Source organism: Bacillus sp. SD075 (genome assembly GCF_017355165.1).
Taxonomy (GTDB): domain Bacteria; phylum Bacillota; class Bacilli; order Bacillales; family DSM-1321; genus Peribacillus.
In genome coordinates, this window is record NZ_JADILK010000030.1 from 1 (window position 1) to 56,984 (window position 56,984).

Here is a 56,984-nt window from a genome sequence, read left to right on the forward strand (position 1 = left end):
TAATGCAAAGAAAAATCATTGGAAATAAAGGGATTATCAATTATGGAAACTTTTATAAAGACATACACGTATTGAAATTCTTCATCATACATTGTTAAAAGCATTAAAAGCATCCCGGTTCTCTTAAACTATTTAAATTAATGTATGCGAACAATGGTTTTTGGGGAGAATGCAGGTATGGAGGTGGAGATGTTGGGGAGAACAACAACCAAAACAACGGCAGGGGAAATGTGTGCGGTTTGTGAACAAATAAAAGGGATGGGTATACATCTTTATACGACTTTTATTTGTGAGGAATGCGAAAGGGATATGATCGGGACGGATACGAACGATCCCAAGTACCAATATTACTTAAAGCAATTAAGAAAAATCACTAATCCTGAAATATTTTCATGAAAAAATAGTTGTGGAAAGTTAAAGAGTCAGAGAAAAAGAAATGGTGTGTTTCTTTATTCTCTGATTCTTTTTTTGCTACTTTAGAAGAATGCGTGGCAGCATGCTCCCGTGTTTCTGCATGTTCCCTCAAACAGACTGTTTGGAGATACATAATTGCCTTTCTGTCGACGCAATATGAGATAAAATTGAACTTATTTGATAAAATGAAAAAATACTATGATATGAGGGAAGAGAAAAATGAATCAATCACAGACACCATTGTTCGATGCAATGAGTGCTTTTCATAAAAAAAGGCCCATATCGCTGCATGTCCCAGGACATAAAAATGGATGGGTGTTTAATAAAAGGGGACAAGCCTTATATATTCCTCTGCTTGGTATTGATGCCACGGAGATAAGCGGTTTAGATGACCTCCATGCCCCAGAGGGCGCCATTTTAAAGTCCGAGCAACTACTTGCTGATCTGTATGGGGTAAAGCGGAGTTATTTTCTGGTAAATGGATCAACCGTAGGCAACATTGCCATGATTCTTGCTACCTGCCGAGAAGGTGATAAGGTTCTTGTCCAAAGAAACTGCCATAAATCAATTTTACATGGATTGATGTTAGCGAATGTACAACCGATTTTTTTACAACCAGATTATTATGAGAAATGGGGCATTGCTGGCGGTGTAGGAACAAAATTAATTGAGGAAGCCTTGAATGTACATCCAGATGTAAAAGCCATCGTTGTAACCTATCCGAATTATTATGGTCTTGGTGAAGACTTGACGGAAATGGTAAAACTCGCACATCAAAAGGGGATCCCGGTGCTGGTGGACGAAGCACATGGTGCCCATTTTCAGTTAGGAAATCCGTTTCCCAAACCGGCAATTTTGGCAGGAGCAGATGCCGTTGTCCATTCAGCGCATAAAACACTGCCAGCCATGACGATGGGGTCATTTCTTCATGTAAATTCTTCCTTACTTGATGTAGATCAAGTATCATTCTATTTACAAATGCTTCAGTCGAGCAGTCCATCTTACCCAATTATGGGATCGCTTGACTTGGCCAGGGCCTACTTAGCCGCTTTTACATCAGAAGATAAAAGATCCCTTATTGAAAAGATATCAGATTTCAGAGAGGCATTAGGTGCCCTGCAAACAATAAGGGTGCTGGAGGCTCCGATAGGCAGCTCGGCAGACCCGTTGAAAGTAGTCATTCAATCAACAAATGGTTTAAGCGGGTTTGAGTTACAGCAGCTATGTGAAGCCGAAGGAATTTTTGCGGAAATGGCTGATCCTGATAATTTATTAATGATTTTACCCTTATTAAAAATGGGTAACGAATTTCCTTTTCATGAAATCGTTCAAACTATAAAAAGTGCCACTGAAGACAGAACTGGAAATAAAGAAGCAGATCTTGGGGTCCTCCTGTCTAATGGAAGGTCAATGACAGGACTTGAAATGCCCTACTCCGTCATGAAGCTTAGTAAATCAAAACCTGTCGCATTAAGGAAAGCAGTGGGCGAGGTATCTGCCGAGATGGTCATTCCTTATCCGCCTGGCATCCCTTTAATTATGTCCGGGGAAATGATTACTCCTGAGCATATATCAAATTTAAGTAGACTGCTAGAACTGGGATCAAGATTTCATGGGGGTTCCTCCCTTTCAAACGGAGAATTGATTGTTTATGAAAGCAGGGAGACTGGTTAAAATGATATACTACAAACAAAGAACCTTGGAGGTACATCGATGAAACGTGGTATTTTTATAACAATGGAAGGGCCTGAGGGTGCCGGGAAAACAACAATTACCCAAATGCTTGGCAGGGCTCTGCAACAAGAAGGCTACCAAGTCCTATTAACGCGTGAGCCAGGGGGAGTTCCCATTTCGGAGCAAATTAGGGAAGTGATCCTCAATAAAGATAATACAGCCATGGACTCGAGAACAGAGGCTTTATTATACGCAGCAGCAAGGCGTCAGCATTTAGTGGAAGTGGTCATGCCTGAGTTGGAACGAGGGGGGATTGTCCTCTGTGACCGATTTATAGATAGCTCGTTAGCCTACCAGGGTCATGCAAGGGGTTTGGATATAGAAGAGGTTTACAATATCAATAAATTCGCAATTGGAGATATGATGCCAGATGCCACCTTCTTTTTTGATATCGACCCAGAAGAGGGATTGAGACGTATCCAGTCCAATGGGGAACGGGAAGTGAACCGGCTGGATCTTGAAGCCCTCGACTTCCATAAAAAAGTTTGTGAGGGGTATCGGTTCATTATAAATAGATGGAAAGACCGTTTCATTATCGTGGATGCAGGCCGGACAATAGATGAAGTCCTTGAGGAAACGAAAGCCAGCTTGTTGAACTTTTTAGCGAGAGCAGGAAACTAAATATATAGGTTTCCATATTATTCAACCAATACTATTCCAGGCAAGGACTAGTTGCTATAATGGAGTTAGTAAAAATTCAGAGTAACCGGAGGATGATGAGAATGAAAATGATCATTGCTGTCGTTCAAGACAAGGATAGTCATCGCCTGCTGAATGAATTAGTGGAAAATAATTTCGGAACGACCAAGCTAGCTAGCACTGGCGGGTTTTTGAAATCTGGTAATACGACTTTTATGATCGGCACAGAGGATGAACGTGTTGATCAAGCCATTCAGATCATCAAACAGAATTGTCAGTCAAGATCCCAATTAGTATCACCGGTTTCACCGATGGGCGGGAATGCCGAGTCTTATGTACCTTACCCTGTGGAGATTCAAGTAGGCGGGGCGACAATTTTTGTTCTGCCGGTTGAAAACTTTTTACAATTTTAACGGTTAGTTTCAGGGAGGTTCATTATGAAAATCAACCATGATATCCCTATTAAGCTGGATAAATCGCGTCAGGATGCCAAACAGTTTCAAATAGGAAATGGAAGATTTCAGCAAATGGTCCGGACACAGGATCAAAAGATGCAAATCCAAACATTAAACCGTTTGATAGGCGATATTGAAGGGGCAGGTCAGCGTTTAGTAAGGTCACGTACTTTTAGGGAATTGGCAAAATATAAAGCATTGGTGAAACGGTTTGTTAAAGAAGCGGTTGAATATGGACTGGAACTGAAGCAATCCACGAGCTGGAACGAATATGGACAGAGCCGGCCGTTGAAAACCGTGGAAACGATAGATGCAAGATTAGTTGAGTTAAGCGAGGAAATTCTTAATAATAAAGAGAAAAACTCGCTTGAAATATTGGAAATGATAGGCGAGATTAAAGGTCTTCTGATTAATTTATATACTTAAGTGAGTTGATGGTTTTGGATAAAACATGGCAGGACATGAGTGAAATACAGCCGCAGGTGATGACGATGCTGCAAAATAGCTTAACGAAGGACAGGGTGGCTCATGCGTACTTATTTGAAGGGGAAAAAGGGACAGGTAAGCAAGATATAAGCAATTCCTTTGCCAAAAGCTTACTATGTGAAGCCCTGACAGCAGGTTATGAGCCATGCGAACTTTGTCGGAATTGCAAACGGATTTCAAGTGGGAATCATCCCGATGTCCATTTGATAGAAAGAGACGGTCTCTCCATAAAGAAAGAACAAATCAAGGGGCTTCAGGAAGAGTTTTCAAAAAAAAGCGTGGAGGCAGATCGAAAGGTTTATATGATTGCCGATGCGGACAAAATGTCGGTGGGGGCAGCCAACAGTCTATTGAAATTTTTAGAAGAACCTTCAGCTGATACTGTAGCAATATTGATGACCGAACAGATTCAGAGGATTCTACCGACTATATTATCAAGATGCCAAGTGATTTCGTTCAAGCCATTATCTCCTGAGAATGTGAAACGGAAGCTGATGGAAGAGGATGTAGAACCACAGTTGGCCTCGGTTATCGCACACATAACACAGAATGTGGAAGCTGGAATTGAGCTTAGCCATGATGAATGGTTTGTACAAGCTCAAAAAATAGTGGTAAAATTATATGAAGTGTTAAAACTTAATTCCTTGAAGGCATTGCTGTACCTTCAGACGGATTGGTTCACACACTTTAAAGAAAGAGAACAGGTTGACAGAGGTCTTGATTTGTTACTTCTTATATATAAGGATTTATTATACATTCAGTTGGATAAAAAGGACTTCGTTGTATTCCAAAATAAACTGAAGGAATTTGAAACTCACGCTCTTCATCTTTCCCCAAGACGCCTTGCTGAACATATGGGTTGCATTTTGGAAGCAAAAAGGAAGCTGATGTCCAACACGAATCCACAGCTGTTGATGGAACAGCTTGTGCTGAATTTGCAGGAGGGATCATGATTTGTATGATGTTGTAGGTGTCCGTTTTAAAAAGGCGGGCAAAATATACTACTTTGATCCGGGTGAATTCGTTATTCCTAAGGACGACTTTGTAATAGTGGAGACTGTCCGCGGTGTTGAATTCGGTAAAGTAGTTACGGCCCGTAAACAAGTAGATGAAAACGATGTTGTCCTGCCATTGAAAAAAGTACTTCGGGTCGCTGATGCAAAAGATAAGCTGATTGTAGACGAAAACAAGGCGGCTGCAGAAGAGGCTTACTCTATATGTTGTCAAAAGGTTGTGGAGCATAAGCTGGATATGAAGCTGGTTGATGTGGCATATACTTTCGACAGAAATAAAGTCGTGTTTTATTTTACAGCGGATGGTCGCGTGGATTTCCGTGATTTAGTCAAAGATTTAGCTGCCATTTTCAGAACTCGCATAGAACTGCGCCAAATTGGGGTAAGGGATGAGGCAAAGATGCTTGGCGGCATCGGACCTTGTGGCAGAATGCTATGCTGCTCCACATTCCTAGGAGATTTTGAACCGGTTTCCATCAAAATGGCGAAGGATCAGAATTTATCATTAAACCCTACAAAAATCTCAGGTTTATGCGGTCGATTGATGTGCTGTCTGAAATATGAAAATGATGAGTATGAAAGTGCGAAGGAAATGCTTCCTGATTTAGGTGAAATGATTAATACGCCTGGTGGCAAAGGCAAAGTAGTTGGGCTTAATATTCTAGAACGCGTACTTCAGATTGAACTAATCGAGCAAGAAAGAGTATTAGAGTATACTCTAGATGAGATTCTAAAAGAGGGAGCCGTTTCTATTCAAGCCACAGATTATTAAGGTGGTGGGAGAGCGTGGATAAGAAAGATATTTTTGAGTCGGTGACCAATATGGAAACCCAGATAGGCCAATTATATAAGCAGCTTGGAGAATTGAAGCAGAACTTAGCTGAAATCCTTGAGGAAAATCAGTCGCTCAAGCTGGAGAACGAGCATTTGCGCCATCGGTTGGGCCTTGTCGAAGTCGAAACTGCGCCTGCTGCAGTAAAGGTCAAACAAAAAGTGAAAAACCGTACTGCAAGTGCGGACAAGGTTATGGATATCGGGGAAGGCTATGATAATTTAGCACGTATCTATCAAGAAGGCTTTCATATTTGCAATCTGCATTTTGGCAGTTTACGAAAAGAAGGGGATTGCCTGTTCTGTTTATCTTTTTTAAACAAGAAGTGATAATGGAATAATATAAAAGATGTTCCATCTCTTTTACGTGATAGATAGACCGTTTACAATATATAGTGATTCGGGGTCTGACGCATACTATGAGTCAGACCCCTTTTTGTACGATAGTAATGTCGAAGCATGGACCCTAAACATGCTTTTTCCATACATGATTAGGAGGGTAACAGCAATGGTAGAACTTAAAGGAGATGAGCGCCTGGATTATCTATTGGCTGAGAATTTAAGAATCATCCAGAGCCCATCGGTGTTCTCTTTTTCATTAGATGCCGTTTTATTATCAAGGTTCGTAAATGTACCGATCCAAAAAGGTAAAATCGTAGATCTTTGCTCAGGGAATGGGGTCATACCTTTGCTGCTGAGTACAAGAACGAAAGGGACAATTACCGGTGTCGAGATTCAGGAACGGCTATATGACATGGCCCAGAGGAGCATGGACTATAATGGCGTATCCTCCCAGATCGAGATGATTCATGGGGATATAAAAGAAATTCCAAAACAGATAGGTTATAGCAAATATGATGTGGTTACTTGCAATCCACCCTATTTCCCTACGCCATCTATCGAGGAAATTAACAAAAATGAACATTTTGCAATTGCCAGACATGAAATAATGTGTAATCTTGAGGACGTCATGCGTGTTTCAAGTCAATTGCTGCGTCAAGGTGGGAAAGCGGCATTCGTTCATAGACCAGGCCGTCTGATGGATATCCTGCGTTTCATGAGGATGTACAGAATTGAACCGAAGCGACTGCAATTCGTTTATCCAAAGAGTTCAAAAGAAGCGAATACGATTCTTATTGAAGGGATAAAGGACGGCAACCCCGATTTGAAGATTCTTCCTCCGCTAGTTGTATATAATGATCAAAATGAGTATAATCCGGAAATCAGAAGGATTTTATATGGAGAGGAATAAGCATTATTTTTATGTTTTAAAGTGCAGGGACGGCAGCTATTACGCTGGGTATACAAATGATTTGACCCGTAGGATTGATGCCCATAATCAAGGCAGGGGTGCAAAGTATACACGAGGCCGGACCCCGGTTGAACTGATTCATCATGAAATATTCGAAACACAGACATTGGCCATGCAGGCCGAATATAAATTTAAGCAATTAACGAGAAAACAAAAGCAAAAGTGGATGGCAAAGGAGGATACATGATATGTGGCAGCAAAAGAGTTTTGAAAAAGAAGGATTGGAGCCAGCTCTATATCTGGTCCCTACACCGATAGGAAACCTTGAGGACATGAGTTTTCGGGCTTTAAGAATCTTAAAGGAAGCGGATGTCATTGCTGCTGAGGATACGCGAAATACGAAGAAATTATGCAACTACTTTGAAATTTCGACACCTATCGTCAGTTACCATGAACATAATAAGGAGTATAGCGGGAAGCAGATGCTTGAGAGGCTTCGATCTGGAGAGGTCATCGCATTGGTAAGTGATGCTGGCTTGCCGACGATATCCGATCCGGGATATGAACTGGTCAAAGATGCCATTGCCGAACAGTTTAAAGTCATCCCGTTGCCGGGGGCCAATGCTGCATTAACTGCATTGATCGCATCTGGACTGATTCCGCAGCCTTTTTACTTTTATGGCTTTCTACAACGGGGAGCAAAGGAAAAGAAGCAGGAACTGGAAAAATTAAAAAAAATGGAATCGACCTGGATCGTTTATGAATCTCCACATCGATTGAAAGAAACATTGAAACATATGCATGACATTCTAGGTGACCGTCGTATAGTATTATGCCGCGAATTAACCAAGAAATTTGAAGAGTTCATTCGAGGGACTGTAAGTGAAGCATTGACGTGGGCGATGGAATCTGAAATTCGCGGTGAGTTCTGTTTAATAATAGAAGGTGGGCAATGGTCGGAGGATGAACCTGAAGAAGCTTGGTGGATGGTCCTTGACATCGTCGGTCATGTTAATCATTATATAGAAACCAAGCAGTTCACTTCAAAGGACGCAATCAAGCAGGTCGCAAACGATCGCAAATTGCAAAAACGCGATGTATATCAAGCGTATCACATTGATATACAATAATAATAAGCAAAAAAAAAACTTCCGAAGTCCGGAAGTTTTTTTATATCATTTATTTAGCAGCAGTGAAGTTTTGTTGAATTTCTTGAATTAGTAATTCTGCACCTTCACGACTAAGAATTAATTTACCATTAGCAAGTGTAAGGTTGTTATCGGAAACTTCACCTGTAACTTGGCAAGTCATGTTTGGTTTGTATTTTTTCAAGATGATGCGCTCATCATCAACATAGATTTCAAGAGCGTCTTTCTCAGCGATACCCAATGTACGACGAAGTTCGATTGGAATAACCACCCGGCCTAACTCATCAACTTTACGAACAATACCTGTAGATTTCATTTAAAAATTCTCCTCTCAGTTTCAATCTAGTACCCTATTTCTATTTTTTTCGCCAATATTCGACAAATTTTTTTATAAATTTATAATACCAGCCATTCCCAAATTCGTCAATGATTTATTTTCATTTTTTTGTAAGAAATAGCATGGCCCATTTCGTATATCAAAAGGATTTTTAAAGGGAAAAATCGGTTATGTCTTTAAAAGTAAAGAAATAACAGGCTGCAAAGAACTACTCACTTCACCACATTTCGACAAAGTGTGCATATAAAAACATACTTTATTATTATATGATTAAATATAATTTAGTTTCAAAACAAAAGTTCTGAATTAAGGACAATTTTTCGAAAAAGTTTGCGAATATGTGAGTTGTTGCACAAAAAAAGAAATTTAGGTATATTTTGTTGAGGTAAGAGGTAATGCTGTCATAAGGGAAGTTCACGTCCATGATCCTTATTTTTAATGTGAGATTTACTTATATTTTTTTTTATTCTATTAACATGATGATTAGATTCATGATTATTGTCGCACAGAATTGTATATAGCGTTAAAATAGAGATAATAGCTTAAATGCATTCTTAAGGCTTGGGCCTGTCCTATAGCCGGTTTTTCAAAAGATGAGGAGGGAACGAAGTGCAAGATAAATTAAAAACATTCTATATCACGACACCCATATATTATCCGAGTGGTAATTTACATATAGGGCACGCGTATACGACAGTGGCAGGGGATGCCATGGCTCGTTATAAAAGGATGCGTGGCTTTGATGTCATGTATTTAACAGGCACGGATGAACATGGTCAAAAAATCCAGCGTAAAGCAGCTGAGGAGGGAATCACTCCACAGCAATATGTAGATAATATCGTATCAGGGATTAAAGAGCTCTGGGAAAAGCTTGATATTTCATACGATGATTTCATCAGGACGACGGAAGATCGCCATAAAGATGTCGTAGCCAAGATATTCAAAAGGCTATTGGATCAAGGCGATATATACTTGGACCAGTATGAAGGGTTATATTGTACACCTTGCGAATCTTTCTTCACGGAACGTCAGGTGGAAGAAAGCAATGGAAACTGTCCTGATTGCGGCAGGCCTGTTGAAAAGGTGAAAGAGGAATCCTATTTCTTTAGGATGAGTAAATATGCGGATCGGTTATTGAAGTTTTATGAGGAAAACCCGGATTTCATTCAACCGGAATCCCGCAAAAATGAAATGATCAATAACTTCATCAAGCCTGGATTGGAAGATCTGGCCGTTTCACGTACTACTTTCGATTGGGGCATCAAAGTGCCGGGAGATCCAAAGCATGTTATTTATGTCTGGATAGATGCATTGACCAATTATATAACCGCATTAGGGTATGGAACGGATAATGATTCTAAATACTTGAATTATTGGCCAGCCGATGTTCATCTGGTCGGAAAGGAAATCGTTCGTTTCCATACAATCTATTGGCCGATCATGTTAATGGCTCTTGACGTGCCGCTTCCAAAGAAAGTCTTTGCCCACGGATGGCTTCTCATGAAAGATGGTAAAATGTCCAAATCAAAAGGGAATGTAGTGGATCCCGTTACATTGATTGATCGTTACGGTTTGGATTCTTTACGCTACTATTTATTGCGTGAAGTACCATTTGGTTCCGATGGGGTATTTACACCGGAAGGGTTTGTTGAACGGATTAATTTTGACCTGGCAAATGATTTAGGGAATTTATTAAATCGAACAGTTGCAATGGTCAATAAGTATTTTGATGGTGTGATTCCAGAATACCATGGATCCAATGGTGAATTCGAAAAAGCTTTGCTTGAAATGAACCAAGATACGGTAGGCAAATATGAGGAAGCAATGGAAAAAATGGAATTTTCAGTTGCACTAACTTCCATTTGGCAACTCGTGAGCAGAACTAACAAATTCATTGATGAGACCCAGCCATGGACTCTTGTTAAAGATGAAGCAAGGAAAAAAGACCTTGCTAGTGTCATGGTTCATTTGGCGGAATCATTACGCAGGACAGCAATCCTTTTGAAACCGTTCTTGACTCAAACACCGGAAAAAATCTTTGCTCAGCTTAACATCGTTGATGATGTGTTAAAATCCTGGGACAGTTTAGCGGAGTTCGGTCAAATTTCTGCTGAAACGAAAGTCTTGAAGGGGGACCCGATCTTCCCTCGTCTGGATGTGGAAGAGGAAGTTTTATACATTAAAGAACAAATGCAGGGCGGTGCCCTTAAGGCTGAGGAAAAAGTAGAAGAGACGATTCCCGAGGTTGATGAAATCACTATTGATGACTTTACAAAAGTAGAGCTTCGTGTTGCTCAGGTCATGGAAGTTGAAACGGTAAAGAAGGCGGATAAGCTTCTTAAACTTCAGCTTGATTTGGGTTATGAGAAACGGCAAGTCGTATCAGGCATTGCACAGTACTATAAACCCGAAGATTTGGTAGGCAAAAAAGTGATATGCGTAACGAATTTGAAACCTGTTAAACTTCGTGGCGAGCTCTCTCAAGGAATGATTTTGGCGGGAAGCCAAGATGGTGCGCTCTCAGTCGCTACAATAGATTCATCGATTCCAAATGGTTCAAAGGTAAAATAAACCGATGAAAACATAAAGGTGTTTCATATGAAACATTTTTATGTTTTTTTCTTTATCCTTTTGGAAAAAGTAATTTCATACAGGTTTAGTTTTGGTTCTACATTTATATGTTGGGCATAGGACTCCTTTGTAATCTGTTTGTTACCTAAATGTGAAACATAAAACTTTCATTTTTTAATAAAATAGTGCTAGAAAGGAAGAAAAATAATGTTATTTGACACACACGTACATGTTAATGCGGAACAATTCAACGAGGATCTCGAAGACGTAATAGAAAGAGCAAAGGAAGCAGGAGTCAATAATATGGTAGTCGTAGGTTTTGACCGGCCTACTATTATAAGGGCAATGGAATTAATAGAAGCTTATGATTTCATGTATGCCGCAGTCGGATGGCATCCTGTGGATGCTATAGATATGACAGAAGAGGACTTACAATGGATCGAGGATTTATCAAATCATCCAAAGGTTGTGGCCATTGGTGAGATGGGCCTGGATTATCATTGGGATAAGTCCCCGAAAGAAGTTCAAATGGAGGTGTTCAGGAAGCAAATCCGATTGGCCAAAAAGGTGGGGCTGCCTATCATTATCCATAACCGGGAAGCGACCGCGGATATCGTGCACATACTAAAGGAAGAAGAGGCATCAAGGGTTGGAGGCATCATGCATTGCTTTAGCGGCAGTGCAGAAACGGCTTTGGAATGCATCAATATGAATTTTTATATTTCATTGGGTGGCCCTGTGACCTTCAAGAATGCAAAAAAACCAAAGGAAGTGGCAGCAGCCGTACCTTTGGACCGTTTACTGATAGAGACCGATTGTCCATACTTGGCTCCCCATCCTTATAGGGGGAAGCGTAATGAACCTTCTTATGTGAAGCTTGTTGCTGCACAAATTGCAGAAATCAAACAACTCACAATAGAGGAAGTTTCCCAGACAACAACGGAAAATGCCAAGAAATTATTCGGCATTAACTGACATTTTTTTTTACAATATCTCTCGGGATTCGCTAGCTGAAATAGCATTTTTTAAGGTTTCTACAAATCTCACTCCAACTATAGGCTCATTATGTCGAGAAGTCGCCCTTTTCTTTTCATTATGGAATATGCATAATAGGTAGTAATTTCCTGAATGAGAAGTGAATGGGTTGACAGCTTGATAACTAAGTCTATATAATCACCGGGAGGAAGGAGGAGTTTTTCATTCTATTAAAAACCATGAAAAACCTTATTCCCAAACCTTTTGGGAAGAAGAGGATGGCAATTGCCATTTGCAGTGCTATTCTTGTTTCTACAGCATTGGGAATACTAATATATCAAGGAACAAAGGATACAGTAACAATCACGTTAGACGGAAAAAAAGAGGTAGTGCGTACACACGCGGCTACTGTAAATGATATGTTGGAAGATTTAGAGATTACCGTTCAAGCCGCAGACTATGTCAACCCATCAAGAGCCACAAAGGTTGATGATGATTTAGAGGTGGTTTGGAAGCCTGCACAAAAAATCGTCATGATACAGGATGGTAAGAGGAAGGAAGTTTGGTCCACTGCCGATACGGTAAACGAACTTTTAAAGGACCAGGATCTTAGTGTGAAGGAACAGGATAAGATCACCCCTTCAAAAAGTACGAAGCTGAAAGCGAATATGGAAGTTGCCATAGACAAAGCCTTTTCACTGAAATTGGTGGTAGGTGGAAACGAAAAGCAGGTATGGTCAACTTCGACTACTGTCGCTGACTTTTTAAAGCAACAAGGAGTAAAACTCAATGATTTGGATCGAGTTGAGCCAAAATTAACCCAAAAAGTTGAAGCTGAGAATACGGTAAACGTAGTTCGAATTGAAAAAGTCACCGATGTAGTGGAAGAACCAGTTGACTTTGCTGTCATAACAAAAAAAGATGACTCGTTATCAAAAGGGAAAGAGAAGATTGTCAAAGAAGGAAAAGACGGCCTCGTTTCTAAAAAATATGAAGTTATTAAAGAAAATGGCAAAGAGGTTAATAGAGAATTACTTTCAGAAAGAGTAGTTAATAAAAAGCAGGATAAAGTTGTAACGGTCGGAACTCGAACGACGGTTGCCCAGGCATCACGCGGAGTAACTAACGTTAGTTCTTCGAGTGGAAAAGAAATATACGTATCATCAACAGCTTATACTGCCAGTTGTAAGGGCTGTTCCGGTGTCACGTCCACAGGCGTGGACCTAAAGAGTAATCCGGGTGCGAAAATCATTGCAGTCGATCCAAACGTAATTCCTATGGGGTCGAAAGTATATGTAGAGGGCTACGGCTATGCAGTAGCTGCTGACAAAGGCGGAGCAATAAAGGGAAATAGGATTGATGTATTCTTTTCCTCAAAAAATGATGCCTATCGCTGGGGTGTAAAGAGAGTAAAGATTCGTGTATTGGACTAATAAGGTTTCTCTCGCAGGAGATGAATTCGTCTCCTGTTTTTTGCGTTTTATTTTCCATTTGTTGAAAAACCCCATGTAAAACTGTTTTAATAAGATAGACGTCTCACTATTCCATAAGATTTCAATATATGCGTGTGAACTTTCATAAATGATCTTGACTGATTCTCTATCCAGAAAATTTTACGGGGATCGGTTACGTTTATCCAAGAGCTAATCAAAGCGCTTGCGCTTTTCTGTATGGAGGAAACCATGAAAAAGATTAAAGAAATTATTGTTGTAGAAGGAAAAGACGATACGGTAGCGATCAAAAGGGCTGTTAATGCTGATACAATAGAAACCAATGGTTCAGCAGTTAATGAGTCCTGTATTGAGCAGGTGAGGCTTGCACAAAAGACACGTGGAGCCATCATTTTCACAGACCCTGATTTTCCAGGCCAAAAAATCAGGAATATTATTTCAGAACAAGTAAAAGGCTGTAAACACGCCTTTTTAACGAAGAAGGAAGCCCTTCCTAAGTCAGGTAGGGGAATTGGTGTGGAACATGCGTCTCCTGAGGCAATTCGCAATGCTTTAAAGGATGCCCAATTAATGGATGGAGAGGCTTCAGAAGAGATTTCACAGCAGGATTTAATAGATGCAGGTTTAATCGGGGGATCCGGTGCCAAGGAACGAAGGGAAAAACTTGGATCTATTTTAAAAATCGGGTTTACCAATGGTAAACAGTTATATAAGAGACTAAGAATGTTCCAAATATCGACTGAGGTTTTTGAGAAAGCGATGGTACAGATAAACCAGGAGGAAAAAAATGAATAAGGATATTGCAACCCCTGTCAGAACGAAAGAAATATTAAAGAAATACGGATTCTCCTTTAAAAAGAGCTTAGGACAAAATTTTTTAATCGATACGAATATCTTGAAACGTATTGTCGAACATGCCAATTTAACGGAAGAAAGCGGCGCCATAGAAATTGGGCCGGGAATCGGGGCATTGACGGAACAACTAGCGAAAAGCAGCAAAAAGGTTGCTGCCTTTGAGATTGATCAGCGTCTACTTCCCATCCTATCGGATACACTGTCTCCTTATAACAATGTAAATATCATTCATGGGGATGTTCTCAAAGCTGATGTCAAGAAGGTCATCGAGGAGGAATTTGCAGGCTTCTCGGACTTGATGGTTGTTGCAAATCTGCCATACTATGTTACGACGCCCATCATTTTAAAGCTATTGTCCGAGGACCTGCCCATTAGAGGTATCGTGTGCATGCTGCAAAAGGAAGTGGCCGATCGAATTGCCGCAAAACCTGGGACGAAGGAATACGGTTCTTTATCCATTGCCATTCAATATTATACTGAAGCCGAAACGGTGATGATAGTACCCAAAACGGTATTCATGCCCCAGCCTAATGTTGATTCAGCTGTAATCCGCCTTACTAGGCGCGTGAAGCCAATCGTCGAGGTGCTGGATGAGGATTTCTTCTTCATTGTGACCCGGGCGAGCTTTGCGCAGCGTCGGAAAACGATTTTAAATAACTTGACCAGTCAGCTGCCAGATGGTAAATCGAAAAAGGAACTCATACTTGCCGCTCTCGAAGCCGCAGAAGTGGATCCTTCCAGACGAGGAGAAACACTGAGCATCAAAGAATTCGGCCGCCTAAGTGATGCTTTATTGCCAAATTTCAAATAAAGAAGATTCAAGTCGGAATGGGGCAACCCTAACTTCCGGCTTTTTTTATTTTGAAAAATTGGCCCATCATGATGGAACGTACCCGAGAATGAAATCAATTCCCACCTTTCACCATTCAAGAATGGTTCGCATAACTTAAGAATGAAAATAAACTAGGGCGGGCTGAAAATAAGTCTTCTCATGGGGTGGGGCCATGAATATTCAAATAAACGATATTGTTGGTCGGGTTTCTTATAAATGCGACGTGTTGTTCCGGGTAATCGATATCCGTGATATTGACGGAAGACGTGAAGCTATTCTTTATGGGGAAGATATCCGACTGATTGCAGATGCACCTTTTCAAGATTTAATGATCATCAATGATAATGAAAGAAATGATCGACAAAGGTCGAATGAGGTACTTCAAGAACAATCTTACCGCTTATTAACACAAGATTTAGAGTTGCAACAACAAAAAAATGGCTATCAATCCAGTAATGGCTATCGTTATAGCGGTGAATATTTTCAGATACCAGGAAGGGTCCTCCATGTTGATGGGGATGCATCTTACTTAAGGAAATGCATGGATCTATATCAGAAATTCGGTATTCCGGTCAATGGCATCTATTGCAATGAAAAGGAGATGCCCCAAAGAATCGGGGGGTTGTTGGACCATTATCGGCCGGACATTCTTGTTGTCACCGGTCATGATGCCTATTCAAAATCAAAAGGACCGATGTCCGATATAAATGCTTACCGTCACTCAAAGGATTTTGTACAGACAGTTAGAGAAGCGCGAAGGAGGGTTTCCCATTTAGACCAACTGATTATATTTGCCGGGGCTTGTCAGTCGCATTTTGAATCGCTGATCCAAGCGGGAGCAAATTTTGCCAGTTCTCCTTCCCGGGTTAATATACATGCTCTCGATCCAGTATATATCGTCGGAAAGATAAGCTTTACGTCTTTTTCCGATCATATTCATGTATGGGATGTCCTTCGGAATACATTAACGGGTGAGAAGGGGTTGGGGGGAATTGAGACAAAAGGGGTGTTACGCACCGGGTTGCCTTTCAAGCCATTTCAGGAAGAATGAACGAGCTGCATTTTGAAAGAATGCAGCTTGCTTTTGGTGGGGTAAGAATTCGGATATCCTCACAAAAAAACGGATTTTTTATTGGGTAAAATCACTTGGCAATGATTTAATTACGAAAATTCGGCTTAATAAATAATGAAATAGTTCGTTTACATAATTTTTCATTTTCCAGGATATAATAAAATTGTTCGCGATTTTGCCGAATTTCAGATAAAAATATATTGACTACATTTTTAAGTGCTGATATAATTTATTATTTTGTTTGCGTATATTTGTAAATTGTGATATACTTAACTTAGTGAGGTGGACCGAAAATGCCAAAAACTCTAGCTGATATTAAAACTGCACTTGATTCAAACCTAGGTAAAAGATTGCTCTTAAAAGCAAACGGTGGAAGAAGAAAGACTGTAGAACGATTTGGAACTTTGGCGGAAACTTATCCGGCTGTTTTTGTAATTGAGCTCGACCAAGATGAAAATGCGTTTGAAAGAGTATCTTACAGCTATGCGGATGTTTTAACGGAAACCGTAGAACTAACATTTTTAAACAAACAACAAGAGATTTAACTTAGACGAGGCAGCGAACAACTTTGTTTGCTGCTTTTTGTTTTGTATAGAATATCCTGTGAGCTCCAATAAAGGCTTAAAAAGGATGTAATGAAATAGCGTATGATGCAAACACTAGGCATGTGACGGCATGTGAAAGGGGTTGCTTCGCTTGAGCAGGAAAAAAGGGATTATGTCAAATGATCTTAAAGAGGAATTGGCTAAAGAACTTGGATTTTACGATGTAGTCCAGAAAGAAGGCTGGGGAGGAATCCGGGCCAGGGACGCAGGAAACATGGTAAAACTTGCTATCGAAAAAGCACAACGTCAATTGGTGAACAAAGAGTAAGATAAAACACTTAATTGTATCATGCCGTCATATTGAAGGAAGCCGGACTCTTTATACAATGTATAGCTCTATTCATTTTTGCTTACATTGTAGTTAAGGAGTCTGGTTTTTTTATGTATCGGTGAATGCCATATGGATATGTAGCAGGTCTTTTGGGATGCGGGAAGTAGCTGCTATCCCAGGTGCCTATATGCGTCTATACTCCTCTAAGGACCAATGTTAGCTTCATTACATGGAAATTACGATTAAAAAACCTTTAGAATATAAACAAATATGATAGAATAGGACAAGAACTTTTAAGAACGTTAAAGTAGGTGGACATATTGAAGCTTATGGAAAAAGCCCCGGCTAAAATTAATTTGGCTTTGGATGTGCTTTTCAAACGGCCTGATGGGTATCATGAGGTGGAAATGATCATGACGACAGTCGACCTTGCTGATAGAATTGAACTAAAGGAAATAATGGGAAATCATATTCAAATTCTATCCCATAATCGATTTGTTCCGGATGATCATCGGAATTTAGCTTATCAAGCCGCATTTATTCTAAAGGAACGTTTTGGGATCAATAAAGGTGTTTCTATAACTATAGAGAAAAATATACCTGTAGCCGCCGGACTAGCTGGTGGAAGCAGTGATGCCGCAGCTACCTTGCGAGGCTTAAATAGACTGTGGAAGCTTGGTCTTTCCATGGATGAACTTGCGGAAATAGGAGCTGAAATTGGCTCTGATGTTTCATTTTGTGTTTATGGAGGTACGGCATTGGCCAGAGGGCGCGGGGAAAAAATCACGCATCTTCCTGCACCGCCAAAATGTTGGGTAATCTTGGCCAAACCGACGATCGGCGTTTCGACAGCAGATATATACAAAAGGCTCCAAACCTCAAAAATGGAGCATCCGGATGTACCCGGAATGATTTCGGCTATTATGGAAAATAATTATCACGATGTATGTGGGGGGTTGGGCAATGTTTTGGAACAAGTGACATTGCAGTTATACCCAGAGGTTGCGAACATTAAAGATCAAATGAAGACATTTGGTGCAGATTCGGTCTTGATGAGCGGGAGTGGTCCGACCGTTTTTGGATTGGTGGAACATGATTCGCGCATGCAAAGAATTTATAATGGACTTCGCGGATTCTGTGATCAAGTCTATGCGGTCCGTTTACTGGGTGATCGAAACAATCTTGAATAGAAGCGTACATTAATGGTATAGTTGCTATATAATATTCGGAATTCACAAAGGGGGTGTCTCAATGAAATTTCGTCGCAGCGAGAGGCTAGTCGATATGACCAATTATTTATTAGAACATCCAGGGGAACTTGTTTCGCTGACTTATTTTGCTGAAAGGTATAGTTCGGCAAAGTCCTCGATCAGTGAAGATTTGACGATCATCAAAGATACCTTTGAACAACGTGGGATAGGATCTTTAACAACCGTTCCAGGTGCGGCCGGTGGAGTGAAATATATGGTTTCTATTAGGGAAGAAGAAGCCAATGCCTTCATTGACGGATTATGTAATACGATCGCCAGTCCCGAAAGGCTACTACCTGGCGGTTATCTATATATGACAGACATATTAGGACATCCGCAAACCGTGAATAAGGTTGGAAGGATAATCGCTTCCATGTATGCCAAGAAAAATGTCTCGGTTATCATGACAATGGCAACCAAAGGAATATCATTAGCATACGCAGTGGCAAATTATTTGAATGTTCCAGTTGTCATTGTAAGAAGGAATAATAAAGTAACGGAAGGTTCTACAGTGAGCATCAATTATGTTTCAGGCTCTTCAAAGAGGATTCAGACTATGGTACTCTCTAAGAGAAGCTTGGTTGAAGGCTCGAACGTATTGATTGTTGACGATTTCATGAAGGCTGGGGGTACCATCAACGGCATGGTCAGTCTATTGGATGAATTTAAGGCGACAGTTGCCGGAATTGCGGTGCTGGTCGAATCCGAACATACGGAGGAGTGCCTTGTCGAGGACTATGTTTCATTAATCAAGTTGACGCAGGTGGTCGAAAGAGACAAAACAATCAATGTCAGCCGTGGGAACTATTTTACGAAAAAGGAATAGGGGGGAATCATTTCATGAAAACGATACATACGAATGAAGCACCGGCAGCGATCGGACCATATTCACAAGGCGTGATCGTGGATAAGTTATTTTTCAGTTCAGGACAAATTCCACTTACTGCTTCTGGTGAGATGGTAACAGGGAATGTCAAGGAACAAACACACCAGGTCTTTAAGAATCTCCAAGCTGTATTGAAAGAGGCTGGGGCTTCATTGGAAACTGTCATTAAGGCAACAGTATTCATTAAAAATATGGACGATTTCGGTTCGATTAATGAAATATACGGAGACTATTTTTCTGGTCACAAACCTGCCCGCTCTTGTGTAGAGGTTGCTCGGCTTCCTAAAGATGTACTACTGGAAATAGAAGTGGTAGCGCTCGTTAAATAAACGGGCGTTTTTTTATTTGTTAAAGGGAGTTCGTAATGGGTAATTTTGCTGTAATATAAGGGTGATTTCTAGTATTTTTGAAAACTAGGCTGAATTTTCTAAAAAAATTACAGATAATAGAAGGAGTTCACGTTTTTTTGTTGAATATGTACTTTAAGTTTTAACAACAACAAAAAGGGATGGTGAGCTTAAATGGAAGTAACTGACGTAAGATTACGCCGTGTGAATACGGATGGTCGTATGAGAGCTATCGCATCAATTACACTGGATAATGAATTTGTGGTTCATGATATTCGTGTGATCGACGGAAACAATGGTTTATTTGTAGCAATGCCAAGTAAACGAACTCCAGATGGAGAATTCCGGGATATCGCTCATCCAATCAATTCCTCGACACGCGGGAAAATTCAAGAAGCTGTCTTGACAGAATATCATCGATTGGGAGAACTTGAAACTGAATTAGAGGAAGCTGGAGCAGGTGCTTCTTAAAATAACCTTACTTTTAAACTTTAAATTTATAATTCGTGCATCTAGAGCCTACTTCATAAGTAGTGCTCTTTTTTATTTATTCAAAAACGGATAAGTTTAGAACTGATCCGCTCATCTTACATACATTCGCTTAATGAATTTTAAAATTTACGATGTTATCTTCAAAAGTTTAAGTACCCATCCTTTTTATTTTTTAAACCATTTTGTTCATCCTGTTATTGAAATTCCTGTGGGATTCAGGGGATGCCACTTACTCCACCCAACTAATGTGCTGAAGATGAAATGAACCGGTGACCTGATTTCGGAATGGGAATTAACAAAGGTCGAAGTGCTCCCAAATGGCTTGTACATAGGGCGTGGCGCAATCATGGCAGTGTTTCGAGATAATGGAGTGGATGGTGTTATAAAGGGGAGGAGACATGGTTCATGTATTTTGTTGTTAATGAAAATGGGATCGACCCTGATTTGAAATAATGCTAAAAGGTCCAATGATAACATTTGTAAGCCCTCTGGAAATCGAACTTTTTTCACCTAATCGGTTGACAATTATATGTACTTTTAATTGTTACCTTGAAAAGAATCACTATTTGAGATAATATTTTTAGTGGATAAAAAGGTGAAAATGGAGGCCTGTTATGAGTAATCGCTATGCAATAATATTGGCCGCTGGGCAAGGTACTAGGATGAAATCTAAGCTTTATAAGGTTTTGCACCCTGTTTGCGGGAAACCAATGGTACAACATGTTATCGATCAAGTCAATCAACTTCAAATAGAAGATATTGTAACAGTCATCGGCCATGGAGCTGAAAAAGTTCAAGAACAACTTGGTGATTCGTGCAAGTATGCCTTACAAGAACAGCAATTAGGTACGGCACATGCTGTAATGCAGGCGGAAAGCGTTTTATCCGCAAAAAGTGGTACGACCCTTGTTATTTGCGGTGATACGCCCCTGATTAAAGCGGAAACGATGAAAGAGCTTATAGCATTGCATGAGCAAAGTCAGGCGAAAGCAACAATCTTAACAGCATATGCAGATGACCCTGCTGGCTATGGAAGGGTCCTTCGCGGTGAAGGCGGACTTGTGGAAAAAATCGTCGAGCATAAGGATGCCTCTGATGAAGAAAGATATGTTAAGGAAATAAATACCGGTACATATTGTTTCGACAACCAAGCATTATTTAGCGCGCTGAAAAAAGTTTCAAATGATAATGTCCAGGGAGAATATTACTTACCGGATGTTATTGAAATTTTAAAACGGGAAGGCGAAGTGGTGACGGCCTTCCAATCCAGTGTTTTCGAGGAGACATTGGGTGTGAATGACCGCGTAGCTTTATCGCAGGCTGAGCAAGTTTTACGGAAACGCATCAATGAAACGCATATGAGGAATGGTGTAACGATCATCGATCCGCTTACAACGTTCATTGAAGCGGATGTGCAAATCGGACAGGATACAGTCATTAATCCTGGGTCATTCATTAAAGGAAAAAGTATCATCGGGCAGGAGTGCTTGATTGGCCCGAATACGGAAATCAGTAATTGTGAAATTGGTGATGGAACGGAAGTCCTCCAATCGGTTGTACACGAAAGCAGTATTGGAAGCTTTGTTAAAATCGGCCCATTCGCACATGTTAGGCCTCAATCAGATATTAAGGATTCCGTTAAGATCGGTAATTTTGTAGAAATTAAAAAGACCGTTTTTGGCAAGGGAAGCAAGGCCTCACATTTGAGTTATATTGGTGATGCAGAGGTTGGGGAGAATGTTAATATAGGCTGCGGATCTATTACCGTGAATTACGACGGGAAAAATAAACATTTGACGAAGATTGAAGACAATGTCTTCATAGGCTGTAATTCTAATCTAGTTGCACCTGTGACAGTAGGAGAAGGAGCATATGTAGCTGCGGGGTCAACCATCACACAAGATGTACCGCAGGAAGCCCTATCCGTTGCACGGGCTCGTCAAGTTAACAAAGAAGATTATGTCAAGAATTTGAAATTTAATAAATAACCGACGGAGGTCATCATGTCAAATCAGTATTTAGATCCTAATTTAAAAGTATTCTCTTTAAATTCAAACTTCGATTTAGCTCAGGAAATTGCTGCTGCAATCGGTGTTGAACTTGGAAAATGTAGCGTAACAAGTTTCAGTGACGGTGAAGTTCAGATTAATATTGAAGAAAGTATTCGTGGCTGTGACGTATACGTAATCCAATCTACAAGCCAACCAGTCAATGAAAATTTAATGGAACTTTTAATTATGATCGATGCTCTTAAACGTGCTTCAGCTAAAACGATCAATATTGTTATGCCATATTACGGTTATGCCCGACAAGATCGTAAAGCACGTGCACGTGAACCAATTACAGCTAAACTTGTCGCAAATCTTTTGGAAACGGCTGGTGCCCACCGTGTAATCACATTAGATCTTCACGCACCACAAATTCAAGGTTTCTTCGATATTCTGATCGATCACCTTGTTGCTGTTCCGATTTTAGCTGATTTCTTCAAGGAAAAAGATTTAAGTGATATCGTCATCGTTTCCCCAGATCATGGCGGTGTAACACGTGCCCGTAAAATGGCCGATCGCCTAAAAGCACCGATTGCCATTATTGATAAGCGCCGCCCAAGACCGAACGTGGCTGAAGTCATGAACATCATTGGTAATATTGAAGGGAAGACAGCGATACTGATTGATGACATCATCGATACTGCAGGAACTATTACACTAGCGGCCAATGCCCTTGTGGAGAACGGTGCTAAAGCAGTGTACGCTTGTTGTACACACCCAGTCCTATCAGGTCCTGCCATCGAAAGGATTCAAAATTCAACGATCAAGGAATTGGTCGTGACCAACTCGATTGTCCTATCCGAAGATAAGAAAATCGATAAAATTGTTGGACTTTCTGTAGCACCTTTGATTGCAGAGGCAATTATTCGTGTGCACGAGGAACAATCAGTCAGCACATTATTCGATTGATAATAAAATAAACTAAAACACGGCGGGCCTTCGGGCTCGCCGTGTTTAGTTTAAAAGTTTCAGAAAATACTTAATTCTTAGTTGACAGATGAGAATAGTAATAATAAAATAGCTATACAAAATCAATTCATATTCATAAAAAGAAACACTGTACCAACGCAATTGAATACTGGTTAACGCCGATCGGACTACCGAAGGCTCCTTTTCACTTACCATTGAACACTAGGCATCATTTTGCCCTATTGTCCTATTGGTGAAGTAAAGGAGCCTTTTATTTTTATAAAAATAGTTTAAGAAGGGTGTGCAGAATATGAAGAAAAAACGAAAGATATGGCTCCTGTCCATTTTTAGCATCTTCATGCTGATAGTGAGTGCATGTGGGCAGGAAAAGAACAGTTCCACAAGTGCTGACGCAAAGGAATCAGATAAAACCATCCGAATCGGTTATCAAAAATTCGGGACATTAAATATTTTAAAATCAAAAGGGGAGCTGGAAAGCCATTTAAAAGAAGTGGGGTATACGGTCGATTGGACTGAATTCCCTGCAGGACCTCAACTGCTTGAAGCCTTGAATGTCGGCAGCATTGATTTTGGGCACACAGGGGAGGCGCCACCGATATTTGCACAAGCAGCCAATGCACCACTTGTCTACATTGCTAATCAGCCGGCAAACCCCTCGGGAGAGGCTATAGTCGTGCAAAAGGATTCACCCATTAAAAATGTGAAAGATTTAAAAGGTAAGAAGGTTGGCTTGAATAAAGGTTCCAATGTTCATTACCTATTGGTCAAAGCGTTAGAGGAAGCAGGCCTTACTCTTGATGACATTCAGCCCGTCTACTTGCCACCGGCCGATGCAAGGGCTGCTTTTGAAGGAAACCAAATCGATGCCTGGGTGATATGGGATCCATTCTTATCAGCGGCGGAATTGGAACTTAAAACGAAAACGATTCAGGATGGAGAAGGACTAGTGGCGAATCGTGAATTCTTTTTGGCAACTGATTCATTTTCCGAGAACGGAGAAGCTTTGAAGATTATCAAAGAGGAACTGATAAAAGTTGATAAATGGATTGAAGAAAACCCAAGGGATGTCGCTGAATTTTTATCTCCGGAAATTGGGATTGGTGTGGAGGCATTAGAAAAAACATTAAAAAGAAAAGAATATGGACTTGAGGAGATTTCCAGTACGGTTTTGGATGATCAACAAAAGATTGCCGATACATTTTTTAATCTTAAGTTAATTCCAAGCAAGATTAATGTTCTAGATGCATCTGCAGATGTTAAAAAAAATTAATTAAGGGGGAAATAAAATGAAAGTATTTTGGTTTTTGCCATCACATGGGGAAAGTCGTTATTTAGGATCGACAAAGGGAGGGAGGGCGATTACACTTCCTTATTTAAAACAAATAGCACAGGCAGTCGATCATTTAGGTTTTGAAGGGGCCTTGCTTCCAACAGGCCGGTCTTGTGAGGACGCTTGGGTGGTGGGTTCTTCATTGATTCCTGCAACGGAAAGAATGAAATTTTTAGTTGCGATTCGTCCAGGTTTAATGTCGCCAACCTTAGCTGCGCGTATGGCTTCAAGCTTCGACCGGTTGTCGAATGGCCGTCTTTTGATCAATGTAGTAACTGGGGGGGACCCAGTCGAATTGGCAGGTGATGGCGTGTTTCTAAATCATAAGGAACGCTATGAGCAAACAGATGAATTTCTCGATATCTGGAGACAGGAAATATCCGGTGAGAGAGTGGACTTTAAAGGGGAGCACTTAAAGGTTGAAGGTGGAAATATTCTATTGCCACCTGTACAAAAACCGTACCCACCGCTTTATTTCGGAGGTTCATCCGATCCAGCCATCGATATATCGGGAAAGCATATTGATGTGTACCTGACTTGGGGTGAGCCGCCAGTGCAAGTGGCTGAAAAAATTGAAAAGGTACGTAAAAAAGCAGCAGAGTATGGACGTGAAGTCAGGTTTGGCATTCGCATGCATGTCATTGTAAGAGAAACGGAAGAAGAAGCTTGGCAGGCAGCGGAAGAACTCATTAAATATGTGGATGATGAAATGATTGAAAATTCGCAAAAGATTTTTGATCGATTTGATTCAGTGGGGCAGAAGCGGATGTCGCAACTTCATAATGGAAACAGGGATTCACTTGAAATCAGTCCGAACTTATGGGCGGGGGTAGGTCTCGTGCGCGGTGGTGCCGGTACAGCATTAGTCGGAAGTGCAGAAAATGTTGCTGCCAGAATGAAGGAATATGAAGAAATCGGAATAGAATCCTTTGTTTTATCTGGGTACCCTCACCTGGAAGAAGCGTACCGTGTTGCGGAATTATTATTTCCTTTACTCCCTGTTGAACAGTTGCAAGTTCCCGTTTCAAAAGCGACGAGTCCATTCGGGGAAATACTGGCAAATGATCACTACCCTACAAAAGGAAGTGAAATTGAAGATGCAGAAAAAGTTAAACAAAAAGTTCAATAGGTTCCACCTTATATCATGGCTTGTGCCCATTCTCCTTTTGGTAACTTGGCAGCTGCTTTCTTTGTGGGGGATTCTGTTGGAACGGATATTGCCTGCCCCGACTGAAGTCTTTCAAGCTGGCGTAGCTTTATTGAAAACTGGGGAACTGATAGATTATATCGGCATCAGTGCTCAGCGGGCCTTCATCGGCTTTTTCATCGGCGGTATTATTGGTTTTGTACTGGGGTTGTTAAATGGGTTATCATCCATTGCTGAAAGCTTATTCGATACATCGCTTCAAATGTTGCGTAACATTCCGCATTTAGCTTTAATACCCCTGGTGATTCTATGGTTTGGTATAGAAGAGGAAGCGAAAATTTTCCTTGTCGCTTTAGGGGTTCTATTTCCTATCTATTTAAATACATTTCATGGAGTGAAATCGGTGGATAAGGAATTAATTGAAGCAGCAAGGGTTTATGGGTTAAGTGGTTTTTCTTTATTCTGGAATGTGATCCTCCCTGCAGCCTTTCCATCCATTTTGGTTGGTATCCGCTTCTCCCTTGGAATCATGTGGGTCACTTTAATAGTCGCAGAAACAATATCCGCTAATTCCGGAATAGGGTATATGGCTATGAATGCACGTGAATTTATGAGGATGGATATTGTTGTTCTAAGTATTCTCTTATATGCCTTATTGGGAAAAATATCGGATGTTGCGGCCAAAATAATTGAAAAAAGATGCTTAAAGTGGCATCCATCATACCAATGAGGAGGTCATGAATATGAAAAATGGAAATTCGTTGGAGTTGCAGGGTGTAAGAAAGGATTTTGGGAAGTTTGAAGTATTAAAGGGGATGGACCTCACATTTAAAAAAGGGGAATTTGTAGCCATTGTCGGTAAGAGTGGATGTGGCAAGAGCACCCTGCTTCGTCTTGTGGCAGGACTGGAAAAGCCGACGGGCGGGCAGATACTGGTGAATGGAAAGCCGTTGAATGGATTAAATAAATCGTCACGTACGATGTTTCAGGATGGAAGGCTTTTTCCTTGGAAAAGGATCCTTGAAAATATAGGTGTAGGATTAAAAGGGGATTGGAAGCCAAACGCTATGGAATTACTGGAGCAAGTGGGTCTTTCAGAGCGAGCGAGTGATTGGCCGTCCGTTTTATCTGGGGGGCAAAAACAAAGAGTTGCATTAGCGAGGGCGTTGGTGAACCAACCTGACATTCTCCTCTTGGATGAGCCGTTAGGGGCATTGGATGCTTTGACGAGAATTGGCATGCAAAGGCTGATTGAAGAACTTTGGAGGAAAAGGGACTTTACTGCCTTACTTGTTACACATGATGTTGAAGAAGCCGTAATGCTAGCCGATCGTGTCATATTAATCGAAGAAGGCAAAGTCGTCATGAATAAGGAAATCAATCTGCCGAGACCACGGAAAAAGGATAGCATACAATATTCATCACTAGCAGCTCAAATCCTTAATCGGGTGATGCAAGTTGAGGGGGAAATGGAGAATAAAGCGATTCACGCTTGAATTAGAGAAAAAAGAAAGAAAAAAGATTTTGCGGAGAATTCCTATGTTTACCATATGTTTCTCCTCTTTTTGCCCCTTCGGATTTTACCTTTCATGTTTAATGAATCGCTATTTAGGGAAATGTTAAATATAGAGAAACTTGTAATTAATATTTAGGAAGGCGGAGGATGTATGAGTAATATATTAGCTGCAAAGGAACGTACGGATTCAAAACACTCTAATTTAAGGAATTTGAGGGAAAACGGTGAAATTCCTGCGATAGTATATGGCAATAAAAATGATAGTACGGCCATTTCAGTCAATAATATTGAGCTTCAAAAGACAATCAAGGAAATAGGCCGTAATGGAATCATTTCTTTGGACTTGGAAGGTACGAGTTATAAAGTCATGCTCTCTGACTATCAAAAGGATCCAATAAAGAACTCCATTTATCATGCAGACTTTTTAATTGTAGATATGTCCGTTCAATTACAGGCACAAGTTCGCATTAACCTTGTCGGTGTTAGTAAAGGCGTGAAAGACGGTGGGGTCCTTCAGCAGTCTCTTCATGAAGTGACGGTTACGGCTAAACCTAATGACATTCCAGACTCCATCGATGTTGACGTTACCGAACTTCAGGTAGGGGAAACAATCTACATATCCGATATCCAAACGAATAAGCAAGTTACAATCGACAATGATGGTGAAGAAGTTGTTGCATCTGTTTTGGCTCCTCGTCAGGAAGAGGAAATAAGTACAGGTGAACAGCAAGATGGCGGTATTCCTGAAAATGAGGAAGGCAGGGAAACCAAGGCATCACCAGAGTCATGATGTCGGGATTAAACAAGTGAATCGTGATATAATAGGCGTAGCTCTTAATGAGTTACGTCTTTTCAATCTCTGGATGCATCAATTTACACCGGACCATTTTTCGGAATTATTTCCTTAAATTAGGTATTTACCTAATTAGTTCTCCGGTCGCTTGCAGGCCAGCTTGAAATTAGGGTACTATTTTTCTAAGGTCAATATGATCTTGGAAAGCTTCGTTCCAGCGTAACTCCCTAAATAACCGTAATGACGGAGTGTGAATCATGAAAATTATTGTAGGGTTAGGGAACCCAGGTAAACAATATGAAAAAACTCGGCATAACGTCGGATTTGAAGTAATAGATGAGTTATCGAAAAGATGGTCGATTCCACTTGATCAAGCAAAACATAAGGGGATATATGGAAGAGGTATGGTAAAGGGAGAACAGGTTTTATTGCTTAAACCCTTAACCTACATGAATTTGTCAGGAGAATCCATTTCGGCTGTCATGCATTTCTTTAAGGTGGATATCGCGGATGTGGTCATTATATATGATGACCTTGATTTGCCTCCAGGGAAGCTTCGCCTTCGTCAAAAAGGAAGTGCAGGTGGCCATAATGGGATAAAATCTTCAATTGCCCATTTGGGTACGCAAGAATTCAATCGTATCAGAATAGGCATTGGCCGCCCGATTGGACGTATTCCGGTATCTGATTATGTATTAGGGCGTTTTTCGCCTGAAGAATGGGATTATGTCGGGGCAACGATCGAAAAAAGCGCTGCTTCTTGTGAAGCCTGGATTGAAAAACCATTTATACAGGTCATGAACGAATATAACCAATAAGCAGAGAGTAGATATAAGTAAAGAATAATATCTTCCTGTTTCGCTGAATAAAATCCCTCTACTTTTGTACATACTAACACTATTACTAAAATAGGGGGTTACCAAATGGCTCTCCATTATCGATGCCGACATTGCGGAACTAAGCTGGGCTCAATTGAGGCACACTCACTGAGCACGGAGCAGTTAGGTTTTAATCAACTTACCGATGAAGAGCGACAAGAGATGATCGTTTATGATTCTGAAGGGGATATGCATGTAAGGGCGATATGTGAAGATTGCCATGAATCGCTGCAAAGAAACCCTGATTTATATGAAAACGATTATATTATTCATTAGCGGGAGAGGGCTTTGGACAAAATCCAAAGCATTTTTCCGTTTGTCTGGAATACCAAGGCAGATAAGATTGCCGTTAGTTAATAAAGAGGATGCTTGGTGAAATGGCCAAGTTCAAATACAGCAAATGTTTTTTGCACGTTAAAGAGAGGGGGGAAAGAAAATGAATGGATTGCAGAACTTGTTCTCCAAACAAGATGATGTTCATTCGTTAATAGCCGGCATCGATGAAGGACTTAAGGAGCAAATCGTCTCTGGCCTGACAGGTTCCTCGAGATCACTACTGCTGGCTTCCGTTTATGAAAAGACGAATAGGCCTATTTTATTAGTTACACATAATTTATTACAAGCACAAAAATTCCATGAGGACTTATCCAGCTTCATACCTGAGGAAGAATTATATATATATCCAGCCAATGAATTGATTGCCGCTGATTTGAGTGTAGCCAGCCCGGAATTAAGAGCCCAGCGTGTAGAGGCATTGAACTTTTGGGCGGAGGGAAAGAAAGGGATTGTCATTGCGCCAATTCCCGGGGTGCGTCGTGTGCTTCCTCCAAAGGATATTTGGAAGAGGCATCAGCTTGCGTTTAATTTAGGGGAAGACATCGAACTGGAACAAACGCTTAATAAATTCATTGCCATGGGTTATAACAGGTCTGAAATGGTTGGTTCCCCAGGTGAATTCAGTATCAGGGGCGGTATAATCGATATTTATCCGATCACGGAACCTAATCCAATACGAATTGAATTATTCGATACCGAAATAGATTCAATAAGGACTTTTTCAAGTGAAGATCAGCGGTCCATCGAGAAACTCAATAAAGTGACGATTGGCCCTGTCAGTGAGGCTTTGCTAGAGACGGAGCATATTGAAAGAATCATAACAAGGCTCGAGAGCGGATTAAGTAAAAGCTTGAAGAAACTTAAAGATGAGAAAACCAAGGAACAGCTGGTTCAAACGGTCAGTTATGAACTTGAACAGCTGAAAATGGGGAATAAACCCGACAAAATCTTTAAATACTTAAGTTTAGCGTATGAAGATCCAGCTAGTTTAATAGATTATTTACCAGTAAATGGTTTGGTTTTCTTAGATGAAATCAGTAGAATCCAGGAAATCAATGATTCTTTGGAAAAGGAAGAGGCTGGTTGGTACACGGACCTTTTAAGTCAGGGACAAATTATCCATGATATAAAATTGGCTCACCCCATGCAGGAATTAATAATGAAATCCAGCAGGCCGTTTGTATACCTTTCATTGTTTTTACGGCATGTACCGCATACGAATCCTCAGAATATCCTGAATTTTGCCAGTAAACAAATGCAGAATTTCCACGGACAGATGAATGTGTTCAAAGCTGAACTGGAACGTTGGAAAAAAGGGAAATATACTGTCGTCATACTTGGACAGGATGAAGAACGGGTAAAAAAGCTGCATTCAGTTTTAGCCGATTATGATATAGAGGCAGCAGAACTGTTCAATGCGAATAGCATTCTTCCAGGTAAAGTTCAGATTTTACGCGGCAGCCTGAATAGCGGCTTTGAATTACCTATGCAAAAGTTCAGTATCATTACGGAAACGGAATTGTTTAATAAAAAGTCAAAGAAATCAGTACGGAGACAGAAACTATCGAATGCGGAGCGAATCAAGAGTTATTCCGAATTGAAAATCGGTGACTATGTCGTTCATGTTAATCACGGTATCGGTAAATACTTGGGTATTGAAACCCTTACGATAAATGGGGTCCATAAAGATTACCTGAATATTCGTTATCAAGCGGATGACAAATTGTATGTTCCTGTCGACCAAATTGATCTTGTCCAAAAATATGTCGGTTCTGAAGGGAAAGAACCGAAGCTTTATAAGCTAGGCGGGACGGAATGGAAACGTGTTAAAAGTAAGGTTCAATCATCCGTTGAGAACATTGCCGATGATTTAATCAAGTTATATGCAGAAAGGGAAGCGGCTAAGGGCTATGCCTTTTCACCTGATGGTGATATGCAGAGAGAATTCGAAACATCATTCGCTTATAACGAAACGGAAGATCAATTACGTTCCATAGTCGAAATCAAAAAGGATATGGAGCGGGAACGGCCGATGGATCGGTTATTATGTGGCGATGTTGGATATGGGAAGACAGAGGTGGCCATCAGGGCCGCTTTTAAAGCCATAATGGATGGCAAGCAAGTTGCATTCCTTGTCCCGACCACAATCCTTGCCCAGCAGCATTATGAAACATTAAGGGAGCGTTTTCAGGATTATCCCATTTCGATTGGTCCTATGAGTCGTTTCCGGACTAAAAAACAGCAAACGGAGACGATTAAAGGATTGAAGGCAGGCACGGTGGATATTGTGGTTGGCACGCATAGGATTTTATCCAAAGATATCGTGTACCGCGATTTGGGGTTGCTTATCATTGATGAAGAACAGCGCTTTGGCGTAACACATAAGGAAAAGATCAAACGGTTAAAAACAAATGTGGATGTACTGACTTTGACTGCGACGCCGATTCCGAGGACCCTTCATATGTCCATGTTGGGCGTGCGGGATCTGTCCGTCATCGAAACGCCGCCAGAGAACCGATTCCCGATCCAAACTTATGTCATGGAGTATAATGGCTCGTTGGTAACGGAAGCGATAGAACGGGAATTGGCCAGGGATGGTCAGGTTTATTTCCTTTACAATCGGGTAGAGGATATAGCAAGAAAAGCAGAAGAAATTTCCATGCTGGTGCCCGATGCCCGTGTCACCTATGCTCATGGGCAAATGTCAGAGCAAGAACTGGAAGCTGTCATGTTCGGCTTTTTAGAAGGCGAATATGATGTTTTGGTAAGTACAACGATTATAGAGACGGGCGTCGATATCCCGAATGTCAATACGCTTATAGTGAATGAAGCGGATAGAATGGGACTTTCACAGCTCTATCAGCTGCGTGGCCGTGTAGGGCGATCCAATCGGGTGGCATATGCATTCTTCACTTATAGGAAAGATAAAGTGTTGACGGAAGTGGCAGAAAAACGTCTCCAATCCATTAAGGAATTTACAGAATTGGGTTCAGGGTTCAAAATCGCGATGCGCGATTTATCCATCAGGGGAGCTGGAAACATTCTAGGGGCTCAACAACATGGCTTCATCGATTCAGTTGGTTTTGATCTGTATTCACAAATGTTGAAAGAAGCAGTAGATGCGAAACGTAATGATCAACCAGCTGAAGAAAAGAACAACCTGGAAATTGATGTTGAAGTGGATGCTTATATCCCTGATGCCTACATAATGGATGGACATCAGAAAATAGAAATGTATAAAAGGTTCAGAGGGATTGCTTCGCTTGAAGAAGTGGAAGAATTACAGGATGAAATGATCGATCGTTTCGGAGAATATCCAGAAGAAGTTTCCTATTTATTCATGATTGCCGAAATGAAGGTACATGCTGAAAAGGCCGGAATTGAAAGCATTAAACAATTAAAGCAGGAAATCAGCATTCTCCTTAGGGAAACGGTCAGCAGCGATGTGGATGGACAAAAGGTGTTCGAGTTGGGATCGAAGTATGGCCGTATGGTAGGTTTCGGAATGGACGGCAATCGAATGAAGCTGGTCCTGCATATAAAAGGCGTAGAACAAAGCAAATGGCTTAATATCTTATTTGAGATGGCCAAAGGTTTACAGTATGTAAAAAAAGAGACGCAAGCCACAAAAAACTGAATTGAATGATTGTCCTCAGGAAGAAATTTCTTTAGGTATCATGGTAAAAAATGAAACAAAAAAAGAAAAATTTTTTCAAAGTGCATAGAACTTACCATTAGAAAAATACTAAGTACAATAGCTGGTGATGATTTTGCTGCAAAATGAGGATTTATCAAATCAATTAGATGAAAGTGAGGCAACATTAGATGAAAGCAACTGGTATCGTTCGCCGAATTGATGATTTAGGAAGAGTCGTCATCCCGAAAGAAATCCGCAGGACCCTCCGTATTCGTGAAGGAGATCCACTGGAAATATTTGTGGATAGAGATGGGGAAGTCATCCTAAAGAAATACTCTCCTATCAGTGAATTAGGCGATTTTGCAAGGGAATATGCAGAAGCACTTTATGATAGCCTTGGAAATCCAGTTATGATTTGTGACAGGGATACTTACATTGCAGTGGCAGGCGGCTCCAAAAAAGAATACTTAAATAAAAGCGTTAGTGAACTAGTGGAAAAAATCATGGAAGAAAGAAATCCTGTCCTGGAGTCTCCCAACGGACAAATTTCATTTGTAGATTCCAATGATGAAGAAGTTCAATCTTATACTGCAGCTCCGATCATTGCGAGTGGCGACCCGATTGGTGCCGTCTTGATTTTCTCTAAAGATAGTACCATTGGTGAAGTGGAACAGAAATCGGTTGAAACAGCAGCGAGTTTCCTAGCTAGACAAATGGAACAGTAACCTTGGACATGCCATTATATTCTTAAAGGTGGAAAGGGCAGCAATCGCGCTGCCCTTTTTGCTCTTTCTAAAAGGTTAACCGGATGGGGGCAGACATAATGAGGGGAGAATATTCTTCAAAGTGAATATGGAAAATAATTAACAGTATGGATGTGATTGAAAAATAACGATTAGAATTATGCTATAATAACTACCACATATGAGTGAAAAGGGGAAAAAGAATGGCTGAAAAGCCTTATAAAACATCAAATGAACTTTTTCGGGGTGCGCTGATTTTAAGCGTAGCAGCGATTATAGTAAAAGTATTGAGTGCGGCTTATCGCATACCTTATCAGAACATTGCGGGTGATATCGGGTTTTATATCTATCAACAGGTTTATCCCTTTTACGGTGTTGCTTTTACATTATCAACACTTGGCTTTCCGGTAGTCATATCCAAGCTTATGGCAGAACGGGGGCCCTCCAAAAATAACTTTGCGGTCAAGGACATTTTAGTGACATCATTCATCGTCTTAAGTTCGATAGGGGTCATGATGTTTGCTGCACTATTCCTTGGCGCTGATTCGATTGCAGGATGGATGAAGGATCCGCATTTAGCCGGTCTGCTGAGAATCGTTGCCTTTTCCTATTTATTAATGCCGATTTCATCTATTTTAAGAGGCTATTTTCAAGGAATGAACAACATGTTACCGACGGCAAGTTCGCAGGTCGCTGAACAATGCATCCGTGTATTGACGATACTTGTGCTTTCCACACTATTCGTGTATCTAGGGTACTCTCCTTATATGGTCGGCAAGGGGGCGGTCTTCGGTTCAATTACCGGAGGCATAACTGGACTGGGACTGCTTATTGCTTTCGTTATTTTAAGAAAAGAATGGAAGCTTTTTTTACGAATGAGAATCAAACCGGTAAATTTCATTAAAATTTCCAAGGTCCTGATTTTCCAAGGTTTGGCCTTTTGCATAACTGGCTTGATCCTTATCTTGTTTCAGTTCGTCGATTCACTGCACCTATATTCCCTACTAAGGGAAACGGGTATGGGGGAAAGGGAAGCCAAGGAATGGAAAGGAGTATATGACCGTGGACAGCCGTTGCTTCAGTTAGGTACAGTCGTTGCCAATTCTTTTGCATTGGTGCTTGTACCTGTAATATCCGAATTCGTTCAGAGGAACAATGAACATGAATTATTGAATAAGATTAAATTGGCCCTTCGTGTAAGCGCGACGATAGGGCTCGCAGCTGCGATTGGGCTGGTAGTGACGATGAAGCCTGTCAATCATATGCTGTTCATGGATGCCAAAGGGACAATTACTTTAGCAATTTTCTCTTTATCGATTTTATTCACATCCCTCATAATGGCAGAAGCGGCCGTGATTCAAAGTTTGGGCTATTCATTCGTACCGGTGATCATTACGATTGTGGGGGTGGGCAGCAAGTGGGTTTTAAACCTTGTTCTTGTGCCCCATTATAAAATCGCTGGAGCAGCCTCGGCAACTGTTCTTGCGTTTATGATCATGACTGTATTATTTTATGTGGCTTTGAGAGTGCATATTAAAAAGCCATTAATTGAAAAGAAGCACATGTTAATAATCTTGAAGAGTACGATTTACATGGGTACGGCGGTTGTTTTATTCAATAGCTTATTCGAATGGATGTTTTCAGGAGAGAGCCGGTTGTTAGCTACGATCCAAGCTTTGATCGGTGTAGGAATCGGTGCAGCCGTTTTTGTGATGACCGCCCTTCGTGCCGGCTTATTTGGTGAAGCAGAACTTTCACTTATACCTGCAGGTACAAAGCTTAAACGATTTATAATAACGGATAGGAGTATACGAAACCATGAATGAGATTAAGATAATAGGCCTTGGTGCAGGGGATTTAGATCAGCTTCCACTAGGGATTTATAAAGAATTGATACAAACAGAACAATGCTTCGTCAGAACGATCGATCATCCGGTAATCGAAGATTTGAAAAGGGAAGGAATCAATTTCACGGCGTTTGACGGGATATATGAAAAGCACGACCAATTTGAAGCGGTATATGAAGAAATTGCCGGAACTTTATTACAAGAGGCTTCGAACCGTTCCATTTTATACGCGGTTCCGGGACATCCTATGGTTGCGGAAAAAACGGTTCAGCTTTTGCTCGAAAAGGGTCCGGCTCTTGGAATATCCATTAAACTGGAAGGTGGGCAAAGTTTCCTGGATCCATTGTTTCAGGCTGTTAAGATCGACCCGATTGAAGGGTTCCAGCTTTTGGATGGAACAGATCTTTTACCGGATGATTTGCACATTACCCAGCATATGATTATCGGACAGGTGTATGACGCATTCAGTGCATCCAATGTGAAATTGACTTTAATGGAAAAACTTCCGGATGACTATGAGGTATATATCGTTACAGCGGCAGGCAGCAGTCAGGAAAAAGTGACAAAATGTGCTCTGTTCGAGCTCGACCGTCAGATGGAGTTAAGTAACTTGACGAGTGTGTATGTCCCGCCTGTTAAAGATGAAGCGTTACAGTATCGGGAGTTTTCTAAGCTACGGCAGATCATCGCGGAACTTAGAGGTCCTGACGGATGTCCTTGGGATAAGAAACAAACTCATGAAAGCTTGAAGAAATATCTAATAGAAGAGGCGTACGAGCTGATTGATTCCATCGATGAAGAGGACGATGAGGGCATGGTTGGTGAACTTGGGGATGTCCTGCTTCAGGTGATGCTTCATTCACAAATCGGTGAAGATGAGGGGATGTTCACGATCGATGATGTGATTGGAGGCATTACGGCGAAAATGATTCGACGCCACCCTCATGTATTCGGAAATGTTGAAGTGAACGGCGAAGAGGATGTATTAGTGAACTGGCAGAAAATCAAAGAAGGTGAAAAAGGCAGCGAAACAAAAGCCCCGAAATCCATACTGGATGGCATTGAGAAATCGCTGCCAAACTTACTTCGGGCCGAAGAGTATCAAAAAAGGGCTGCAAAGGTTGGATTTGATTGGGATGAGGTTTCCGAAGCCTGGAAAAAGGTCAGGGAAGAAGTGCAGGAATTGGAAGAGGAATTATTAAGCCCGAACAGGGATGTCGAAAGAATAAAATCAGAGCTGGGCGACCTCTTTTTTGCGCTTGTCAACATTTCACGTTATTATGACATACAAGCGGAAGAAGCCGTCTACAAAGCAAACCAGAAATTCCACCAGCGTTTTACATATATAGAAGAGTGCATTCAAAGGGCAGACAAAAAATTCAAGGATTATACATTGGAAGAACTGGATTCATATTGGGAAGACGCAAAAGCTAAAGGACTTTAATTAAGGGAGAGATTTGAATGTCGATGAGATTGGATAAATTCCTAAAAGTTTCAAGGTTGATCAAGCGCCGCACACTTGCGAAGGAAGTTGCGGATAAAGGGAGAATCACGATTAACGGACAACAGGCCAAAGCAAGTTCGAATGTGAAAGATGGCGATGAGCTGACTGTAAGATTCGGTCAAAAGCTGGTTACGGTACGTGTCGATAAAATTCAAGAAACCACGAAAAAAGAAGCGGCTGCAGATATGTATACCATCGTAAAGGAAGAAAAGCTAGCGGAGGAGTAAGGACAGGCTTGGTTCTAATTCCACCCTTACGGACATACACTTGTACAAAATCAGTGGTACTGTGAGGGATGAAAAAATGAGCCAATATAATGATCCGAATGCTGGTTACACAAAGGGAACGATCCAAGAGCATGATGTAACGATGAAAGGCCGCCGTTTACTTGATATTACGGGTGTCAAACAAGTTGAAAGTTTTGATAATGAAGAGTTTCTGCTCGAAACGTCAATGGGATTCCTATCTATCCGGGGCCAAAACTTGCAAATGAAGAACTTAGACGTTGATAAAGGCATCGTTTCCATTAAGGGAAAGATTTTCGACCTCGTTTATTTAGATGAGCAATCAGGGGAGAAAGCTAAAGGCTTCTTTGGCAAATTGTTCAAATGACCTTATCGATCCAATTTTATACGTTGCTTGCGATGATAGGCATGGGCAGTGGTTTTGGAGCTGCCCTGGATACGTATAGCCGGTTCCTGAATCGTTCAGAAAGGAAAAGGTGGATTGTATTCATCCATGACTTCCTTTTCTGGATCATTCAGGGTCTCCTTATTTTTTATGTTTTGTTTTTAGTGAATGAGGGAGAGTTTCGCCTCTATTTATTTTTGGCCTTATTATGCGGTTTTTCCGCTTATCAAGCACTTTTCAAAGGTTTCTATCAACGTTTTTTGGAGATTTTGATAATACTTGTGATAAAGTTGGCGAGATTTATAACGGATTCGGTTTACGTGCTGATATTTCTACCGATAAAATGGGTAATGGTATCTGTATTGGCCCTCATCATTGGGATAGGTAAGTTCGTTTTAGCCTTATTAAAATGGGCTGGGAAAATACTTCTCTTTATTTTGAATATATTCTGGAGGCCATTAAAATGGATTCTGACTTATATATGGGATTTATTGCCGGTTTTTGTTACGAAAAACGTCGGGAAGTTTTATAATAAAGGAAAAGGGATTTTATTGAAAATAAAGAATTCTATATTTAGAACGATAAATGGATGGAGAAATAAAAAGAAATGAGGAGCGATAAAAAATGAGTAGCCTGCGTAAAAGGAAAGTGGCAAAAATAGAAAATCCCTACGTCGCTCAACAAGAGAAAAAAGTAAAAACCGTAGAAAAAAAGAAGCGTGGTCTTATGCGTAGATTAACTCTTTACTCAGTTTTCGCCGCAGTCTTTTTGATTTTATCTGTTTCCACCCTCATATCGCAAAATGTTGCCTTGGACGAGAAAGTTAAACAGAAGGAAGAATTGAAGGGAAAGTTAGCTGAATTGAAAAAAGGCGAGACCCTTCTTAAAGAAGAAATCGTAAAGCTTAATGACGACGACTATATAGCGAAAATAGCCAGACGGGATTATTTCTTATCTGAAAAAGGCGAAATCATTTTTACCCTTCCAAAAGGGAAGGAAGATAGTGACTAATATTGACACTGTTTTTTTACTTTCGTTATAATATAGTATGAAGAGATTTTTTTAACATTTCTAAGGAGGAACATTTTTTTTATGTCAATCGAAGTAGGCAGCAAGTTACAAGGTAAAGTAACAGGCATAACTAATTTTGGTGCATTTGTAGAGCTACCTCAAGGATCAACCGGTCTTGTCCATATCAGTGAAGTGGCTGATAACTATGTCAAGGATATCAATGATCATTTAAAAGTGGGCGATACAGTTGAGGTGAAAGTCATCAATGTAAAAGATGGCAAGATTGGCTTGTCCATAAAAAAAGCGATAGACCGTCCTGAAGGTGAGCAAAAACCTGCATACACACCACGTCCGCGCCAAGGAAAAGGGAATGACAGCCGTTCCAAAGACTTCCGCTCTAAAGGTAATAGTTTCCAGCCAAAGGAAAACTTTGAGCAAAAAATGGCTAAATTCTTAAAAGATAGCGAAGACCGCTTAACGACCCTTAAACGTAGCACCGAAACGAAACGGGGAGGTCGAGGAGGAAGACGCGGATAAAACTGCTGCTGAAAATAATAGTTTAGCAACTTTTCCTGTGAAATTATTCATAGTATAGATAAAGGCAAGCTTGCCGGCTTGTCTTCTTTTAATTATCAACGATATAAAAAAGCGCCCCTGAACACTTACTAAGATAAGTGTTCAGGGGCGCTTTTGGTATTTGAGATGACCCGTACGGGATTCGAACCCGTGTTACCGCCGTGAAAGGGCGGTGTCTTAACCGCTTGACCAACGGGCCGTGATAAAAGATAGCGGCAGAGGGGATCGAACCCCCGACCTCACGGGTATGAACCGTACGCTCTAGCCAGCTGAGCTACGCCGCCATAATGGTAAGTGCTACTGAAGCACAAGTTATATCTTACATTCGTGAAGAAAAAATGTCAACAAAAAAAATAAAGTTTGTCGGTTTCCATTTCCTGATTATTTATTCGTGTTATTTTCCGCAAAAATAACCTAAAAACTTTGCTTTTCTTCAAAAAAAAAAGAACACCCGTTTCTGTATTGAAAAAAAAGGCACAAAAACCTGTATACAAATGATTGTTCAAGAAGAATTTCGTCGAACGTTTTTCTTATCCGCTTATAAAATTCTGACAAAAAAATAGACAGGCCCTCTATATAATAAAAATCACTAATACGAATGGGGTGTTGAAATGGAAAAAGTAGAAAGACCTATGATGGAGCCTCTTGGAGATGTTCAGTTAAAAGAAGCGAAGGCAGGGGCCATCAATTGGATCCAACAACTGCAAATGAAGACGGAAGATATATTCATTAAAAAAGGAATCTCTTTAGCAATCATCGGTTTTTTATTAGGAAGGGCATTAATTCTTTCGCAGTTGGCACCATTTGGACTTCCGTTTTTCGCAGCCGTTTTTCTTATGAGACGTGATAGGGCGCCACTGGCTTTATTCGGATTGATTGCAGGTGGGCTGACCGTTCACTATTCGAATAGTTTAGTTATCTTTGCATCGGCGTTCCTGCTCCTGTTATTTCATAAGATCAAGAAGCCCGCCGTGGAAGGACAATTCAAGACGATGTCGATGTACGTCTTTGCTTCCCTATTCCTGGTCAACCTGGCCGAGCAATATCTGGTATTTCGAACGATTCAGCTGTACGACTTGATGATGATAGGAGTAGAGGCAGGACTTGCAATGATTTTGACCCTAATCTTCATACAATCCATCCCGATGCTGACCATTCGGACAAAGTCCCAATCATTAAAGACGGAGGAAATCGTCAGCATCATCATCTTGCTGGCTTCGGTGATGACCGGAACCATCGGCTGGATGATATACGATTTATCGCTCGACCATATATTCTCGCGATACCTGGTCCTCCTCTTCGGGCTGGCGGGAGGGGCCGCCATAGGCTCCACTGTAGGTGTAGTTACTGGATTAATATTCTCCTTGGCAAGTATTGCCAGTCTTTATCAAATGAGCCTTCTCGCATTTTCAGGGCTTCTGGGCGGTTTGTTGAAGGAGGGAAGGAAGATAGGGGTCGCCGCTGGCCTCTTGATTGCTACGTTGCTGATAGGTTTATATGGTGAGGGCACCAATAATATTATGGTGACCCTTTATGAATCACTTATAGCTGTGGTCCTATTTATATTGACACCTTCATCCATCATCAACAAAATAGCGAAACATATACCGGGAACAGTCGAGAATTCTGATGAACAGCAGCAGTATGCCCGTAAAGTGAGGGATGTCACCGCTCAAAGGGTGGAGCAATTCTCACATGTATTTGAGGCGCTCTCTAATAGCTTTTCCCAAGTGGATGAAAGGGGGAGGTTAGAGGAAGACGAGAAAGAATTCGACTACTTCTTAAGTAATGTAACGGAAAAAACATGCCAGCTTTGTTTTAAAAAGGAACAATGCTGGTCCAAGAACTTTAATACAACCTATGACGGCATGCAGGAAATAATGCTTCAATTAAGTGAAAATAATGGTCAGCTCCCCCAAAAAACTTCGAAAGAATGGGGGAAATATTGTAGTCGCGGGCCTCAGGTCATTGGGGCGATATCACAGGAGCTTACTTATTTTGAAGCTAACCAAAAATTAAAAAGGCAGGTGAAGGAAAGTCGGAAACTGGTGGCGGATCAACTCAGGGGAGTTTCGGCAGTAATGGACGATTTTGCGAAAGAAATTCAAAGGGAAAGGAAGAATCATCATGTACATGAAGAATCCATTTTGGAAGCCATCCAGGATTTTGGCCTGCACATAGGTCATGTTGAAATATACAGTCTAGAACAAGGGAATGTTGATATAGAGATGAGTGTCCCATACTGCCAGGGGAGAGGGGAATGTGAAAAGTTGATTGCACCTATGCTTTCTGACATTTTAGGAGAAACGATAGTCGTGCATTCAGAAGAGTGTGCAACGTATCCAAACGGGCAATGTGAGGTGATATTTAGGTCAGCAAAAAAATTCACGGTCGAAACGGGTGTGGCTCATGCTGCCAAGGGGGGAGGGCTTGTATCAGGAGACAGTTATACGACCATGGAAATTGGCTGCGGTAAATTCGCAATAGCCATTAGTGATGGAATGGGAAATGGGGAAAGGGCCCATTTTGAAAGTACAGAGACATTGAAGCTGCTTCAAAAATTTTTACAATCGGGAATAGAAGAAAAAATAGCCATTAAATCCGTAAACTCCGTATTATCTCTACGCACTACCGATGAAATATTTTCGACTCTTGATTTAGCAATGATTGATCTTCAGGACGCAAGGGCTAAGTTTTTAAAAATCTGTTCGATACCGAGTTTCATTAAAAGGGGGGATAGGATAATAAAAATTGAATCAAGTAACCTCCCTATGGGAATCATCCAGGATTTCGATGTTGATGTTGTATCGGAAGAGCTAAAAGCGGGGGACATATTAATCATGATGAGCGATGGAGTATTCGATGGCCCCTCACATGTCGAAAATATCGAGTTCTGGCTTAAACGAAAAATCAAGGAAATGGAAACAGACGATCCGCAGGAAATCTCTGATTTAATATTGGAAGAGGTCATCCGAACAAAAGGGATCATAGATGATGACATGACAGTGGTGACATCGAAAATTAAGCATAACACACCGAAATGGGCATCCATTCCCGTTACTCCAAAACGCAAAAAGGCCCAGTAGGGGCCGTTTATATATAAAATAAATAAAACCAAAAAGAGGTGGTTAAATGGAAAGCGGATAAAGGGTAAAGAGAGGGACTCTTTTTAATCACCCCCCTCTATGATATGAATTGATGCGATGTCTTTGGCGTATAATTTCCCCCTTTTTAGTCAATTATGGTAACAAATTGGTAGGAAGGGAGAGCAAAACATGAAAGCAGGAACATTAAGACAGATTTTGCTTATAACCGACGGATGTTCAAATCATGGTGAAGAGCCGTCTGCCATGGCTGAATTAGCAAGGGAGCAAGGCATAACCATCAATGTCATAGGTGTCATGGAAAATGATGTGATAGATGAAAAGGGGCTTAAGGAAATCGAGAAGATTGCTGGCTCAGGAGGTGGGGTAAGTCAAATAGTCTATGCCCAGCAGTTGTCCCAAACCGTCCAAATGGTGACCCAAAAGGCAATGACACAAACTATACAGGGAGTGATCAATCGCGAACTTCAACAAATACTTGGAGATTCAAAAACGATGGAGGACCTTCCGCCGGATAAACGAGGAGAAGTAATGGAGGTGGTCGATGAGCTTGGGGAAACAAGCAAGCTTGAAGTGCTGATTCTTGTTGATACCAGTGCAAGCATGAAACATAAACTGCCTACAGTAAAAGATTCCTTATTAGATCTTTCCCTTAGTATGAATGCAAGAATGGGTGACAGTCGTTTTTCCGTATTCGTATTTCCTGGGAAAAGAAATGATGTTGAAAAGTTGCTGGATTGGACCCCGAACCTTGAAGCCTTGACGGCAACTTTTCCTAAGCTTAGTACAGGGGGTCTCACTCCGACAGGTCCAGCCATTCGTGAAGCTTTAACATATTTCAATAAAAAACGTTCATTGAGGGGATTGTTATCACATGATGATGAACAATACTTTGAGGAATCAATGTAAACTCCTGCCTGGCAGTTTGGTCACTGGAAAATGGAATAAAAACCAGTACAAAATAATTAGGGAATTGGGGTGTGGAGCGAACGGGATCGTCTATTTGGTTGAAAGCGGAAATCGTCATTATGCTTTAAAGCTCAGTGATAATGGGACGTCCATTATTTCAGAGATGAATATCCTAAAATCCTTCTCAAAGGTCCAGGGGTCTACCCTTGGACCTTCCTTTTTGGAAGCGGATGATTTCATGAAAACAGGAAAACAACTCCCATTTTATGTAATGGAATATATCCACGGACACGATTTTTTGCGCTTCATCGATAAGAAAGGATCATCTTGGATTGGGGTCTTAATGCTTCAGCTTTTAACCAGTCTGTCTGCCTTGCATACCAATGGCTGGGTGTTCGGGGATTTAAAACCTGAGAACTTGATCGTGACATCACCAGCCTATAAGGTACGGTGCGTGGATGTTGGCGGAACCACCTTGATTGGGCGATCCGTAAAAGAATTCACCGAGTTCTTTGACAGAGGTTACTGGGGACTTGGATCAAGAAAGGCCGATCCGCAATATGACTTGTTCGCTGTGGCTATGATTATAATCAATTCTGCCTATCCTGGACGTTTCCACAAGAAAGGGGAAGGGTATAAACAGCTTAACGACTTGATTAAGCAGAAAAAGGAATTGCACCCATATAGAAAGATGTTGGATAAAGCACTCCAAGGGCATTATGATTCTGCCCTTCAAATGCGGGAGGATTTGGTCACGGTGCTAGGTAAGCAAAACCACTCGAGGAAAAAGGGCCCGATTCAGGCAGCGACGGGTCAGCCACTAACAATGCAACCTTCAACGAGGCAAGCAAGAAGGTCCCAAAATCACTCAAATAAGAAAAGTGGCGGGTTTTTTGAAACTTTCTTGCTGGTTGCCATCATATCGATGCTTTATGTTCTTTACATATATGAACAGTTGTTATGATATAGTTATTAGGTGAAATGCCATGGAATAGTTGAAACCATTTCATGTTTGAATCGTATAATACTAATACCTGTCCATAAAGAAGGAAGATTGTATGTTGAAGGAAAAAGTTCTGAGCACCATTTATAGAAACGAATTGATTGAGGAAAACTCGAAGTTGATAATAGGAGTTTCCGGAGGACCGGACTCGTTGGTTCTTCTCCACGTCCTTAAGGAAATTCAATCTCTTTTTCATTACGAGATGATCGTTGCAAGTGTTGACCATATGTTTCGTGGTGAAGAATCGTATGAGGATTATAAATATGTCGAGCATATATGTGAGCGGTGGGGCATTATATTTGAGGGAAAGAGGATCGATGTTCCTGCCTGGATGGAGCAGACAGGGGAAAGTTCACAAATAACGTCAAGAAAGTTGCGTTTTGCTTTCTATGAAGAAATGATGGATAAGCATCAAGCCTCCACTCTTGTCCTGGGGCATCATGGAGATGATCAAATCGAAACGATGCTCATGCGTTTAACAAGAGGGGCGACAGGTAAGGCAAGAGCTGGTATCCCTATAAAGAGACGATTCCATACCGGGAATTTGATCAGGCCTTTTCTTGAAATCACGAAAAGCCAAATAATCACATATGCGGGCCTTCATAATATTGAACCAAGGTTTGACCCGAGCAATGAAACGGGTGTCTATGCAAGAAATCGTTTTAGACATGAAGTTCTTCCATTTTTAAAGAAAGAAAATAGAAAGGTTCATGAGCATTTTCAACGATTCAGTGAAGAGCTTTATGAAGATGAAGAGTTTTTTTTGAACCTGGTTTCAAGCAAAATGTCCGAGGTTTGGATCCAACAGGGTAAAGAACAAGCGGTTATTCAGATTGATAAGGTTCTCGCGATGCCTAAACCTTTACAAAGAAGGGCGATTCAACTAATATTAAACTATCTTTATTTGGAGAGACCTTCATCGCTTTCGGCATTACATATTGATCAACTTTTAGTTTTGTTTTTAAATCCTCAACCATCTGCAGAATTGCATCTTCCGGAGGGCCTTATTGCGGAAAAATCATATCAAACTTGCACTTTTAGATTTTTCAGGCAAAAAAGCCGTAAATATTCCCTTAAATTACAAATTCCCGGTGAGACTATTCTTCCGAATGGATATAAGATTAAAGCGCACTATATAAAAGAAGAAGTTCCGGTACTTAGAGGAAATCATTCTTTTATTCTTCCCGAATCAGCTGTTCAGTTGCCTCTTACAGTCCGAACCAGGAATGAGGGTGAACGGATGGCCGTCAAGGGATTAGGTGGAACTAAAAAGTTGAAGGATATTTTCATTAATGAAAAGATCCCGATGCTAGAAAGAAATGTGTGGCCGGTCATCATCGATCAAACGGGAACGGCCATTTGGCTACCTGGTTTAAAGAAATCGAATGTTGAGCCGGATATTATTTCTGATGAAAAATCTTTAATCTACTTAGAATATAAAAAAGCTTAATTCTTCATGGGGGGCAATTAATTACAATGACCATGCAAAACGACATTGAAAAGGTTTTAATAACAGAGGAAGAACTTCAAAAAAAAATCAGGGAATTGGGTGCGCAGATTGAATCTGATTACCAAGGTAAGTTCCCATTGGCCATCGGAGTGCTAAAAGGCGCCATGCCATTTATGTCAGATTTACTGAAACGTGTGGATACACATCTTGAAATGGACTTTATGGATGTTTCAAGCTATGGTAACTCCACCGTATCTTCCGGTGAAGTTAAAATCATAAAGGATCTTGATACTTCAGTTGAAGGCCGGGATATTTTAATCATCGAGGATATTATCGACAGCGGTTTAACTCTTAGCTATCTTGCGGAACTTTTCCGTTATCGCAAAGCAAAATCAATTAAAATCGTTACCTTATTGGATAAACCAACAGGCAGGAAAGCGGATATCACACCGGATTATGCCGGATTCATCGTTCCGGATGCATTTGTTGTCGGATATGGTCTTGATTTTGCCGAAAAGTATCGTAATCTCCCGTATATTGGCATATTGAAGCCTGAAATTTACTCGAATTAATCGTACCTGTTTGAAAGAGAAGACCAGATAAAAACAGCGGTGTTAAATTATTGTAATTCATTAATTTTATATGATAGTATTTACTATAGTTTGTTTACCCGTGGGAGGAGGTAAGGGATGAATCGGATCTTCCGTAATACCATATTTTATTTACTGATCTTTTTGGTCATCATTGGGATTGTAAGCATTTTTAATAATAACAATGAACCAACAGAGAAAATGACCCAAGATGAATTCTATAAGCATTTGGAGAATGGGGACGTTACAGCACTGACGATGCAGCCCGAAAGCAGTGTATTTGAAATCACAGGAAAGCTCAAAGGTTATGAGGAAAACAAATTCTTTGTGACGTATGTGCCTTTCAGTGAATATTCGCAAAGCCGAATCAATGATGCCGTAACCAAGTTGGATAAGGACATCATCACTGTTGAACCTCCAGAAAAAACAAGTGGCTGGGTGACATTTTTCACTTCCATCATTCCATTTGTAATCATTTTTATCCTCTTCTTCTTTTTACTTAACCAAGCTCAGGGCGGTGGTGGTGGCCGCGTCATGAACTTCGGGAAAAGTAAGGCGAAATTGTATAATGATGATAAGAAAAAAGTGCGCTTCAATGATGTTGCCGGAGCGGACGAAGAAAAGCAGGAACTTGTCGAGGTCGTTGAATTCTTGAAAGATCCTCGCAAATATGCCGAGCTTGGAGCCCGTATACCTAAAGGGGTACTTTTAGTTGGTCCTCCTGGTACAGGTAAAACATTACTTGCTCGAGCAGTAGCTGGTGAAGCCGGAACTCCTTTCTTCTCAATCAGTGGTTCTGATTTTGTTGAAATGTTTGTGGGTGTCGGTGCATCCCGTGTTCGTGATTTGTTTGAAAATGCTAAGAAGAATGCACCATGTATCATCTTTATCGATGAAATTGATGCAGTCGGACGTCAACGTGGCGCAGGTCTTGGCGGCGGTCATGATGAACGTGAACAGACATTGAACCAACTACTGGTGGAAATGGATGGTTTCGGTGGTAATGAAGGAATCATAATCATTGCTGCGACTAACCGTGCTGATGTATTGGATCCTGCTTTATTGCGTCCAGGACGTTTTGACCGTCAAATAACGGTTGGCCGCCCTGATGTTAAGGGCCGTGAAGAAGTGCTGAAAGTGCATGCGCGTAATAAACCTTTAGCAGAAACAGTCGATTTGAAAGCGATCGCTCAGCGTACTCCAGGATTTTCTGGTGCAGATCTTGAAAACTTACTGAATGAAGCGGCGCTTGTTGCTGCCCGTCAAGATAAGAAGAAGATCGATATGTCCGATTTGGATGAAGCTTCGGATCGTGTTATCGCTGGACCTGCCAAGAAAAACCGTGTCATTTCCAAAAAGGAAAGAAATATCGTAGCGTGGCATGAAGCGGGCCATACCATTATTGGATTGGTTTTGGATGATGCTGAAGTCGTTCATAAAGTTACGATAGTCCCTCGTGGTCAAGCTGGCGGTTATGCAGTTATGCTGCCGAAAGAAGATCGTTTCTTCATGACGGAACCTGAGCTTAAAGATAAAATCGTAGGACTATTGGGTGGCCGTGTATCCGAGGAAGTTACATTCGGAGAAGTGAGTACCGGTGCGCATAACGACTTCCAGCGGGCAACGGGCATAGCTCGGAGCATGGTTATGGAATATGGCATGAGTAAGCTCGGACCACTTCAATTCGGTAACTCTCAAGGTCAGGTCTTCCTTGGCCGCGATTTCAACAATGATCAAAACTATTCAGATGCGATAGCATATGAAATCGATCTTGAAATTCAACGTATCATCAGGGAAGCTTACGAAAGATGTAAGAAGATTCTTACTGAAAATCGTGAAAAACTTGATTTGGTTGCAAAAACCTTGCTTGAAGTGGAAACACTTGATGCGGAACAAATCAAAAGTTTATTCCATAATGGTAAATTGCCAGAGCGGGATTATACGGCTCTGAATGGGAATTTAACCACTGATGAGAATGTCAAGGTGAACATCAATACGAAGAAGGAAGAAAAAGAGGCCCTATTAGATCCATTGGATAAGAGAGGACCTGAGGACCTTGAAATAACGGAGGGAGAATTGAATACTCCTCCAATCAAAGAAGGTGCACCTCAAGATCAGCCGCTTTCCTTCCCGAACGAAGATGACAATAAAAAGTCTTAATTTGATTCAATTCAAAAGGGTATTTCCGCCTCGGAAATACCCTTTTCTTCACTCTTGAATTAATTATGATAAAGTTTCTGGGAAGCGATTCGAAAAGTGAGACTAATAGCCTTGGGAAATAACAGTGTGGTATGATGTTGGAGAATAATTTACCGGAGTGATGAAACGATGATTTTTGTATTGGATGTTGGGAATACGAATACTGTATTAGGCGTATACGATGAAGATATTTTAAAATATCATTGGCGAATTGAGACTAACCGTCACAAGACAGAAGATGAGTATGGAATGGTCATAAAGTCTTTGCTGCAACATGAAGGTCTTTCGTTTGATCTATTTGATGGTATCATTATTTCTTCGGTAGTTCCGCCAATAATGTTTGCGCTTGAACGCATGTGCAAAAAATACTTTGGAATTAAACCGCTTATAGTTGGGCCTGGAATAAAAACTGGATTGAATATTAAATACGAAAATCCCCGTGAGGTGGGAGCGGACCGAATCGTAAATGCCGTGGCAGGCATTCAGGAATATGGAAGCCCTCTCATTATCGTGGATTTTGGCACGGCAACGACATATTGCTATATAAATGAGGATAAACAATACATGGGTGGAGCCATTGCTCCGGGTATAAACATTTCTACTGAAGCACTTTATTCAAAGGCAGCCAAACTTCCAAGAATAGAAATCAGCCGGCCAGATGGAATTATTGGGAAAAATACGGTATCCGCCATGCAGGCTGGTATTTTGTATGGGTATGTTGGACAGGTAGAAGGAATCGTTAATCGAATTAAGGCGCAAAGTAATCTAGAACCAACGGTAATAGCTACAGGTGGACTGGCCACCTTAATTGCTAATGAGTCGATTGTGATTGATGTTGTTGAACCGTTTTTGACCTTGAAGGGGTTGCAGCTGATCTATAAACGTAATCGTGAGCAAGTGAAGAAGTAATACACAGCATGGAAGGAGCAAAATAAATGAAGGATTATCTAATAAAGGCGTTAGGCTATGACGGGCAGGTTCGGGCATATGCTGTTTCAACAACAGACACCGTAGGAGAAGCTCAACGACGCCATTATACATGGCCCACTGCTTCAGCTGCCCTTGGACGGGCTATGACGGCAGGCGTTATGATGGGTGGAATGTTAAAAGGTGAAGAAAAGCTGACGATTAAAATCGAGGGCGGTGGGCCGATTGGTTCCATCCTGGTCGACAGCAATGCAAAGGGAGAAGTCCGCGGATATGTCACCCACCCGCAGACCCACTTTGATTTGAATGAGCAAGGAAAGCTGGATGTAAGGAAAGCGGTAGGCACCGATGGATTGCTGACTGTTGTCAAAGATATCGGTCTTCGTGATTACTTTTCAGGGCAAGTGCCAATTGTATCGGGGGAATTGGGTGAAGATTTCACTTATTACTTTGTTACTTCCGAACAGGTACCTTCATCTGTGGGGGTAGGGGTTCTGGTGAATCCGGATAATTCAATCCTTGCAGCGGGTGGATTTATCATTCAGTTGATGCCAGGTACTTCCGAAGATACGATTTCCAAAATCGAAAATCGACTAAGCACGATAACTCCTGTTTCTAAGATGATTCAAAGCGGCATGACTCCTGAAGAAATCCTGACTGAAATTTTAGGTGAGGGTAATGTGAATATACTAGAAAAAATGGATGTCCAATTCTCCTGTCAATGTTCTCGGGAAAGAATTGCAAATGCATTGATTAGCCTAGGGAGAGCTGAGATTCGGGATATCATTGAGACAGAGGGGCAAGCGGAGGCACAATGTCATTTTTGTAATCAGACCTACCAATTCTCGAAGGAAGAACTAGAGGAACTAGAAGCAGAAACCAAAAAATAATATACGGGGGATAAGGGTTTGCCAAAACAAAAGCTTCGGGCGATTATTGCTGGCCTTGCCTTGTTGAACCTATTGACTATCATCATCTTTGTCATAAAACCACTAATCATTTCTAAATCCGTCATTGGGGAAGAAACGGCCGCAAAGGTTGGGTCCAAGGATATTTCCCGGGACGCATGGATGAATGAGCTCGAAAAAAGATATGGGGAAGATGTACTTGAGGAAATGGTCGATAAAGAAGTAGTGAAACAGGCAGCTGAAAAATACAAAGTGAAAACTTCGGATGAAGAGCTCGATCGGGAACTTAAAATGATGAAAACGATGTATGGGACTGCCGGTCAGAACCTAAAAAAAAGTAACGATCAACTGAGGCAGGAAATTCAGTCGAGTCTCCTCCTCGAGAAGCTCCTCACCAAGGACGTTTCGGTTTCCGAAACAGCAATGCGGAATCATTATGATAATAATAAGGATATCTACAGAATCCCTACTGCTTTCCATATTTCCCATATTACTTCGTCTACAAAAAAGCAAGCAGACCAAATCATACGTGAACTGGAGAAAGGTGTCTCCTTTAATGTCTTAGCGATGGAAAAGTCTCTTGATGAATTTACTGCCAATCAAGGGGGCGACATGGGTTATATATCACAGGATAACGAGCAAGTCTCCAAGGAATACATAACCGCCGCCGAGAAATTGAAGGTGAAAAAGTGGAGTGATGCCATCCAAACGGAAGATGGCTGGGCCGTTCTTTATCTGCATGAAAGGATAGAGGGCAAGCAGTATGAATACGACGAAGTTAAAGATAAGATTCACCGCCAAATAGCTCTTGAACAGATTCAGGCACCGGTCTCAGGGAAAATCTTCTGGGACGAATTTGATGTAGAATGGTTTTATGGATTGAAAGAACAAAAGTAGGTCAATGGTTGTGTGAGAAAATTTAGAATATAGTATATAATCATTGACAATGAACTATTAAAACTGGTAACTTTAAATTAATAAAACCAATAAACATACTCGGTATTGAAATGATAAGGAGTGGAGAAAATGGCACGTATAGCTAATTCTGTAATCGATTTAATTGGACAAACACCTATTGTGAAGTTAAATAAGCTTCAAAATGAAAACAGTGCAGATATTTATCTGAAACTTGAGTATTTTAATCCGGGCAGTAGTGTAAAAGACCGTATCGCTCTTGCGATGATCGAAGCGGCAGAAAAGACTGGTAACCTTAAGCCGGGTGATACGATCATCGAACCTACAAGCGGGAATACTGGAATAGGATTAGCGATGGTAGCTGCGGCAAAGGGCTATAAATCAATTCTGGTTATGCCGGAGACGATGAGTTTGGAACGCCGTAACTTGCTTCGCGCTTATGGCGCCGAGTTAGTTCTTACTCCTGGACCTGAAGGAATGAAGGGCGCAATCGCAAAGGCGACTGAGCTGTCAAAAGAAAAAGGTTACTTCATTCCACAGCAATTCGAGAATGAAGCCAACCCTGAAGTTCATCGGAACACTACAGGCCCTGAAATTGTTGAAGCCTTTGGTGATGAGGGTCTGGATGCATTCGTTGCGGGAATCGGTACTGGTGGAACCATAACAGGTGCTGGTGAAGTCCTGCGTGAAAAATACCCTGACATTAAAATTTACGCTGTTGAGCCTGCGGATTCTCCGGTATTATCGGGTGGGACTCCAGGACCTCATAAAATCCAAGGAATCGGTGCAGGTTTTGTCCCAAGTATTTTGAATACAGATCTCTATGACGAAATCATTCAAGTCAATACAGAGGAATCATTTGATTATGCCCGCCGCGCAGCAAAAGAGGAAGGGATCCTCGGCGGTATATCTTCTGGAGGCGCAATTGCAGCTGCCATTAAAGTGGCTGACAAACTGGGAAAAGGCAAAAAGGTACTTGCTATCATCCCAAGTAATGGTGAACGTTATTTAAGTACACCATTATATAACTTTGAGTAAGAACAGACACTATTAATGAGAAGCGAAGTTCCTTGGGGGCTTTGCTTTTCTTTTTGTAGTTAAGTCAGCAGAAATGTTCCAAGTCTTCATGAAGCTTGCACTATGCCTATGTAAATGGGTAAACTCGTATATATAGATTTCTTTAGGCGAAGGAGAACGTGGGATGTCATTAGCTGGAGCGTCAAAAATAAAATGCGGTTCATTTGATTTGGATTACAGCAATAAAACCTTAATTATGGGGATTTTGAATGTTACGCCGGACTCCTTTTCGGATGGCGGGAAATATAATCGGATAGATGCTGCTTTGAAGCATGCCGAACGGATGGTCAACGACGGAGCGGATATATTGGATATAGGCGGAGAGTCCACCCGTCCTAACTACGAGAGGATATCGGATGAAGAGGAAATAGAGAGAGTCGCCCCGATTATTGAAGCCATATCCCGTAATATTGAGGTCCCAATATCGGTCGATACGTATAAATCGAGAGTGGCAGAAGCGGCGGTAAAGGCAGGAGCCCATATATTAAATGATATTTGGGGAGGGAAAGCCGATTCCTTAATGTCAAAGGTTGCTGCGGAATATAAGGTGCCGATCATCTTGATGCATAATAGGAATAATATGGATTATGAACGTTTTGTCAGGGATGTACTTCAAGATTTATTCGAAAGCATCACGTTGGTAAAGGATGCGGGGGTCAAGGATGAAAACATCATTCTCGATCCAGGTATCGGTTTTGCGAAGGATTTAAAGTTAAATTTGGAAATGATGAGGAATCTTGATAAGTTGGTATCATTAGGTTATCCCGTGCTGTTAGCCACATCAAGAAAGTCCATGATTGGACATGTTCTGGACCTGCCGCCTAGTGAGCGGATGGAAGGAACGGCCGCCACAATCTGCCATGGAATTCTACAAGGTTGTCAAATGGTTCGTGTACATGATGTGAAAGAAATGGCACGGACTGCAAAGATGATGGATGCTCTATTAGGAAAAGGTGAATGGAATGGATAAGATATATGTGAATAGAATGGAGTTTTACGGATATCATGGAGTTTTTCCAGAAGAAACGAAGCTTGGTCAGCGGTTTAAAGTGGATTTAATCGTCCAGGCTGATTTAGCCAAGGCTGGGAAGAGTGACAACCTTGAAGACTCTATTAACTATGGTGAGTTATATGAAGTGTGTAAAAGTGTTGTTGAGGGAGAACCTTTTAAGTTAGTGGAAGCTGTCGCTGAAAAGATTGCCTCTGAACTACTTAATAAATATTCTTCCATCGAGACATGCACCGTGAAGGTCTATAAACCAGATCCTCCAATAGCCGGTCACTATGATTCAGTTGCTATAGAGATTGTAAGGGGACGTTGATTGTGGTAAATATTGCTTACCTTTCAATAGGGTCGAACTTAGGGGATCGCCTTGAAACATTCCAAAGCGCTTTCCAATTATTGTCCGAAAATCCACATATAAAGTTGTTGGCCTGCTCTTCTTTATATGAAACGGACCCGATAGGATATGAAGACCAGGACTGTTTTTTAAATGCGGTCCTTAAAGTGGAAACTGATTTAGAACCCGAAAAATTACTTCATGCTTGTATGAAAATTGAACAAGATTTAGGGAGAAAAAGGGAAATCAGGTGGGGTCCCCGTACTTTAGACCTTGACATTTTGTTATATAATCATGAAAATATTGAGACAGAGATTCTTTCAGTCCCGCACCCTCGTATGCACGAGAGGGCTTTTGTTATCGTGCCTTTAATGGAAGTGGACCCTGATATATCACTTCCGCAAATGGATGCACCTTTGAGCGACCTGCTTGAACAGATTTCGGATAAAGAAGGAGTTCGATTATGGAAGGTGAAAAATGGGGAAGGCGTATTCGCGCTTTTCGAAAGTTAAAGGGGTATACCCAGGAAGGCTTTGCGAGAGAAATAGGTGTTTCCGTTTCCTTGCTGGGAGAAATCGAACGAGGGAACCGCAACCCTTCAGAGGCATTTTTACTGGAAGTGGCGGAAATTCTCCATGTTTCCATTGAGGAGCTTCAGCCACCTGAGGATAAGTGAAAGAATGTTATAGGAGGCCACAACTTGTTGAAAATAGGCAATATAGAAATGAAGAATCAGGTAGTGCTAGCGCCGATGGCGGGAGTCTGTAACTCGGCATTCCGCTTGACCGTCAAGGAATTTGGTGCTGGTCTTGTTTGTGCGGAGATGGTCAGTGACAAGGGCATCGTTTTACAAAATGCTAAAACGATGAATATGCTTTATATAGATGAAAGAGAAAAGCCGTTAAGTTTGCAGATCTTTGGCGGAGTAAAGAAATCTTTGGTTGAAGCTGCACAATTTGTAGATAAAAATACAAATGCTGACATCATTGATATCAACATGGGCTGCCCGGTTCCTAAAATCACGAAATGTGATGCGGGTGCGAAGTGGCTTCTTGATCCAAACAAAATTTATGAGATGGTTTCAGCGGTGGTTGATGCTGTAGAAAAGCCGGTAACGGTGAAAATGCGCATAGGCTGGGATGATGAGCATGTTTTTGCGATTCAAAATGCTCAGGCTGTTGAACGTGCGGGTGGTAAAGCTGTTTCCATGCATGGCAGGACACGAGTTCAAATGTATGAAGGAAAAGCTAATTGGGACATCATCCGTGAAGTGAAGAAATCAATTAACATTCCCCTTATCGGTAACGGTGATGTTGAAACTCCACAGGATGCGGAAAGAATGCTGAAGGAAACGGGTGTTGATGGGGTCATGATCGGCCGTGCAGCGCTAGGTAACCCGTGGATGATTTACCGGACTGTAAAATATCTGGAAACTGGCCAACTGATGGATGAACCTTCAGTTCGTGAAAAGATGGACGTTTGTGTGCTTCATATGGATCGTCTAATTGCGTTGAAAAATGAAAATGTCGCTGTTCGTGAAATGCGTAAGCATGCTTCTTGGTATTTAAAGGGTGTTAAAGGGAACGCTAAGGCCCGTAAAGGAATTAATGATTGTGAAACAAGGGAAGATGTTGTAAGCCTTCTTTATGGACTTGTGGATGATATTGAAGCGAAGCAACAAAATATCCAAATGGTCTGATGTTTGACTTTACCTTCCTATTTTCCTATAATACGCTTATCTCAGACTGCCAGTAATCCTGGCAGTTTTTATATGTACATAAGTAATGTTTTTAGATAAAAAGCTGTTGAATTCCTTTACTTTATGTAAGAATAAATATGTATGCAAAAGAATTTCTGATTAATTATATAAGGCATTTATTAATAAAGATGGAGATGATTTTCGTGAGTCATGAAGAATTGAATGACCAACTGCAGGTAAGGCGCGATAAAATGCAGGCCATGATGGATAATGGACAAGACCCTTTCGGGAGCAGGTTCGAGCGCACACATAACACTCAGGAGATAATCAGTGCTTATGGTGAATTAGAAAAGGAAGATCTTGAAGAAAAAGAAATTGAAGTTACAATCGCTGGCCGTGTCATGACGAAGCGTGGAAAAGGGAAAGCGGGATTTGCCCATATCCAAGACATTAGCGGTCAAATCCAAATCTACGTCCGTTTGGATAACATAGGTGAAGAATCTTACCAAATTTTCAACCAAACCGATCTTGGCGATATCGTAGGGGTAACTGGCGTTATTTTCAAAACGAAAGTCGGGGAACTTTCGATTAAAGCTAAAGAATATGTGTTCCTTGCTAAAGCGCTTCGCCCGTTACCTGATAAATTTCATGGTCTAAAGGATGTTGAAGAGCGTTATCGGAAACGTTATGTTGATTTAATTACTAATGAGGAAAGTAAAAATACGTTGATCATGCGCAGTCGTATTGTACAAGCCATGAGACGGTATTTGGACGATCATGGATACCTTGAAGTGGAGACGCCTCTATTGCACTCTGTTGCTGGTGGAGCGGCTGCACGTCCTTTCCTTACTCACCATAATGCCTTGGACATGCCTTTGAATTTAAGGATTGCCATTGAACTTCATCTAAAACGCTTAATCGTTGGCGGATTGGAGAAGGTTTATGAAATTGGCCGGGTTTTCAGAAATGAAGGAGTATCAACAAGACATAATCCTGAATTCACATTGATTGAATTGTACGAGGCTTATGCGGATTACCAGGATATCATGAGTTTAACGGAAAACCTGATTGCCCATATAGCTCAAGAAGTTTTGGGGACGACTACCATCCAGTATGGGGAGTATGAGATAGAGTTAAAGCCAGAATGGAAACGACTTCACATGGTTGACGCTGTAAAAGAATATACGGGTGTGGATTTCTGGACTCAAATGAGTAAAGAAGAAGCCCAACGGCTTGCTAAAGAAAATGGGATTGAAGTTAAGGAATCCATGGAGTTCGGCCATATCGTAAATGAATTCTTTGAACAAAAGGTGGAAGATAAGTTAATTCAACCTACATTCATCTATGGACATCCAGTGGAAATCTCTCCTTTAGCAAAGAAAAATCCGGAAGATTCCCGTTTCACAGATCGTTTTGAGTTATTCATTGTAGGCAGGGAGCATGCAAATGCCTTCACGGAACTTAATGATCCTATTGATCAACGTCAACGCTTTGAAGCTCAATTAAAAGAACGAGAGCAAGGTAATGATGAAGCTCATGAAATGGATGAAGATTTCTTGGAGGCGCTAGAATACGGAATGCCGCCTACTGGCGGACTGGGAATTGGTGTTGACCGTTTGGTTATGCTATTGACCAATTCTCCTTCTATACGTGACGTCCTATTATTCCCTTTAATGAGACATCGCTAAAATAAGCAGCATGAGTTTCGATTACAGGGCCGAATTTGGATGGCTGGGATCAATGGGTGTAGCTCCTGATCCTGGTAAGTCCAATTCGGTTTTTGTTTTTTAATTATAATTTCATGACTTCTAATAGAGTGGATTATGGGGTTTGAAAGAAAAACAACATTATCTCAAAAAAACTTTATAAAAGGTATTGCGCAGTTAACGTAATGGTGTTATATTTATATCTGTCGTTACGAACGAGTTGCAAACAGATTACAAACTTTTAAAAAGTTTTAAAAAGTTGTTGACTTGAAGTGATGAAGATGTTATTATAAATAAGCTGTTCCGAAAGATATT

The 56,984-nt window shown here is 41.0% G+C and carries 58 protein-coding genes and 2 tRNA genes; 57 read left to right on the top strand and 3 right to left on the bottom strand.

The window, feature by feature from the left end:
• Positions 1 to 177: 177 nt before the first annotated feature.
• The 11 genes from IOC57_RS17665 to rsmI all read left to right on the top strand — a co-directional run bounded on the left by IOC57_RS17665 (position 178) and on the right by rsmI (position 7,954).
• Positions 178 to 396: a sigma factor G inhibitor Gin gene (locus IOC57_RS17665; protein WP_207439925.1), complete on the top strand. Its 219-nt coding sequence runs from the start codon at positions 178 to 180 to the stop codon at positions 394 to 396.
• Between the two features lie 237 nt (positions 397 to 633).
• Positions 634 to 2,088, top strand: a complete 1,455-nt coding sequence (locus IOC57_RS17670; RefSeq protein ID WP_207439926.1) for an aminotransferase class I/II-fold pyridoxal phosphate-dependent enzyme — start codon at positions 634 to 636, stop codon at positions 2,086 to 2,088.
• 39 nt (positions 2,089 to 2,127) lie between these two features.
• Entirely contained in the window at positions 2,128 to 2,769 is a 642-nt protein-coding gene (tmk, locus tag IOC57_RS17675) for a dTMP kinase (protein WP_207439927.1), read from the top strand.
• 101 nt (positions 2,770 to 2,870) lie between these two features.
• On the top strand, positions 2,871 to 3,200 hold the full coding sequence (locus IOC57_RS17680; protein WP_061440312.1) for a cyclic-di-AMP receptor: 330 nt from the start codon (positions 2,871 to 2,873) through the stop codon (positions 3,198 to 3,200).
• Between the two features lie 24 nt (positions 3,201 to 3,224).
• A complete protein-coding gene (locus IOC57_RS17685; protein WP_207439928.1) occupies positions 3,225 to 3,668 on the top strand; it encodes a YaaR family protein in 444 nt (147 codons plus the stop codon).
• A gap of 14 nt (positions 3,669 to 3,682) precedes the next feature.
• Entirely contained in the window at positions 3,683 to 4,681 is a 999-nt protein-coding gene (holB, locus tag IOC57_RS17690) for a DNA polymerase III subunit delta' (RefSeq protein WP_207439929.1), read from the top strand.
• 1 nt (position 4,682) lies between these two features.
• Entirely contained in the window at positions 4,683 to 5,513 is an 831-nt protein-coding gene (locus IOC57_RS17695; protein WP_207439930.1) for a PSP1 domain-containing protein, read from the top strand.
• Positions 5,514 to 5,563: 50 nt separating this feature from the next.
• Positions 5,564 to 5,902, top strand: coding sequence for a DNA replication initiation control protein YabA (gene yabA / locus IOC57_RS17700; protein ID WP_269467095.1), 339 nt, complete (start codon positions 5,564 to 5,566; stop codon positions 5,900 to 5,902).
• Positions 5,903 to 6,080: 178 nt separating this feature from the next.
• Positions 6,081 to 6,824 carry a tRNA1(Val) (adenine(37)-N6)-methyltransferase gene (locus IOC57_RS17705; protein ID WP_063235897.1) on the top strand — a complete coding sequence of 248 codons (744 nt, stop codon included), beginning with the start codon at positions 6,081 to 6,083 and terminating at the stop codon, positions 6,822 to 6,824.
• Positions 6,811 to 7,071: a GIY-YIG nuclease family protein gene (locus tag IOC57_RS17710; RefSeq protein WP_207439931.1), complete on the top strand. Its 261-nt coding sequence runs from the start codon at positions 6,811 to 6,813 to the stop codon at positions 7,069 to 7,071. The genes IOC57_RS17705 and IOC57_RS17710 overlap by 14 nt, the downstream gene beginning before the upstream one ends.
• Before the next feature lies 1 nt (position 7,072).
• Positions 7,073 to 7,954: a 16S rRNA (cytidine(1402)-2'-O)-methyltransferase gene (gene rsmI / locus IOC57_RS17715; RefSeq protein WP_207439932.1), complete on the top strand. Its 882-nt coding sequence runs from the start codon at positions 7,073 to 7,075 to the stop codon at positions 7,952 to 7,954.
• Positions 7,955 to 8,003: 49 nt separating this feature from the next.
• Here the strand turns inward: rsmI and IOC57_RS17720 are convergent, their stop codons facing one another.
• Complete coding sequence (locus IOC57_RS17720; RefSeq protein WP_063235900.1) at positions 8,004 to 8,288, bottom strand: transition state genes transcriptional regulator AbrB; 285 nt, start codon at positions 8,286 to 8,288, stop codon at positions 8,004 to 8,006.
• Positions 8,289 to 8,918: 630 nt separating this feature from the next.
• Here IOC57_RS17720 and metG point away from each other — a divergent pair.
• The 30 genes from metG (at position 8,919) to IOC57_RS17870 (ending at position 38,803) form a co-directional block, all read left to right on the top strand.
• Positions 8,919 to 10,880 (top strand): methionine--tRNA ligase, encoded by a 1,962-nt coding sequence (metG, locus tag IOC57_RS17725; protein ID WP_207439933.1) that lies wholly within the window; start codon positions 8,919 to 8,921, stop codon positions 10,878 to 10,880.
• 207 nt (positions 10,881 to 11,087) lie between these two features.
• Entirely contained in the window at positions 11,088 to 11,855 is a 768-nt protein-coding gene (locus IOC57_RS17730) for a TatD family hydrolase (protein WP_207439934.1), read from the top strand.
• Between the two features lie 278 nt (positions 11,856 to 12,133).
• Positions 12,134 to 13,288 carry a G5 and 3D domain-containing protein gene (locus IOC57_RS17735; RefSeq protein WP_286184977.1) on the top strand — a complete coding sequence of 385 codons (1,155 nt, stop codon included), beginning with the start codon at positions 12,134 to 12,136 and terminating at the stop codon, positions 13,286 to 13,288.
• 249 nt (positions 13,289 to 13,537) lie between these two features.
• Positions 13,538 to 14,101 carry a ribonuclease M5 gene (rnmV, locus tag IOC57_RS17740; protein WP_207439936.1) on the top strand — a complete coding sequence of 188 codons (564 nt, stop codon included), beginning with the start codon at positions 13,538 to 13,540 and terminating at the stop codon, positions 14,099 to 14,101.
• A complete protein-coding gene (gene rsmA, locus IOC57_RS17745; protein ID WP_063235905.1) occupies positions 14,094 to 14,972 on the top strand; it encodes a 16S rRNA (adenine(1518)-N(6)/adenine(1519)-N(6))-dimethyltransferase RsmA in 879 nt (292 codons plus the stop codon). Before rnmV ends, rsmA begins: the two co-directional genes overlap by 8 nt.
• A 193-nt stretch (positions 14,973 to 15,165) precedes the next feature.
• Entirely contained in the window at positions 15,166 to 16,044 is an 879-nt protein-coding gene (yabG, locus tag IOC57_RS17750) for a sporulation peptidase YabG (protein WP_207439937.1), read from the top strand.
• Between the two features lie 314 nt (positions 16,045 to 16,358).
• Entirely contained in the window at positions 16,359 to 16,610 is a 252-nt protein-coding gene (veg, locus tag IOC57_RS17755) for a biofilm formation stimulator Veg (protein ID WP_061440325.1), read from the top strand.
• 151 nt (positions 16,611 to 16,761) lie between these two features.
• Complete coding sequence (locus tag IOC57_RS17760; RefSeq protein ID WP_034316340.1) at positions 16,762 to 16,938, top strand: small, acid-soluble spore protein, alpha/beta type; 177 nt, start codon at positions 16,762 to 16,764, stop codon at positions 16,936 to 16,938.
• A 323-nt stretch (positions 16,939 to 17,261) separates the two neighbouring features.
• On the top strand, positions 17,262 to 18,131 hold the full coding sequence (ispE, locus tag IOC57_RS17765; RefSeq protein WP_207439938.1) for a 4-(cytidine 5'-diphospho)-2-C-methyl-D-erythritol kinase: 870 nt from the start codon (positions 17,262 to 17,264) through the stop codon (positions 18,129 to 18,131).
• A gap of 61 nt (positions 18,132 to 18,192) precedes the next feature.
• Positions 18,193 to 19,017 (top strand): pur operon repressor, encoded by an 825-nt coding sequence (gene purR, locus IOC57_RS17770; protein WP_207439939.1) that lies wholly within the window; start codon positions 18,193 to 18,195, stop codon positions 19,015 to 19,017.
• A 14-nt stretch (positions 19,018 to 19,031) separates the two neighbouring features.
• Entirely contained in the window at positions 19,032 to 19,406 is a 375-nt protein-coding gene (locus IOC57_RS17775; RefSeq protein WP_207439940.1) for a RidA family protein, read from the top strand.
• A 192-nt stretch (positions 19,407 to 19,598) separates the two neighbouring features.
• Complete coding sequence (gene spoVG / locus IOC57_RS17780) at positions 19,599 to 19,895, top strand: septation regulator SpoVG (RefSeq protein ID WP_034316332.1); 297 nt, start codon at positions 19,599 to 19,601, stop codon at positions 19,893 to 19,895.
• Positions 19,896 to 20,530: 635 nt separating this feature from the next.
• Positions 20,531 to 21,904 (top strand): bifunctional UDP-N-acetylglucosamine diphosphorylase/glucosamine-1-phosphate N-acetyltransferase GlmU, encoded by a 1,374-nt coding sequence (gene glmU / locus IOC57_RS17785; protein ID WP_207439941.1) that lies wholly within the window; start codon positions 20,531 to 20,533, stop codon positions 21,902 to 21,904.
• A 15-nt stretch (positions 21,905 to 21,919) separates the two neighbouring features.
• Positions 21,920 to 22,873: a ribose-phosphate diphosphokinase gene (locus IOC57_RS17790; protein ID WP_053348997.1), complete on the top strand. Its 954-nt coding sequence runs from the start codon at positions 21,920 to 21,922 to the stop codon at positions 22,871 to 22,873.
• A gap of 310 nt (positions 22,874 to 23,183) precedes the next feature.
• Positions 23,184 to 24,164: a sulfonate ABC transporter substrate-binding protein gene (locus IOC57_RS17795; RefSeq protein WP_207439942.1), complete on the top strand. Its 981-nt coding sequence runs from the start codon at positions 23,184 to 23,186 to the stop codon at positions 24,162 to 24,164.
• A gap of 16 nt (positions 24,165 to 24,180) precedes the next feature.
• Complete coding sequence (gene ssuD / locus IOC57_RS17800) at positions 24,181 to 25,353, top strand: FMNH2-dependent alkanesulfonate monooxygenase (RefSeq protein WP_207439943.1); 1,173 nt, start codon at positions 24,181 to 24,183, stop codon at positions 25,351 to 25,353.
• Positions 25,322 to 26,101: an aliphatic sulfonate ABC transporter permease SsuC gene (ssuC, locus tag IOC57_RS17805; RefSeq protein ID WP_207439944.1), complete on the top strand. Its 780-nt coding sequence runs from the start codon at positions 25,322 to 25,324 to the stop codon at positions 26,099 to 26,101. Before ssuD ends, ssuC begins: the two co-directional genes overlap by 32 nt.
• A gap of 13 nt (positions 26,102 to 26,114) precedes the next feature.
• Positions 26,115 to 26,867, top strand: a complete 753-nt coding sequence (locus IOC57_RS17810) for an ATP-binding cassette domain-containing protein (RefSeq protein ID WP_207439945.1) — start codon at positions 26,115 to 26,117, stop codon at positions 26,865 to 26,867.
• 171 nt (positions 26,868 to 27,038) lie between these two features.
• Positions 27,039 to 27,677 carry a 50S ribosomal protein L25/general stress protein Ctc gene (locus IOC57_RS17815; protein ID WP_207439946.1) on the top strand — a complete coding sequence of 213 codons (639 nt, stop codon included), beginning with the start codon at positions 27,039 to 27,041 and terminating at the stop codon, positions 27,675 to 27,677.
• A gap of 260 nt (positions 27,678 to 27,937) precedes the next feature.
• Entirely contained in the window at positions 27,938 to 28,498 is a 561-nt protein-coding gene (pth, locus tag IOC57_RS17820) for an aminoacyl-tRNA hydrolase (protein ID WP_207439947.1), read from the top strand.
• 105 nt (positions 28,499 to 28,603) lie between these two features.
• Complete coding sequence (fin, locus tag IOC57_RS17825) at positions 28,604 to 28,834, top strand: anti-sigma-F factor Fin (protein ID WP_034316319.1); 231 nt, start codon at positions 28,604 to 28,606, stop codon at positions 28,832 to 28,834.
• A 160-nt stretch (positions 28,835 to 28,994) separates the two neighbouring features.
• Complete coding sequence (mfd, locus tag IOC57_RS17830; RefSeq protein WP_207439948.1) at positions 28,995 to 32,531, top strand: transcription-repair coupling factor; 3,537 nt, start codon at positions 28,995 to 28,997, stop codon at positions 32,529 to 32,531.
• Between the two features lie 188 nt (positions 32,532 to 32,719).
• Positions 32,720 to 33,256: a stage V sporulation protein T gene (gene spoVT, locus IOC57_RS17835; protein WP_063235918.1), complete on the top strand. Its 537-nt coding sequence runs from the start codon at positions 32,720 to 32,722 to the stop codon at positions 33,254 to 33,256.
• A 221-nt stretch (positions 33,257 to 33,477) separates the two neighbouring features.
• Complete coding sequence (locus tag IOC57_RS17840) at positions 33,478 to 35,100, top strand: putative polysaccharide biosynthesis protein (RefSeq protein WP_207439949.1); 1,623 nt, start codon at positions 33,478 to 33,480, stop codon at positions 35,098 to 35,100.
• Positions 35,093 to 36,565 carry a bifunctional methyltransferase/pyrophosphohydrolase YabN gene (gene yabN, locus IOC57_RS17845; RefSeq protein WP_207439950.1) on the top strand — a complete coding sequence of 491 codons (1,473 nt, stop codon included), beginning with the start codon at positions 35,093 to 35,095 and terminating at the stop codon, positions 36,563 to 36,565. The genes IOC57_RS17840 and yabN overlap by 8 nt, the downstream gene beginning before the upstream one ends.
• A gap of 23 nt (positions 36,566 to 36,588) precedes the next feature.
• Complete coding sequence (locus tag IOC57_RS17850) at positions 36,589 to 36,852, top strand: RNA-binding S4 domain-containing protein (protein ID WP_034316386.1); 264 nt, start codon at positions 36,589 to 36,591, stop codon at positions 36,850 to 36,852.
• 76 nt (positions 36,853 to 36,928) lie between these two features.
• A complete protein-coding gene (gene yabP, locus IOC57_RS17855) occupies positions 36,929 to 37,237 on the top strand; it encodes a sporulation protein YabP (RefSeq protein WP_207439951.1) in 309 nt (102 codons plus the stop codon).
• Positions 37,234 to 37,866 (top strand): spore cortex biosynthesis protein YabQ, encoded by a 633-nt coding sequence (yabQ, locus tag IOC57_RS17860; RefSeq protein WP_207439952.1) that lies wholly within the window; start codon positions 37,234 to 37,236, stop codon positions 37,864 to 37,866. Before yabP ends, yabQ begins: the two co-directional genes overlap by 4 nt.
• 13 nt (positions 37,867 to 37,879) lie before the next feature.
• Positions 37,880 to 38,266: an FtsB family cell division protein gene (locus IOC57_RS17865; RefSeq protein ID WP_207439953.1), complete on the top strand. Its 387-nt coding sequence runs from the start codon at positions 37,880 to 37,882 to the stop codon at positions 38,264 to 38,266.
• An 81-nt stretch (positions 38,267 to 38,347) separates the two neighbouring features.
• The gene (locus IOC57_RS17870; protein WP_207439954.1) at positions 38,348 to 38,803 is read left to right on the top strand and encodes a S1 domain-containing RNA-binding protein; all 456 of its coding nucleotides are present in this window, start codon (positions 38,348 to 38,350) and stop codon (positions 38,801 to 38,803) included.
• 166 nt (positions 38,804 to 38,969) lie between these two features.
• Here the strand turns inward: IOC57_RS17870 and IOC57_RS17875 are convergent.
• Positions 38,970 to 39,041, bottom strand: a tRNA-Glu gene (locus IOC57_RS17875).
• Positions 39,042 to 39,052: 11 nt separating this feature from the next.
• Positions 39,053 to 39,126 (bottom strand) — tRNA-Met (locus IOC57_RS17880).
• A 327-nt stretch (positions 39,127 to 39,453) separates the two neighbouring features.
• Between IOC57_RS17880 and spoIIE the strand changes: the two genes are divergently transcribed.
• The 16 genes from spoIIE to lysS all read left to right on the top strand — a co-directional run bounded on the left by spoIIE (position 39,454) and on the right by lysS (position 56,651).
• Positions 39,454 to 41,928: a stage II sporulation protein E gene (gene spoIIE, locus IOC57_RS17885; protein WP_207439955.1), complete on the top strand. Its 2,475-nt coding sequence runs from the start codon at positions 39,454 to 39,456 to the stop codon at positions 41,926 to 41,928.
• A 189-nt stretch (positions 41,929 to 42,117) separates the two neighbouring features.
• Positions 42,118 to 42,855, top strand: coding sequence for a VWA domain-containing protein (locus IOC57_RS17890; protein ID WP_063235926.1), 738 nt, complete (start codon positions 42,118 to 42,120; stop codon positions 42,853 to 42,855).
• Positions 42,824 to 43,819, top strand: coding sequence for a protein kinase domain-containing protein (locus IOC57_RS17895; protein WP_207439968.1), 996 nt, complete (start codon positions 42,824 to 42,826; stop codon positions 43,817 to 43,819). The genes IOC57_RS17890 and IOC57_RS17895 overlap by 32 nt, the downstream gene beginning before the upstream one ends.
• A 94-nt stretch (positions 43,820 to 43,913) precedes the next feature.
• Positions 43,914 to 45,308 (top strand): tRNA lysidine(34) synthetase TilS, encoded by a 1,395-nt coding sequence (tilS, locus tag IOC57_RS17900; RefSeq protein ID WP_207439956.1) that lies wholly within the window; start codon positions 43,914 to 43,916, stop codon positions 45,306 to 45,308.
• Between the two features lie 32 nt (positions 45,309 to 45,340).
• Positions 45,341 to 45,880: a hypoxanthine phosphoribosyltransferase gene (hpt, locus tag IOC57_RS17905; RefSeq protein ID WP_207439969.1), complete on the top strand. Its 540-nt coding sequence runs from the start codon at positions 45,341 to 45,343 to the stop codon at positions 45,878 to 45,880.
• Positions 45,881 to 45,997: 117 nt separating this feature from the next.
• Positions 45,998 to 48,058: an ATP-dependent zinc metalloprotease FtsH gene (gene ftsH, locus IOC57_RS17910; protein ID WP_207439957.1), complete on the top strand. Its 2,061-nt coding sequence runs from the start codon at positions 45,998 to 46,000 to the stop codon at positions 48,056 to 48,058.
• Between the two features lie 168 nt (positions 48,059 to 48,226).
• Entirely contained in the window at positions 48,227 to 49,006 is a 780-nt protein-coding gene (locus IOC57_RS17915) for a type III pantothenate kinase (RefSeq protein WP_207439958.1), read from the top strand.
• A 26-nt stretch (positions 49,007 to 49,032) separates the two neighbouring features.
• A complete protein-coding gene (gene hslO / locus IOC57_RS17920) occupies positions 49,033 to 49,914 on the top strand; it encodes an Hsp33 family molecular chaperone HslO (protein WP_207439959.1) in 882 nt (293 codons plus the stop codon).
• Between the two features lie 18 nt (positions 49,915 to 49,932).
• Complete coding sequence (locus tag IOC57_RS17925; protein WP_207439960.1) at positions 49,933 to 50,829, top strand: peptidyl-prolyl cis-trans isomerase; 897 nt, start codon at positions 49,933 to 49,935, stop codon at positions 50,827 to 50,829.
• Between the two features lie 129 nt (positions 50,830 to 50,958).
• Positions 50,959 to 51,885 (top strand): cysteine synthase A, encoded by a 927-nt coding sequence (gene cysK / locus IOC57_RS17930; protein ID WP_207439961.1) that lies wholly within the window; start codon positions 50,959 to 50,961, stop codon positions 51,883 to 51,885.
• Between the two features lie 163 nt (positions 51,886 to 52,048).
• On the top strand, positions 52,049 to 52,894 hold the full coding sequence (gene folP, locus IOC57_RS17935) for a dihydropteroate synthase (RefSeq protein WP_207439962.1): 846 nt from the start codon (positions 52,049 to 52,051) through the stop codon (positions 52,892 to 52,894).
• Positions 52,887 to 53,246 (top strand): dihydroneopterin aldolase, encoded by a 360-nt coding sequence (gene folB / locus IOC57_RS17940; protein WP_207439963.1) that lies wholly within the window; start codon positions 52,887 to 52,889, stop codon positions 53,244 to 53,246. The genes folP and folB overlap by 8 nt, the downstream gene beginning before the upstream one ends.
• A 2-nt stretch (positions 53,247 to 53,248) precedes the next feature.
• Positions 53,249 to 53,776, top strand: coding sequence for a 2-amino-4-hydroxy-6-hydroxymethyldihydropteridine diphosphokinase (gene folK / locus IOC57_RS17945; protein WP_207439964.1), 528 nt, complete (start codon positions 53,249 to 53,251; stop codon positions 53,774 to 53,776).
• Positions 53,728 to 53,940, top strand: coding sequence for a helix-turn-helix domain-containing protein (locus tag IOC57_RS17950; protein WP_207439965.1), 213 nt, complete (start codon positions 53,728 to 53,730; stop codon positions 53,938 to 53,940). The genes folK and IOC57_RS17950 overlap by 49 nt, the downstream gene beginning before the upstream one ends.
• 24 nt (positions 53,941 to 53,964) lie before the next feature.
• Positions 53,965 to 54,963 (top strand): tRNA dihydrouridine synthase DusB, encoded by a 999-nt coding sequence (dusB, locus tag IOC57_RS17955; protein ID WP_207439966.1) that lies wholly within the window; start codon positions 53,965 to 53,967, stop codon positions 54,961 to 54,963.
• Between the two features lie 188 nt (positions 54,964 to 55,151).
• The gene (gene lysS / locus IOC57_RS17960; protein ID WP_207439967.1) at positions 55,152 to 56,651 is read left to right on the top strand and encodes a lysine--tRNA ligase; all 1,500 of its coding nucleotides are present in this window, start codon (positions 55,152 to 55,154) and stop codon (positions 56,649 to 56,651) included.
• Positions 56,652 to 56,984 lie beyond the last annotated feature (333 nt).

Bases quoted from the DNA above. Each gene is read 5' to 3' on its own strand.
- IOC57_RS17665 (WP_207439925.1), top strand. From the start codon at position 178: ATGGAGGTGGAGATGTTGGGGAGAACAACAACCAAAACAACGGCAGGG.
- IOC57_RS17670 (WP_207439926.1), top strand. From the start codon at position 634: ATGAATCAATCACAGACACCATTGTTCGATGCAATGAGTGCTTTTCAT.
- tmk (WP_207439927.1), top strand. From the start codon at position 2,128: ATGAAACGTGGTATTTTTATAACAATGGAAGGGCCTGAGGGTGCCGGG.
- IOC57_RS17680 (WP_061440312.1), top strand. From the start codon at position 2,871: ATGAAAATGATCATTGCTGTCGTTCAAGACAAGGATAGTCATCGCCTG.
- IOC57_RS17685 (WP_207439928.1), top strand. From the start codon at position 3,225: ATGAAAATCAACCATGATATCCCTATTAAGCTGGATAAATCGCGTCAG.
- yabA (WP_269467095.1), top strand. From the start codon at position 5,564: ATGGAAACCCAGATAGGCCAATTATATAAGCAGCTTGGAGAATTGAAG.
- IOC57_RS17705 (WP_063235897.1), top strand. From the start codon at position 6,081: ATGGTAGAACTTAAAGGAGATGAGCGCCTGGATTATCTATTGGCTGAG.
- IOC57_RS17710 (WP_207439931.1), top strand. From the start codon at position 6,811: ATGGAGAGGAATAAGCATTATTTTTATGTTTTAAAGTGCAGGGACGGC.
- rsmI (WP_207439932.1), top strand. From the start codon at position 7,073: ATGTGGCAGCAAAAGAGTTTTGAAAAAGAAGGATTGGAGCCAGCTCTA.
- IOC57_RS17720 (WP_063235900.1), bottom strand. From the start codon at position 8,288: ATGAAATCTACAGGTATTGTTCGTAAAGTTGATGAGTTAGGCCGGGTG.
- IOC57_RS17730 (WP_207439934.1), top strand. From the start codon at position 11,088: ATGTTATTTGACACACACGTACATGTTAATGCGGAACAATTCAACGAG.
- IOC57_RS17735 (WP_286184977.1), top strand. From the start codon at position 12,134: ATGGCAATTGCCATTTGCAGTGCTATTCTTGTTTCTACAGCATTGGGA.
- rnmV (WP_207439936.1), top strand. From the start codon at position 13,538: ATGAAAAAGATTAAAGAAATTATTGTTGTAGAAGGAAAAGACGATACG.
- rsmA (WP_063235905.1), top strand. From the start codon at position 14,094: ATGAATAAGGATATTGCAACCCCTGTCAGAACGAAAGAAATATTAAAG.
- yabG (WP_207439937.1), top strand. From the start codon at position 15,166: ATGAATATTCAAATAAACGATATTGTTGGTCGGGTTTCTTATAAATGC.
- veg (WP_061440325.1), top strand. From the start codon at position 16,359: ATGCCAAAAACTCTAGCTGATATTAAAACTGCACTTGATTCAAACCTA.
- purR (WP_207439939.1), top strand. From the start codon at position 18,193: ATGAAATTTCGTCGCAGCGAGAGGCTAGTCGATATGACCAATTATTTA.
- IOC57_RS17775 (WP_207439940.1), top strand. From the start codon at position 19,032: ATGAAAACGATACATACGAATGAAGCACCGGCAGCGATCGGACCATAT.
- spoVG (WP_034316332.1), top strand. From the start codon at position 19,599: ATGGAAGTAACTGACGTAAGATTACGCCGTGTGAATACGGATGGTCGT.
- glmU (WP_207439941.1), top strand. From the start codon at position 20,531: ATGAGTAATCGCTATGCAATAATATTGGCCGCTGGGCAAGGTACTAGG.
- IOC57_RS17790 (WP_053348997.1), top strand. From the start codon at position 21,920: ATGTCAAATCAGTATTTAGATCCTAATTTAAAAGTATTCTCTTTAAAT.
- IOC57_RS17795 (WP_207439942.1), top strand. From the start codon at position 23,184: ATGAAGAAAAAACGAAAGATATGGCTCCTGTCCATTTTTAGCATCTTC.
- ssuD (WP_207439943.1), top strand. From the start codon at position 24,181: ATGAAAGTATTTTGGTTTTTGCCATCACATGGGGAAAGTCGTTATTTA.
- ssuC (WP_207439944.1), top strand. From the start codon at position 25,322: ATGCAGAAAAAGTTAAACAAAAAGTTCAATAGGTTCCACCTTATATCA.
- IOC57_RS17810 (WP_207439945.1), top strand. From the start codon at position 26,115: ATGAAAAATGGAAATTCGTTGGAGTTGCAGGGTGTAAGAAAGGATTTT.
- IOC57_RS17815 (WP_207439946.1), top strand. From the start codon at position 27,039: ATGAGTAATATATTAGCTGCAAAGGAACGTACGGATTCAAAACACTCT.
- pth (WP_207439947.1), top strand. From the start codon at position 27,938: ATGAAAATTATTGTAGGGTTAGGGAACCCAGGTAAACAATATGAAAAA.
- fin (WP_034316319.1), top strand. From the start codon at position 28,604: ATGGCTCTCCATTATCGATGCCGACATTGCGGAACTAAGCTGGGCTCA.
- mfd (WP_207439948.1), top strand. From the start codon at position 28,995: ATGAATGGATTGCAGAACTTGTTCTCCAAACAAGATGATGTTCATTCG.
- spoVT (WP_063235918.1), top strand. From the start codon at position 32,720: ATGAAAGCAACTGGTATCGTTCGCCGAATTGATGATTTAGGAAGAGTC.
- IOC57_RS17840 (WP_207439949.1), top strand. From the start codon at position 33,478: ATGGCTGAAAAGCCTTATAAAACATCAAATGAACTTTTTCGGGGTGCG.
- yabN (WP_207439950.1), top strand. From the start codon at position 35,093: ATGAATGAGATTAAGATAATAGGCCTTGGTGCAGGGGATTTAGATCAG.
- IOC57_RS17850 (WP_034316386.1), top strand. From the start codon at position 36,589: ATGAGATTGGATAAATTCCTAAAAGTTTCAAGGTTGATCAAGCGCCGC.
- yabP (WP_207439951.1), top strand. From the start codon at position 36,929: ATGAGCCAATATAATGATCCGAATGCTGGTTACACAAAGGGAACGATC.
- yabQ (WP_207439952.1), top strand. From the start codon at position 37,234: ATGACCTTATCGATCCAATTTTATACGTTGCTTGCGATGATAGGCATG.
- IOC57_RS17865 (WP_207439953.1), top strand. From the start codon at position 37,880: ATGAGTAGCCTGCGTAAAAGGAAAGTGGCAAAAATAGAAAATCCCTAC.
- IOC57_RS17870 (WP_207439954.1), top strand. From the start codon at position 38,348: ATGTCAATCGAAGTAGGCAGCAAGTTACAAGGTAAAGTAACAGGCATA.
- spoIIE (WP_207439955.1), top strand. From the start codon at position 39,454: ATGGAAAAAGTAGAAAGACCTATGATGGAGCCTCTTGGAGATGTTCAG.
- IOC57_RS17890 (WP_063235926.1), top strand. From the start codon at position 42,118: ATGAAAGCAGGAACATTAAGACAGATTTTGCTTATAACCGACGGATGT.
- IOC57_RS17895 (WP_207439968.1), top strand. From the start codon at position 42,824: ATGATGAACAATACTTTGAGGAATCAATGTAAACTCCTGCCTGGCAGT.
- tilS (WP_207439956.1), top strand. From the start codon at position 43,914: ATGTTGAAGGAAAAAGTTCTGAGCACCATTTATAGAAACGAATTGATT.
- hpt (WP_207439969.1), top strand. From the start codon at position 45,341: ATGCAAAACGACATTGAAAAGGTTTTAATAACAGAGGAAGAACTTCAA.
- ftsH (WP_207439957.1), top strand. From the start codon at position 45,998: ATGAATCGGATCTTCCGTAATACCATATTTTATTTACTGATCTTTTTG.
- IOC57_RS17915 (WP_207439958.1), top strand. From the start codon at position 48,227: ATGATTTTTGTATTGGATGTTGGGAATACGAATACTGTATTAGGCGTA.
- hslO (WP_207439959.1), top strand. From the start codon at position 49,033: ATGAAGGATTATCTAATAAAGGCGTTAGGCTATGACGGGCAGGTTCGG.
- cysK (WP_207439961.1), top strand. From the start codon at position 50,959: ATGGCACGTATAGCTAATTCTGTAATCGATTTAATTGGACAAACACCT.
- folP (WP_207439962.1), top strand. From the start codon at position 52,049: ATGTCATTAGCTGGAGCGTCAAAAATAAAATGCGGTTCATTTGATTTG.
- folB (WP_207439963.1), top strand. From the start codon at position 52,887: ATGGATAAGATATATGTGAATAGAATGGAGTTTTACGGATATCATGGA.
- IOC57_RS17950 (WP_207439965.1), top strand. From the start codon at position 53,728: ATGGAAGGTGAAAAATGGGGAAGGCGTATTCGCGCTTTTCGAAAGTTA.
- lysS (WP_207439967.1), top strand. From the start codon at position 55,152: ATGGAGATGATTTTCGTGAGTCATGAAGAATTGAATGACCAACTGCAG.